This is a genomic window from Azonexus fungiphilus, assembly GCF_003634965.1.
Lineage (GTDB): Bacteria > Pseudomonadota > Gammaproteobacteria > Burkholderiales > Rhodocyclaceae > Azonexus > Azonexus fungiphilus.
The window spans coordinates 222,799-278,270 of record NZ_RBXP01000011.1 but is presented as its reverse complement, the minus strand read 5'-3'; the positions used below and the strand labels follow the sequence as shown (position 1 = coordinate 278,270).

Here is a 55,472-nt window from a genome sequence, read left to right as displayed (position 1 = left end):
GCATGGTCCTCGGTGCGCCGCTGGCGATCGCCGAGCATGGGGTGACCAATTTCACGTTGCCGGTCGGCCACGAACTGACCACTTCCAACCTGCATCAGATCGCGCTGCGCCACGGCGAGTTTGCCTGCGTGCTGCTCGATGACCCGCGTAGCGACGAGGAGCGGGCGGCGGCGATCGAGCGCCACCGGGCACGGCTCGACCGCATCTTCGCCCGCGCCGACCGTTCGCGACCGGCGGTTGCCGGCCTCTACGCGGCGGTTCTCGCCTACCGGAGCCTGTGATGCCGCTGGCCTTGAGCGAACGGGTGATCGTCGAACGGGCGCAGATGTTGCCGGCCTTTCCGACGGTGGTGAATGACCTGCTGATGACCCTCGACGACGACAACGCGACGATCGGCGCGCTGATCCAGCTGGTCGGCCGCGACCCGGTGATCACCGCGCGCGTGCTTTCGATCGCCAATGCCGCGGCGATGGCCGGGCGCATCCAGCGCGATGTCCGCGACATGCAGGTGGCGGTCTCGCTGATCGGCGTCGCGCGTCTGCGCGAGATCGTGCTCACGCTGAGCCTGGCCGAGTTCGCGCACGGCGCCCACGTCGGCCGGCAGTTCTGGGAGCACAGCGTCGCCGTCGGCGTCGCCGCCCAGGAACTGGCCCGGATCGGGCGTGCTTCGGTCGATTTCGCGCTGGTCTGCGGCTTGCTCCACGATATCGGCCAGTTGTGGATGGCGCGCTGCCATCCGCTCGAATTCCAGATGGTGCGGATGAGCCGCGAGCAGGAGCCGGGGCTGGACATCATCGAGGCCGAGCGCCGGCATTTCGGCGTCGACCATTGCGCCATCGGCAGCGTGCTGGCCGGTGCCTGGCAGCTGCCGCCGTCGGTGGTCGCCGCCATCCGCCACCATCACGAAGCGCATCCGCCAGCCGACAAGCTGGTCGCGGCGACGCACGTTGGCGAGGCCCTGGCCAACGCGCTCGACCTGGTCGGTCACGACCAGGCCAGCGTCGTCGAGGTTTCCGCCGGTGCCTGCGAATTGCTCGGCCTGCACTGGGACGACGACCTCAACTTCCTGTTCGGCCGCATCGAGGCGCGCAGCCGCTTCCTCAACCGGATCTTCAGCTGAGCGGCGGCAACGCCTGCCAGCGCAGCCAGTGGCCGCAGGCCGAGCGGGCGCGGCGCTCGCTGCCGTGCCAGCCGCCGCCCTGGCACAGGCCGCTCACCGTTTCCGACTCGATCGCCACCGTCTCCGGCAGCTCGCCCGGGCAGCGCGGGCCGGTCCAGCGCTGGCAGCTGGCGCAACGTTTACGGTCGACGGCCTGGAGAAGCATTTTTCCGGAAGCGGTGATGGCGTGAAAGGCGCATCCTAATCGGCTTTGGCCGACGCGTCATGGGATAATCGCGGCTTTTTCCGGGGCTGCTGATGGCGCTCAAATCGACGGTCTTCAAGGCCGAACTGCAGGTTTCCGATCTCGATCGCGGGCATTTCGCCGAGTACCCGCTGACCATTGCCCGCCATCCGTCCGAGAACGACATCCGGATGATGGTCCGCGTCCTCGCCTTCGCGCTCCATGCCGGGCCCGACCTGGCGTTCGGCAAGGGCCTGTCGAGCGACGACGAATGCGCGCTGCAGGAAGTCGATCCGGGCGGCGTGCTGCGTACCTGGGTCGAAGTCGGCCAGCCCGACGAGAGCCGCATCCGCAAGGGCTGCAACCGCGCCGACCGGGCCGTCGTGCTCGCCTACGGCGGGCGTTCGGTCGATGTCTGGTGGCAGCAGATCGCGCCGCAGCTCGAGCGCTTTGCCAATCTCACGGTGCTGCGCCTGAGCGCCGAGGAGAGCGAGGCGCTGGGGGCGCTGGCCGAGCGCAGCATGAAACTCGCCTGCACGATCCAGGAAGGCACGGTCTGGCTGGCCAGCGGCGAGCGTTCGCTGGAGCTGGCGCCGGTCGAGCTGAAGGCCGCCGGCGGCTGAGCCGGCTCAGCGGCGCAGTACCTGCCAGAGCAGGTCGACGCCGCTGACGATGAGGTCGCCGACGTCGAGCTGGTTGAACTGTTGGCGCTGCTCGCGCGCGAAGCGCGCTTTTTCCCGTTCGCGGATCACGATCGCATCGCCGAGCAGTTCGACGTCGCGCCGGCTGCGCTCGTTCTCCGCCTGGTCGAGGCGCGCCAGCGCGCGCTCGACGGCGGCCGGATCGAGGATCGCGATCGGCGCCCGGCAGTGAGGGCAGGCGTGGTCGCGGCGGATGTCCACCGGGGCGCCGCAACCGGTGCAGCGGACGCTGCCGACCCTGGCGGCGAGCTGGTCGATCTCGCTGACGGTCAACTGGCGAACGAAGCCTTTTTCGATCATCAGCTGGGCGAAGGTGGTGAAGCGCCCGTGCTTCTGCAGGCAGCGGTGGTAGTTGAACTGGCCGCCGTGCTTGGAGCGGTCCAGCCCGTGCAGCAGGCGGTCGTTGCAGCGCGGGCAGGCCAGCGCGTCGCGCAGCGGCAGGCGCGGCGCGTCGCGGTGTTCGTGGATCAGGCGGAACAGCTCGATGACACCGCCCGGGGTGATCTGGACGCTTTCGAATTCGTCGAACCAGACGCCATGGCAATGGAAGCAGAGGTCGAGCACGACCTCGCCGTGCAGGTTGCGCGGCAGCCGGCGCTTGGCCATGGTTTGCCCGCAGGACGGGCAGGGCACCGGTGTCATCCGCAGCCGCCGGCCGGCCGGATGCTGCCGAGGTTGAGGGTGACGCCCTTCTTCATCTTGCCGACGACGTGCATTTCGCAGGCCTTGCAGTCGAACTTGAGGATCAGTTTCTCGCTGCCGTTGATCAGCGTCATCGGGTCCGGCTTGAGGTGCTTCACTTCCTTCGGGCAGAGGTTGAAGCTGTAGCGCAGGCAGTGGCGGGTGATCATCAGCGAGACCATGCCCTTTTCGCTGCCTGCCTCGTAGGCATCCTCGATCAGGCGCACGCCGTGTTTTTCGTAGAAGGCGCGGGCCTTGCCGTTGAAGACGTTGCCGAGGTAGGTCAGTTCTTCCTGCGGATAGGGCGCCGGCTCGGCCGCCGGTACCGCGCGCGGCGGGCGCGGGTGGCTGGCCAGGCGGGCGGCTTCGAGGTGGGCGGCGGCATCGCGGCGCAGCGCGTTGATCGCGCCAACGGGGAAGAACCAGGGCGCGCTCAACTGCAGCTCGATGTCGCCGGCAACAAACATCGTGTTGCCGAACTTGCCCAGGTTTTCCTTGAGCCTGGCCAGTGCGGCCTCGGGATTCTGCGCACGGTCGACGCCGATTTTTTCGTCTTTTTGCAGGTCGACCGTGACACTGAGCTTGTCCTCGTCGCGTAGCGTCAGCGCGAAGCGGTCGGCGTGCTCGGCGAAAACCACCTCGACGGCGACGCGACGCTCGGCCGAATCCTTCTCCAGGGCGCGTTCGAAGGCCTGGTCGCGGTTGCGGAACAAGGTCGTGCCCTCGCTCAGCTCGGCCGGCATCTCGGCCGGGTAGAGGCGCTGGCCATCGACCCGGTTGATGCGCATCCCCTGGACCTCGCCGTGGGCATCGTGGAAGCAGACGCCGTCGCCGTTGTGGAAGGTTTCCGCGGTGTTCACCGTGAGCCAGCCGTCGCCGATGGCGGCGACCTCGCCGATCGGTTCGCCGACGAAGGCCGGCGAATCGAAGGCACCAATGTCGTCCTGGCGGCCGCCGGCGAAATAATCGGTGTAGCCGCGGTTGAAGGTCTTTTCCGGCTGCGGCGTGAAGGTGAAGCTCGAACGGCCGCTGGAAGCGCGGACGTAGCCCGGCTCGGCAGCGATGATCTCGTCGAGCAGCGTGCGGTAGTGGGCGGTGATGTTCTTGACGTAGGACAGGTCCTTCAGCCGCCCCTCGATCTTGAACGAGGAGACGCCGGCCGCGATCAGCGCACGCAGGTTGTCCGACTGGTTGTTGTCCTTCATCGACAGCAGATGCTGGTTCTCGGTGATCGTCTTGCCCTTGTCGTCGACCAGCGTGTAGGGCAGCCGGCAGGCCTGCGAACACTCGCCGCGGTTGGCGCTGCGGCCGGTGTGGGCGTGGCTGATGTAGCACTGTCCGGAATAAGCGACACAGAGTGCGCCATGCACGAAATACTCGAGCGACAGCGTCGTCGCAGCGGCGACCTGGCCGATTTCGGCAATGCTCATCTCGCGCGCCAGCACGATCTGCGAGAAGCCGGCGTCTTCAAGGAAGCGCGCCTTGGCCGGGTTGCGGATGTCGGTCTGGGTGCTCGCATGTAGTTGAATCGGCGGCAGATCCAGCTCGAGCAGGCCCATGTCCTGGATGATCAGCGCATCGGCGCCGGCCTCGTACAGCTGCCAGGCCAGTTGCCGGCTGTCTTCGAGTTCGCTGTCGTGGAGGATGGTGTTCAGGGCGACGAAGACCTTGGCCCGGAAGCGATGGGCGAAATCGCACAGGCGTTGGATTTCGCCGACAGAATTGCCGGCGCCGTAACGGGCGCCGAAAGCCGGGCCACCGATGTAGACGGCGTCGGCGCCGTGCTTGATGGCTTCGATGCCGAAGTCGGCGTTCTTGGCCGGGGCCAGGAGTTCGAGGGGGTGCTGGATTCGCGTCATGGCGCCTTAGTAGGTGAAACGGGGGGCAAGTTCCTCGATATTGAACTCGCGCAGGATGGCTTCGGCCCGTTCGCGGGCGTTCTTGCGCGGCTTGCCCCGCTGGCTGGCGATGATCAGTTCGTTCTTCATCGAGTGCTCCCAGCCGACCAGTTCGGTGACGGTGACGTCGTAGCCGTGGGATTCCAGCAACAGACAACGCAGGACATTGGTCAGATGACTGCCCAGTTCGCGGGTGTGGATCGGGTGTCGCCACAGCTCGGCGAGCGGTGTTTTTGACAGCGATTCGGCCTTGCGCGCGCGCATCGTCGCCGCCACTTCGGCCTGGCAGCAGGGCACCAGCACGATGTGTCTTGCCTGGCGCGTCAGCGCGAAGCGGATCGCGTCGTCGGTCGCGGTGTTGCAGGCGTGCAGTGCGGTGACGACATCGACGCGGGCCGGCAGCGCGTCCGAGGTCATCGAGTCCTCGACCGTGCAGGCCAGGAACTGCATCCGCGGAAAGTCCAGGTGCCGGGCAAGTTCCCTTGATTTATCAACGAGTTCCTGGCGTGTCTCGATGCCGATGACGGTGCCGCTGGCACGGCTCTTGATATACAGGTCGTAGAGGATGAAGCCGAGGTAGGACTTGCCGGCGCCATGATCGACCAGGGTTTCCATGCCATCGAGCAGGGGCTCGATGAACTGGGCGAGATGGTAGACCTGCTTGAGCTTGCGCCGGCTGTCCTGGTTCAGTTTGCCGTCGCGCGTCAGGATGTGCAGTTCCTTGAGCAGTTCGATCGACTGCCCGGGACGGATCTCCGGAAGGGCGGCAGCGGCGGTGGGCTGAGGTGGTTTTTTCGACATGGCACGATTATCGCATTCATCTCGGCAAGACCCGAGTGTCAATCGGATACCGAGCAAGTCGTAACTGGAAACATCGTTTAGGAGACAACAAATGGGAAGTCTGAGCAACGAATCCTTCGAGCAATTCCTGGATTCCCTGAAGAAGGCCGGTATTGCCATTTCCAACGAAGCCGAGCTGCGCGAGCGCCTGGCCGAAGCGCAACGCTGGCGCTATGCTTTCCAGACGCTGGCCGCCAACGGCAAGAGCATCGGCATCTGCTTCGAGGACCATTCGGCAGGCAGCAATGTCGCTGAAATCGAACGCGCCTTCAGCGAGTTCCAGTTCTCCGAGAAGAGCAAGGCGGTTTTCTCCGCCAGCCTGAAGCACTGAGTTTCGCTGTCCCGCGAAATGCGGGGCAGGAAAAAGAAAGACGGGCGCCGAAATGGCGCCCGTTCTGTTTTGCGGATCGCGCTCAGCGCGTGATCGGCTTGTAGCGGATGCGCTTCGGCTTGGCGCCTTCCTCGCCCAGGCGGCGGCGCTTGTCCTCTTCGTATTCCTGGTAGTTGCCCGGGAAGAAGGTCCATTGCGAATCGCCCTCGGCGGCCAGGATGTGCGTGCAGATGCGGTCGAGGAACCAGCGGTCGTGCGAGATCACCAGCGCGCAGCCGGGGAATTCGAGCAGGGCATCTTCGAGGGCGCGCAGGGTTTCCACGTCGAGGTCGTTCGACGGTTCGTCGAGCAGCAGGACGTTGCCGCCGGACATCAGCGTCTTGGCCAGGTGCAGGCGGCCGCGTTCGCCGCCGGAGAGCTTGCCGACCTGCTTGCCCTGGTCGCCGCCCTTGAAGTTGAAGCGACCGATGTAGGCGCGGCTGGGCATCTCGAACTTGCCGATCTGCAGGATGTCGCTGCCCTGGGCCAGCTCTTCGAAGACCGTCTTGCTGCCGTCGAGGCAGTCGCGCGACTGGTCGACGTAGGCCATCTTCACCGTCTGGCCGATCTTCACTTCGCCCGAATCCGGCTGTTGCTGGCCGGTGATCATCTTGAACAGCGTCGATTTGCCGGCGCCGTTCGGGCCGATGATGCCGACGATGGCGCCGGGCGGAATGGCGAAGGACAGGTTGTCCATCAGCAGCTTGTCGCCGAAGGACTTGCTGACGCCGTTGAATTCGATGACCTGGTCGCCGAGGCGCTCGCCGACCGGAATGAAGATTTCCTGGGTCTCGTTGCGCTTCTGGTATTCGTGGCTCGACATTTCCTCGAAGCGGGCCAGGCGGGCCTTGGACTTGGCCTGGCGCGCCTTCGGGTTGGAGCGCACCCACTCGAGTTCCTGCTTCATCGCCTTCATGCGCGCGGCTTCCTGCTTCTGCTCCTGCTCCAGGCGGGCTTCCTTCTGTTCCAGCCAGCTCGAGTAGTTGCCCTTCCAGGGGATGCCTTCGCCGCGGTCGAGTTCGAGAATCCACTCGGCGGCGTTGTCGAGGAAGTAGCGGTCGTGGGTGACGGCGACGACGGTGCCGGGGAAGCGGACGAGGAACTGTTCCAGCCATTCGACCGATTCGGCGTCGAGGTGGTTGGTCGGTTCGTCGAGCAGCAGCATGTCGGGTTTGGACAGCAGCAGCTTGGCCAGCGCCACGCGGCGCTTCTCGCCGCCGGAGAGGACGCCGATCCTGGCGTCCCAGGGCGGCAGGCGCAGTGCGTCGGCGGCGATTTCCATCTGATGCTCGGTATCCGAGCCGGCAGTGGCGATGATCGCTTCCAGGCGCGCCTGCTCTTCGGCCAGCTTGTCGAAGTCGGCATTTTCGTCGGCGTAGGCGGCGTAGATCTCGTCGAGCTTGGCCTGCGCCTGCATGACTTCGCCGAGTGCCGACTCGACTTCCTCGCGTACCGTCTTCTCGGCGTCGAGCTGCGGCTCCTGCGCCAGGTAGCCGATCGACAGGTTGGGTTGCCATTGCACCTCGCCGTCGTATTCCTTCTCGACGCCGGCCATGATCTTCAGCACCGTCGACTTGCCGGCGCCGTTCAGGCCGAGCAGGCCGATCTTGGCGCCCGGAAAGAAGGAGAGCGAGATGTCCTTGATGATCTGCCGCTTGGGCGGCACGATCTTGCTGACGCGCAGCATCGACATTACGTATTGAGCCATGGTGTTGCCTTGTGACGATGACGAAACGTCGAAGTGTACGAGGGCGCGCCGCAAATGACCAGCCCCGCCCGGCGGGTGTCGGCGATTTGACGGTCGACGCCGTTTTGTCGGCAAAAACCAACATGTTTTTTTCGCCGCGGCCCGCGGTGGCTGTTTGTGGCGGAGATAAAATGTCGTCTATTTCCAACATCTATCGCATGTTGTTGATTCTTATCGAAATGGATGGTGCCGAATGAGGCGGATTTCCTTTCTGCAGGGCATGCTGGTCGGCTTTGTCCTGATCGTCGCGCTGCTCGGTGGGGTGGCCGTGCATGGCTGGCTGCTGCTCGAGCGCCTGGTCGGGCAGAGTCGCGACAACAGCGCGCATGCGCTGGAGCTGACGGCGGCGGTACAGACGCTCGAGGAGCGCAGCGTCGACCTCGAGCGTGCCGCCCGGCAGTACCTGGTGCTCGGCGATCCGCTGTTGCGCGAACGCTTCCAGGAGCACCTCGAGGAGTCCTTTCTTCAGCTCGAGCGCATCGAGGAACTGGCCGGCCCCGGCCTGGTCGGCGTCCCTGATCAATGGCGCAGCGTCGCCGCCGGCGTCAATCGCAAGCTGCAGCGCCGCGGCGAGCGGACCGAGGATGACATCGCCTCCATGCTCGACGAACTCGGCAGCATGAACAACGCCATCGCCCAGGCGAGCAAGCGCTGGATCGATACCGAGAATGCCCGCCTGCTCGACGAGCTTGACCGCCACCGTCTGCAGCTCGGCAGCAAGCTGGTGCTGGCGCTGCTCGGGGCGGTCGGCGCAGCCTTGGTCATGGGCTGGTGGTTGTTGCGTCCGGTGCGCCAGCTTGACCGCGCGATCCGCCGCCTTGGCGCGCGCCGTTTCGACGATCCGGTCGTCGTTGGCGGGCCGGCCGACATGCGCCGCCTGGGGCGGCGGCTCGACTGGTTGCGTCTGCACCTGTCCGAGCTCGAATCGGACCGCCAGCAGACGCTGCGCCACGTCTCGCACGAACTGAAGACGCCGCTGACCGCCCTCAAGGAAGGCGTCGCGCTGCTTGACGAGGAAGTCCCCGGGCCGTTGTCGGCCGGCCAGCGCGAGATCGTCGGCATCCTGACCCACAATGTGCGCGGCCTGCAGGGGCGGATCGAAAGCCTGCTCGGTCTCAATGCTGCCGCCTTTGACGCCCGCCAGCTCAATGTCGCGCCGGTCGAGCCGGCGGCGCTGCTGGCCGAGGCCGCGCAGCGTCACGAACTGGCTGCATCGGCCCGGCAGCAGCAGATCGTCTGCCAGGCCGATGCCGGCGTCGCCCGGCTCGATGCCGACAAGATGGCGCTGATCCTCGACAACCTGCTCGCCAACGCCATCGATTTCAGCCCGCAGGGCGGGCGCATCGAGCTGTCCGCGCTGCGCCAGCGCCGGGCCTGGCGCTTCGAGTGCATCGACCAGGGCTGCGGCGTTGCCAGCGAGGACGCTGAACGTATTTTCGAACCTTTCGTCCAGGGGCGCCTGCGTGCGCCCGTCGAACGCCGCGGCAGCGGTGTCGGCCTGTCCATCGTCCGCGAGCTCGCCGGTGCGATGGGTGGCAGCGTCAGCCTGCTGAGCGGCAGCGGGCAGGGCGCTCATTTTCGTGTGGAGATTCCCGATGAGCATTAAGTTGACCAGTGTCGTCTGCCTGGCCGCCGCTGTTGCGGCTGGTTGTGCGACGGTTTCCGAGCCGACGCCGGCGCCGGCGGTACCGATGCCGGCGCCGGTGGCGCCAATCCTGCCGACGCCGTCGCCCGAGGATGGGCAGGCAGCGGCCTTGTTCCATCGTCAGTCGGTGCTGCGTCTGCCGCCAGCGGAGGTCACGCGCGAGCGCAACCGCCTGGCGGCAGTCGCCGTCGAGCCGGCAGCGCAATTGCGCCTGGCCATGCTCCTGGCCCAGCCGCGCAGTCCCAACGCTGATCTGGCGCGCGCCCTGGCCCTGACCGAGCTGGTCCTCAAGTCGGCCGACCCGGCCGCCGTCAGCTTGCATCCGCTGGCCTGGCTGCTTGCCGAGCAACTGGCCGAGCGTCTGCGCCTGGAAGGGCTGGGCGAGCGTCAGTCGGCGCAGTTGAAGGAGAGCCAGCGCCGCGTCGGCGAACTGCAGGAAAAGCTCGAGCGCCTGGCCAACATCGAGCGCAGTCTGCCCGGTCGTCCCCTGCCGCACGGGAGGACGCCATGAGCGGCGGCGCCCACATCCTGGTCATCGACGACGATGAGGACATCCTGCGTCTGCTGACGTTGCGCCTGCAGGCTCGTGGTTTTCGCGTTACCGCGGCGACCTCGGCCGAGGAGGGGCTGACCAAGATCGCCATCGATCCGCCGCGCGTCGTCGTCAGCGACATCCGCCTGCCCGGCCGCGACGGACTGTCGTTGTTCGAGGAACTGCGCGTCACCCGGCCGAGCCTGCCGGTGATCCTGCTGACTGCGCACGGCACCATTCCCGATGCGGTCGATGCGACGTCGCGTGGTGTGTTCGGTTACCTGACCAAGCCCTTCGACAGTCAGACCCTGCTCAGCAAGATCGATCAGGCGCTGACGCTGTCGGCCGCGGCGACCGGCCAGCCGGCGGCGGCCGGTGACGAGAAATGGGCCGAAGGCGTGGTCTACCGCAGCACACGGATGGCCGAATTGATGGCCGACGCGCGGATGATCGCGGCTTCCGACGCCAGCGTCCTGATCCGCGGCGAGAGTGGTACCGGCAAGGAAGTCCTGGCGCGCGCCATTCATCGCGCCAGCCCACGCGCCCAGAAGCCCTTCATCGCCATCAACTGCGGTGCGATTCCCGAGCCGCTGCTCGAGTCCGAGCTATTCGGCCATGTCCGCGGCGCCTTCACCGGTGCCGCCACGGCGCGCCGGGGGCTGGTCCAGGCAGCCGATGGCGGCACTTTGTTCCTTGACGAGATCGGTGACATGCCGCTGGCGCTCCAGGTCAAGCTGCTGCGTGTGCTCCAGGAGCGGGCGGTGCGGCCGGTCGGGGCGACCCAGTCGGAGGCCGTTGATGTCCGGCTGATCTCGGCGACCCACCGTGACCTCGAGGCCGCGATGGCGCAGGGGCAGTTCCGCGAGGACCTCTACTATCGCCTCGACGTCGTCTCGCTGACGCTGCCGCGTCTCGATGACCGGCGCGAGGACATTCCGCTGCTGGCGGCGCATTTCCTCCGGCAACTGGCGAAGAAGTACGGCAAGCCGATCAGCGGCTTCGCGCCCGACGCTCTTGAGGCGCTGGCGACCGCGAGCTGGCCGGGCAACGTCCGGCAGTTGTTCAACGTCGTCGAGCAAAGCTGCGCATTGACCTCGACGCCGCTGATTCCGGCGTCGCTGGTCCAGCGCGCGTTGCGGGCGCCGACGATGGAGGCGCTGAGCTACGCCGAGGCCAAGCAGCGCTTCGAGCGCGACTATCTGGTCAGTCTGCTCAAGCTGACCGATGGCAATGTCGCCGATGCAGCGCGGATTGCTGATCGCAACCGGACCGAGTTGTACCGCCTGCTGCAGAAGTACGACCTGACGCCAGCGATGTTCCGGAACGGGGAAGAGGGCGAATCCTGATATTTGTCCGCCGGAAAGCAAAAAAGCACCCGATGGGTGCTTTTTTTCTGCATCGACTGGCGCGCCCGGAGCGATTCGAACGCCCGACCCTCTGGTTCGTAGCCAGATACTCTATCCAACTGAGCTACGGGCGCGCTGTCTCTTGCAACATCGGAAGAATCCGAAAATTCCTCTTTATCTGAATGGCGCGCCCGGAGCGATTCGAACGCCCGACCCCTTGGTTCGTAGCCAAGTACTCTATCCAACTGAGCTACGGGCGCGCTGTCAGAGCCGCGCATTATACGTGCCTTGCCAGGGATTGCAAGGGGTTTCGGGAAAATAGGGGAAATAAAAAACCCCGCCGGAGCGGGGTTTCGAAATTTGGTGGGTGCTGACGGGGTCGAACCGCCGACATTCGCCTTGTAAGGGCGACGCTCTACCAACTGAGCTAAGCACCCGACTGCGCCGTGGCGCAGGAGGGACGCGAGTATATCAGTTAACGGCGTCCTTGAGGCCCTTGCCGGCGCGGAACTTCGGCGACTTGGCGGCCTTGATTTCGAGGGTCTTGCCGGTGCGCGGATTGCGGCCGGTACGGGCGGCACGCTCGCCGACGTAGAAGGTGCCGAAACCGATCAGGTTGACGCTGTCGCCAGCCTTCAGGGCGCCCTTGATGGCTTCGACGGCGGCGTCCAGTGCACGGCCGGCGGCAGCCTTGGAAATGTCGGCGGAGGCGGCCATCTGATCGATCAGTTCAGTCTTGTTCATTTAAATCCCCTAGTGGAAGGTTTGGAGTGGTGAAAATCCTGTGAGGGGCGATTTATATCCCCCCCGAAATCCTTGTGTCAAGCGGATTTTGACCGATTCCAGGGGCCCCGTGAGAGGGCTGCCGGAGGCCTTGCCCGAGGGCTTGGCTTCCGGTCCTTATAAATCAATGAGTAAGAACGGTCTTGCTGGCTGCGTCGTCGGCCTTGGCGGCGACTTCCGGTGCCGTTTCGCCGGCGTCGGGAAGCGCCTGCGGCAGGCTCTCGAGCGCGCGTTCGAGCACCTGGTCGATCCATTTCACCGGCACGATCTCGATGCGGTTCTTGAGGTTTTCCGGCATCTCGGTCAGATCCTTGACGTTCTCTTCCGGGATCAGTGCCGTCTTCAGGCCGCCACGGACTGCTGCCAGCAACTTCTCCTTGAGACCGCCAATGGCCAGTACCTCGCCACGCAGCGTGATCTCGCCGGTCATGCAGACATCGCAACGCACCGGGATGCCGGTGTAGGACGAAACCAGGGCGGTGGTCATGGCAATGCCTGCCGACGGGCCGTCCTTGGGCGTGGCGCCTTCCGGAACGTGGATGTGGATGTCGGTCTTCTCGAATACCTCGTCCTTGATGCCGAGGCGGCGGGCACGGGCGCGCACCACCGAGCGGGCGGCTTCGACCGATTCCTTCATGACGTCGCCGAGCGAGCCGGTGCGGATGATGTTGCCCTTGCCCGGCATGTTGGCGCACTCGATGGTCAGCAACTCGCCGCCGACTTCGGTCCAGGCCAGGCCGGTGACCTGGCCGACCTGGTTTTCCTTCTCGGCCATGCCGAAGGTGTAGCGATGCACGCCTAGGTATTTGTCGAGATTTCGGGCGTTGACCGTGATCTTGCTGTCGCGCGACTTGAGTACCAGCGTCTTGACGACCTTGCGGCAGATCTTCGAAATTTCGCGTTCGAGCGCCCGCACGCCGGCTTCCCGGGTGTAGTAGCGGACGATGTCGCGGATTGCGCTTTCGGCGACGACCAGTTCGGTCTTCTTGACGCCGTTGTTCTTCATCTGCTTGGGCAGCAGGTAGCGCATGGCGATATTGACCTTCTCGTCCTCGGTGTAGCCCGAGAGGCGGATCACTTCCATGCGGTCGAGCAGCGGCGCCGGGATGTTCAGCGTGTTGGCGGTGGCCACGAACATCACGTCGGAGAGGTCGAAATCGACTTCGACGTAATGGTCCTGGAAGGTGTTGTTCTGTTCCGGGTCGAGTACTTCGAGCAGCGCCGACGACGGGTCGCCGCGGAAGTCCTGGCCGAGCTTGTCGACTTCGTCGAGCAGGAACAGCGGGTTACGGACGCCGACCTTGGTCAGGCTGGTCAGGATCTTGCCCGGCATCGAGCCGATGTAGGTACGGCGGTGGCCGCGGATTTCCGCTTCGTCACGGACGCCGCCAAGGGCCATGCGCACGAACTTGCGGTTGGTCGCCTTGGCGATCGACTGGCCGAGCGAGGTCTTGCCGACACCCGGGGGGCCGACCAGACAGAGGATCGGCGCCTTGACCTTGTCCACGCGCTGTTGCACTGCAAGATATTCGACGATGCGTTCCTTGACTTTCTCGAGGCCGAAGTGGTCGGTATCGAGGATCTTCTCGGCGGCGCGCAGGTCCTTGCTGATCCGGGTCTTCTTGCGCCAGGGCAGGCCGATCAGCGTCTCGATGAAATTGCGCACGACGGTGGCCTCGGCCGACATCGGCGACATCAGGCGCAGCTTCTTGAGTTCGCCCTGGGCCTTGGCCAGCGCTTCCTTGCTCATGCCGGCGGCGGCGATCTTCTTGTCGAGCTCCTCGAGGTCGGCACCTTCCTCGCCTTCGCCAAGTTCCTTCTGGATCGCCTTGACCTGTTCGTTCAGGTAGTACTCGCGCTGGCTCTTTTCCATCTGCCGCTTGACGCGGCCGCGGATGCGCTTCTCCACCTGGAGGATGTCGATTTCGGCCTCGAGTTGGGAGAGCAGGCGGTCGATGCGTTCGCGGACATTGTCCATCTCGAGCACTTCCTGCTTCTGCTCGATTTTGAGCGGCAGATGTGCGGCGATGGTGTCGGCCAGGCGGCCGGCATCCTCGATGCCGGTGATCGACGACAGGACTTCCGGCGGAATCTTCTTGTTGAGCTTGACGAACTGGTCGAACTGGGCGACGACCGCGCGGCGCATCGCCTCGATTTCGTGATCTTCGGCGCCGGACTGGTCGAGCGGCAGGGCGGTCGCCATGAACACCGCCGATTGCGCGTCGATTGATTCGATCCGGGCACGCTGGGTGCCCTCGACCAGCACCTTGACGGTACCGTCGGGCAGCTTGAGCATCTGCAGGATGTTGGCCATGCAGCCGATGCGGTAGAGGTCTTCGGCTTCCGGTTCGTCCTTGGCGGCCGACTTCTGCGCCACCAGCATGATCTGCTTGCCGGCCTCCATGGCCATTTCAAGGGCCTTGATCGATTTCGGGCGACCGACGAAGAGCGGGATCACCATGTGCGGAAACACCACGACGTCGCGCAGCGGCAGCAGCGGCAGTTCGAGGGTTTCCGGGAGCGTGTTGGGGTTCGACATCAGTGTGCCTTTGAAATGGGTATGAGCCCCCTAGGTGGGGGCAGGAAACCTGATTTCAAGAACCCCCGGCTCAGTTCGAGCCGGAGACCTTGGGCTGGTCGGCGTAAATCAGCAGCGGCGGGGTGTCGCCGTTGATCATGTTCTCGTCGATGACGACCTTTTCGACATTGTCCATGCCGGGGAGTTCGTACATCACGTCGAGCAGCGCGTGTTCCATGATCGAGCGCAGGCCGCGGGCGCCGGTCTTGCGCTCGAGCGCCTTCTTGGCGATCGCGGAAAGGGCGGCCGGACGGATTTCCAGGTCGACCTCTTCCATGTTGAACAGCTTCTGGTACTGCTTGACCAGGGCGTTCTTCGGTTCGGTCAGGATCTGGACGAGGGCGGTTTCCTCGAGTTCCTGCAGCGTGGCAACTACGGGCAGGCGACCGATCAGTTCGGGAATCAGGCCGAACTTGATCAGGTCTTCGGGTTCGACGTCGAGCAGGATCTTGCCGACTTCCTTGCCGTCGTCCTTGCTCTTCACTTCGGCACCGAAGCCGATGCCGCCGCGCTCGGAGCGGTTGCGGATGACCTTTTCCAGGCCGGCGAAGGCGCCACCGCAGATGAACAGAATGTTGGTGGTGTCGACCTGGACGAAGTCCTGGTTCGGGTGCTTGCGCCCGCCCTGGGGCGGGATCGAGGCGGTGGTGCCTTCGATCAGCTTGAGCAGGGCCTGCTGCACGCCTTCACCGGAGACGTCACGGGTGATCGACGGGTTGTCGGATTTGCGCGAGATCTTGTCGATTTCGTCGATGTAGACGATGCCCTGCTGGGCCTTCTCGACATCGTAGTCGCATTTCTGCAGCAGCTTCTGGATGATGTTCTCGACGTCCTCGCCGACATAGCCGGCTTCGGTCAGCGTGGTGGCGTCGGCCATCACGAAGGGGACGTTGAGCATGCGCGCCAGCGTCTGGGCAAGCAGGGTCTTGCCGGAACCGGTCGGGCCGATCAGCAGGATGTTGCTCTTGGCCAGTTCAACGTCACCGGTGTTCTTGGACGTGTGGCGCAGGCGCTTGTAATGGTTGTACACAGCAACCGCCAGGATGCGCTTGGCAACCTCCTGGCCGATCACGTACTGGTCGAGGATGGCGCTGATCTCGCGCGGCGTCGGCAGGTCGGAGCGGCCGGCCTTGGCCGATTCCTCGGGCAGCTCGTCATGGACGATGTCATTGCACAGGGCGATGCACTCGTCGCAGATGAACACCGACGGGCCGGCGATCAGTTTCTTGACTTCGTGCTGGCTCTTGCCGCAAAACGAGCAATAAAGCAGTTTTTCCTGGCCGTCCTTCGACATCCGTTTCTCCTCGATCAAGCCGCGTCGCGGCGGGTCAGCACCTTGTCAATCAAACCATATTCCATCGCCTCGGTCGAGGACATGAAATTGTCGCGGTCGGTATCCTTCTCGAGGCGCTCGAGCGGCTGACCGGTATGTTCGGCCATGATCCGGTTGAGCTTGTCCTTGATCGACAGGATTTCCCGGGCGTGGATGGCGATGTCCGAGGCCTGGCCCTGGAAGCCACCGAGCGGCTGGTGGATCATCACGCGCGAGTTGGGCAGGGCGAAGCGCTTGCCCTTGGTGCCGGCGCAGAGCAGGAAGGCGCCCATCGAGGCGGCCTGGCCGATGCACAGCGTCGACACGTTCGGCTTGATGAACTGCATGGTGTCGTAGATCGACATCCCGGCGGTCACCGAACCGCCGGGGGAGTTGATGTAGAAATAGATGTCCTTGTCCGGGTTCTCGGCTTCCAGGAAGAGCAACTGGGCAACCACCAGATTGGCGCTGGCATCGTTGACCGGGCCAACAAGAAAGATCACCCGCTCCTTCAACAGGCGCGAATAGATGTCGTACGCGCGTTCGCCGCGTCCGCTCTGTTCCACCACCATCGGGACCAGGCCCAAGGCCTGCGGATCCCAGTTGCTTGCGTTGTCGATATTCATGTTGGCCCTTTGTTGTTGCATTTAAGACGCTTGTCGTTTTCCTGACGAGGAACCGGCTTACTGGCCCTGGTTCATCAGCTCGTCGAAAGCCACGGCCTTTTCGCTGACCTTGGCCTTGCCGAGCACCCATTCGACGACGTTGTTCTCGATGGCAACGCCCTCGACATCGCTCAGGCGCTGCGGTTGGGCGTAGTACCAGCGGATCACTTCTTCCGGCTGCTCGTAGCTGGCGGCCATGTCCTCAACCATGGCGCGGACCTGCTCCGGCTTGGCCTGGAGGCTTTCCGTCTTGACCACTTCAGCAAGGATCAGGCCAAGGGTCACGCGGCGCTTCGCCTGGTCGGCGAACCATTCCGGCTGCAGCGGCATGTCCTTGACCTTCATGCCACGCTGCTCCATGTCCTGGCGGGCGGCCTGCATCAGGCGCTGGATTTCCATGTCGACCAGCGAGGACGGGATGGCGATCGGGTTGGCCTTGAGCAGGGCTTCCATGACCTGGTCCTTGAGCTTGGCCTCGATGCGGCGCTTGACCTCGCGCTTCAGATTGGCTTCGATCTCGGCGCGCATCTTGGCAACGTCGCCATCGGCAACGCCCATCATCTTCGCGAAATCGGCGTCAACTTCCGGCAGGCGCGGGGCCTGGACCTGCTTGACGGTGATTTCGAACTGGACGGTCTGGCCGGCCAGATCCTTGGCATGGTAGTCCTCCGGGAAGGTCAGGTCGAAAGTCTTGCTTTCGCCAGCCTTGGCGCCTTCGACGGCGTTCTCGAAGTCGGGCAGCATCATGCCCTGGCCGAGGACGAAGGGGTAGTCGGTGGCCGAGCCGCCCTGGAAGGCGACGCCGTCCTTCTTGCCGGTGAAGTCGATGACGACACGGTCTTCCTTGGCCGCGCCGCGCTCGGCGTTGTCGTAGCGGACACGCTGCTTGCGCAGGATGTCGAGGGTCTTCTCGATTTCAGCGGCGCCGACTTCCAGCGTCGGGCGCTCGATTTCGGCGGTCGACAGGTCGCCAGGCACGAATTCCGGATAAACCTCGAAGATCGCCGTGAATTCCATGTGCGTCGTGCTTTCGCCAGCCTTCGGCTCGAGACGCGGGTAACCGGCGACGTGCAGTTTCTGGGCGGTGACGGCCTCGCCGAAAGCACGGTCGAGCTGCTCGGAGAGGACTTCGTGACGCGCCTGGTCGCCGTACTGCTGCTTGACCATGGCGAAAGGCACCTTGCCCGGACGGAAGCCCGGCATCTTCATGTTGCGGCCCATGCGCTTCAGGCGCGGCTCCATTTCCTTCTCGACATCGGCGATGGCGATGGAGAGGTCGATGCGACGTTCGAGTTCGTTGGCTTGTGCGGTAGTTGCTTCCATGAAAATTCCTTGTGCTTAAGGCGCCGAAAAATAAAGCTGGCAATCATATCACGGTGCCGGCGGCAGCGACGATGCGCGGCGTTGTCGACGGCTCCGAAAAGAAAAACGCCCGCAGACTTTTGGTCTGCGGGCGTCGAATTCTGGGGCGACTGATGGGGCTCGAACCCACGACAACCGGAATCACAATCCGGGACTCTACCAACTGAGCTACAGCCGCCGCTGTAGGAAGGCGCGCATTGTAAGTCCTTCTGTGGAGCCTGTCTACAGGCTTTTCGACTTTTTTGCGCAATTGTCGCTCAGACCTTCAGGCGCTCCATCAGGTCGGTCTCGAGGCGGATCCGCTGGTTGGTGTCGCGCAGATCGCCGCCGCTGATCAGGAAGACGTCTTCGGCGCGCTCGCCGAGTGTCGCGATCTTCGCCGTGTGCAGTTCGGCGCCGTGTTCGGCGAGCGTGCGGGCGACCGTGTAGAGCAGGCCGGGGCGGTCGGCGGCGATCAGCGAGAGGACGAAATGGGTGCCTTTCTCGTCGCCGCGGATGCTGACCTCGGGTTTGATCGGGAAATGCCTGACCTGGCGCGACAGGCGGCCAGCCGACGGAGCTTCTGGCGGTGCCTGGCGATTCAACCGGTCTTCCAGTTCGTGTTCGATGTAGGCGAGCATCTCGCGGCTGTGTTCGCGCTTCTCGACGTCGAGCAGGATGAAGCTGTCGAGGGCGTAGCCGTGCGCCGTCGTGTGGATCTTGGCATCGACGATGCTGTAGCCGGCGCGGGCGAAGAAGCCGACCAGCCGGGCGAAGAGGTCGTGCTGGTCCCGGGTGTACACCATCACCTGCAGGCCGACGCCTTCCTGCCACAGGCGCGCGCGGACGACCGGCTGGTTGTTGTAGATGCGGTAGTGCAGCGAGCGCGTGTGCCAGGCGATTTCCTCGGCCGAGTGGCGCAGGAAGTAGACCGTGTCGAGTTGCTTCCACAGGCGCTCATGGACGGTGTCGGAGAGTGCGAAAAAGCGCAGCAGGCGCATTGCTTCGGCCTGGCGTTCGGCGATGATGCCGTGAGCGACCGGCGATTCGTCGCGCGTCAGGTGGTACAGGGTCTGCTGGTAGAGGTCGGCGAGCAGCTTGCCTTTCCACTGGTTCCAGACCTTCGGGCTGGTGCCGCGGATGTCGGCGTGGGTCAGCAGGTAGAGCGCCTGCAGGTGGCGGACGTCGCCGACCAGTGCGGCGAACCTGGCGATCACGGCCGGGTCGCTGAGATCTTCCTTCTGGGCGATCTGGGCCATGACCAGGTGCTGGCGGACCAGCCAGACGACCAGTTCGGTATCGTCCACGGTCAACCCGTGATTCTGGCAAAAATCGCGGGCGTCGACGGTGCCCTTTTCCGAGTGGTCGCCGCCGCGGCCCTTGGCGATGTCGTGGAAGAGGGCGGCGACGTAGAGCAGCCAGGGCGAATCGAACTCGTTGATGATGCGCGAGCAGAGCGGGTATTCGTGGGCGAACTCGCTCATCGTGAACCGGCGCAGGTTGCGCACGACCTGCAGGATGTGCTGGTCGACGGTGTACACATGAAAGAGGTCGTGCTGCATCTGGCCGACGATGCGCCCGAAATTGGGCAGGTAGGCGCCGAGGATGTCGAGCTGGTTCATGCGCCGGAATTCGTGCACGATGCCGCGCTCGCTTTGCAGCAGGCGCAGGAAGGCGGCACGGTTGGCCGGGTCGGCGCGGAAGCTGTCGTCGATGCGTTCGCCGGCCAGCCACAGTGCGCGCAGCGTGGTGGCCGTCATGCCCTGCAGCTCGCTGTTTTCCTGCATGATCAGGAAGGCATCGAAGATCATCGCCGGCTGGCGCTCGAACAGGGTTTCGTCGCGCACGTCGAGCAGGTTGCCGACGATCTGGAAGTTGCCGTCGTAGTCCTGCGGGCATTGCAGGCTCTCCGGCGCCAGGGCGGCGCCGAGGTTCTGCAGCACGATCGTGTTGAGCAGCGTCAGTCCCTTGGCGTTGCGGTAATAAGCCTGCATCAGTTGCTCGGAGGCACGCTTCGATTCATTGTCGGCATAGCCGTAGCGCGTCGCCAGGTTGCTCTGGTAGTCGAACAGCAGGCGGTCTTCACGGCGGCCGGCAAGGAAGTGCAGGCGGATGCGCAGATGACGCAGGTAGTCCTCGAACTGCTTGCCGAAGGCGACGCCTTCCTGCGACATGATCCCGGCGCTGCCGAGTTCTTCCCAGGTGGCGCCGTAGCCGGCCGCCTTGGCGATCCAGAAGACGACCTGGAGGTCGCGCAGGCCGCCCGGCGATTCCTTGATGTTCGGTTCGAGGCTGTAGGGGGTCTCGTTGTAGCGCAGGTAGCGGTCTTGTTGTTCGAGCCGCTTGGCTTCGAAAAAGCCGAGCGGGTCGAGGTTGCCGAACAGGCGCTTGCGGAAGGTTGCGAACAGCTTGTCGCTGCCGGTCAGCAGGCGGGCCTCGAGCAGCGCGGTCTGGACGGTGATGTCGCCGGCCGCCTCGTTCAGGCATTCCTGGATGGTGCGCACGCTGTGGCCGATTTCCAGGCCGATGTCCCAGAAGCAGCTGACCAGGCGCTCGAGCTTGGCGGTGGTGGTGGCGCTGGCTTCCTGCGGCAGCAGGATCAGCAGGTCGATGTCGGAGGCTGGGTAGAGTTCGCCGCGCCCGTAGCCGCCGACGGCGGCGAGCGTCATCGAGGCGGGGAAGTCGAAGGCGTTCCAGAGCTGGCGCAGCGTTTCGTCGACGTCGTCGCTGCGCTGGCGCAGCAGGGCCTCGGCGTCGTTGTTGTCGAGATAGCGGGCCTGCAGGGCCGCCTGCCGGGCCTTGACGCCGGCGCGCAACGCCGCGACATCGATCTCCATCAGGCGATCCAGTCGGGCTTCGGCCGGGTGCCCGCCGACAGCGTCATGATCTCGTAGCCGGTTTCGGTAACCAGCACGGTGTGCTCCCATTGCGCCGACAGGCTGCGGTCCTTGGTGACGATGGTCCAGCCGTCGGGCATCTCGCGGATCGCCGCCTTGCCGGCGTTGATCATCGGTTCGATCGTGAAGATCATGCCGGGTTCGAGTTTGACGCCGGTGCCGGCCTTGCCGTAATGGACCACCTGCGGGTCCTCGTGGAATTTCTTGCCGATGCCGTGGCCGCAGAATTCGCGGACCACCGAATAGCCGTTCTTCTCGGCGTATTTCTGGATGATCGCGCCGATGTCGCCGAGGTGGGCGCCGGGGCGGACCACCGAGATGCCCAGCCACATGCACTCGAAGGTGATTTCGCAGAGGCGTCTGGCCTGGATCGACCCTTCGCCGACGATGAACATCCGGCTGGTGTCGCCGTGGTAGCCATCCTTGATCGTGGTGATGTCGAGATTGACGATGTCGCCGCTCTTCAGGGCGCGGTCGCTGGGGACGCCGTGGCAGACCTGCTGGTTGATCGAGGTGCAGATCGACTTGGGGTAGGGGTCGTAGCCGGAGGGCGCGTAGTTCAGCGGTGCCGGAATGCAGCCCTGGACGTCGACCATGTAGTCGTGGCAGAGCTTGTCGAGTTCCTCGGTGGTGACGCCCGGTTTGACGAAGGGTTCGATGTAGTCGAGGACTTCTGCGGCGAGGCGGCCGGCGACGCGCATTTTCTCGATTTCATCGGGCGTCTTGATCGTGATGCTCATGGCGGTTCTTGAAGCGTTGGCAAAGGGCAAGGATAAAGGATGGCCTCTCATTCGCAAAGCCGCAGCTGCGGGTGATGGCATACTGCACGGGTTTTCGGGAGTGCCGTGATGAAGATTCTGTTGCTGGGCAAGGACGGGCAGGTGGGCTGGCAGTTGCAGCGCGCGCTGGCGCCTCTGGGGGGAGTGCATGCCTGCGGGCGGGCCGATTGCGACATGACCGACGCGGCGGCGATTCACGCCCTGGTCGGTGCGCTGAGGCCGGCGGTGATCGTCAATGCCACCGCGTATACGGCGGTGGACAAGGCCGAGAGCGAGCCGGCGCTGGCCGAGGCGATCAATGCCCGGGCGCCGGGTGAGTTGGCGGCTGCGGCGGCGGCTTGCGGCGCCTTGCTGGTGCACTATTCGACCGACTATGTTTTCGACGGCGGCAAGGCGACGCCCTATGTCGAGACCGATCCGGTGGCGCCGCAGGGCGTTTATGGGCGCAGCAAGCTGGCCGGCGAGGCGGCGATCCAGGCGGTCGCCGGTCGTTCGCTGATCTTTCGCACCAGTTGGGTGTTCGGCGAGCATGGTGGCAACTTTGTTCGGACTATCCTGCGCCTGGCGGCGCAGCGCGACGACCTCGGCGTCGTTGCCGACCAGGTTGGCTCGCCGACGCCGGCGGCGCTGATCGCCGATGTCACCGCTGCCGCATTGTTGCGCCTCGCTCACGGTCGACGCCTTGAAATCGGCGAAAACCGGCTGTACCACCTGGCTGCGGCGAACCCGCTCAGCTGGTGCGACTTTGCCCGCGAGATCGTCGCCGTCGCCATTGCTCAGGGGTGGGGGCTGCGTCTTGCGCCGGCTGCCATCCGGGCTATCACCACGGCCGACTATCCGACACCGGCTCGGCGCCCGGCCAATTCGCGTCTGGATTGCTCGCGTCTCGGGCAGGATTTTGGTCTGAGCATGCCGTGCTGGCGTCCCTATCTGGCCAGGATGCTGGAACGGCTTCCGGCGTGATGTCGCTTCCCCTTGCGGGTAGGGGTTTTGGTGCGGCGATTTGGTTGCTATAATTGTCGGGTTTTTCCTGATCGAATGGTCCGGAAAGAACGTCGGCCTGCGTGGTGCAGGTCGTCAATCCCACACATCCGCCGATTAAGGGTGTTCGTCAAAACCAAATAATGACGGACGTTTGCGGCGGATGGCGGTACAACCCTTAAAGGAGTTTTGCAATGTCCGTTACCATGCGCGAAATGCTGGAAGCCGGTGTCCACTTCGGCCACCAGACCCGTTTCTGGTCCCCCAAGATGGCCCCGTACATCTTCGGTGCCCGCAACAAGATTCACATCGTCAACCTCGAAAAGACCCTGGCCAAGTACAACGAAGCCATGGCTTTCGTGAAGAAGCTGGCTGCCAATCGCGGCACCATCCTGTTCGTCGGTACCAAGCGTCAGGCCCGCGAGATCATCGCCGAAGAAGCGGCACGCGCCGGCGCTCCGTGCGTTGACCAGCGCTGGCTGGGCGGCATGCTGACCAACTTCAAGACGGTCAAGACCTCGATCAAGCGCCTAAAGGACATGGAACTGGCCGTCGAAGCCGGTGACCTGGAAAAGATGTCCAAGAAGGAAGCGCTGACCTTCCGTCGCGAACTGGAAAAGCTGCAGAAGTCGATCGGCGGCATCAAGGACATGGGCGGCCTGCCGGACGCCATCTTCGTCATCGACGTCGGCTACCACAAGATCGCCATCACCGAAGCCGAAAAGCTCGGCATCCCGGTCATCGGCGTGGTCGATACCAACCACTCCCCGGAAGGCGTCTCCTACGTCATCCCGGGTAACGACGACTCTTCGCGCGCGATCCAGCTGTACGCCCGCGGCGTTGCCGACGCGATCCTCGAGGGCCGCAGCCTGGCCGTCCAGGAAATCGTCGCAGCCGGCGACGACGAGTTCGTCGAAGTCGAAGAAGCGGCCGAATAAATAACGGTGTAACGGCGGAGCCCCAGGCTCCGCCTGTCTCATAAGCTCAGGAGAAACAAGTATGGCGGCAATTACCGCAGGTATGGTGGCAGAGCTGCGCGGCAAGACCGACGCGCCGATGATGGAATGCAAGAAGGCGCTGACCGAAGCCGACGGCGACATGGCCAAGGCCGAAGAGATCCTTCGCGTCAAGCTGGGCAACAAGGCCTCCAAGGCTGCTGCCCGGATCGCCGCGGAAGGCATCGTCGCGGTCAGCATCTCCGCCGACGGTAAGGTTGGCGCGATCATCGAAGTCAATTCGGAAACCGACTTCGTGGCCAAGAACGACGACTTCATCGCCCTGGCCAACGGCTCGGCGGCGCTGGTCGCTGCAAACAACCCGGCCGATGTTGCCGCGCTGTCGGCCCTGCCGATGGGCGAAGGCACCGTCGAGTCGACCCGCACCGCACTGGTCGGCAAGATCGGCGAGAACATGAGCATCCGCCGCTTCGTTCGTTGCGAAGCCAAGGGCAAGCTGGTCTCGTACATCCACGGCGGCGCCAAGGTCGGCGTCCTGGTTGACCTGGTCGGCGGCGACGAGCAGCTTGGCAAGGATCTGGCGATGCACATCGCCGCTTCCAAGCCGAAGGCACTCGATGCCTCGGGCGTTTCGGCCGAACTGCTGGAAACCGAGCGTCGCGTCGCCATCGAGAAGGCCCGTGCCGACAACAAGCCGGAAGCCATGCTCGAGAAGATCGCCGAAGGTACCGTCCAGAAGTATCTGAAGGACGTCACCCTGCTGGCCCAGGTCTTCGTCAAGGCCGAGGACGGCAAGCAGACCATCGAGCAACTGCTGAAGCAGAAGGGCGCTTCGGTGGCCAGCTTCACGCTGTTCATGGTTGGCGAAGGCATCGAGAAGAAGGTTGACGACTTCGCTGCCGAAGTTGCTGCCCAGGCCGCTGCCGCGGCTGCCAAGAAGTAATCTTCCGCAAAGGAAAGCCGATGACCACACCCAAGTACAAGCGCATTCTCCTCAAACTCTCCGGTGAGGCCCTGATGGGCACCGACGCCTACGGTATCAATCCGAAGGTGATCGGCGAAATCTGCGGCGAGATCAAGGCGGTCGCTGACCTGGGCGTGGAAATCGGTGTCGTGATCGGCGGTGGCAACATCTTCCGCGGCATGGCCGGTACGGCCACCGGGATGGATCGCGCCACTGCGGATTACATGGGCATGCTGGCCACGGTGATGAACGCCATGGCGCTGTCCGACGCAATGCGTCAATGCGGCCTGAATGCCCGTGTGCAATCGGCCCTGAATATCGAGCAGGTGGTCGAGCCCTATATCCGCGGCAAGGCCATCCGCTACCTCGAAGAAGGCAAGGTGGTGATTTTCGGTGCCGGTACCGGCAACCCCTTCTTCACGACCGATACCGCCGCCGCCCTGCGTGGTTCGGAAATCGGTGCCGAGATCGTCCTCAAGGCGACCAAGGTCGATGGCATCTATACCGCCGACCCGAAAAAGGATCCGGCGGCAACCCGCTACGACAAGATCAGCTTCAACGATGCGATCTCGCAAAATCTTGCGGTGATGGATGCGACCGCGTTCGCTCTGTGCCGTGACCAGAAACTGCCGATCAACGTGTTCTCGATCTTCAAGGCCGGCGCGCTCAAGCGCGTGGTCTGCGGCGAAGATGAAGGCACGCTGGTTTATTGCTGAGAGAGACAGATGATCGCCGAACTCAAGAAAACCGCCGAAGCGAAGATGCAGAAGTCGCTTGAGGCACTCAAGAACGACCTGCTCAAGATCCGTACCGGCCGTGCCCACACCGGCTTGCTCGACCATGTGATGGTCGATTACTACGGCTCGCCGGTGCCGGTTAACCAGGTCGCCAACATCACCCTGGTCGATGCCCGTACCCTCGGCGTCCAGCCCTGGGAAAAGAACATGGTGCAGAAGGTCGAGAAGGCGATTCGCGACTCCGACCTCGGCCTCAACCCGGCCTCGCAGGGCGACCTGATCCGCGTGCCGATGCCGGCGCTGACCGAAGAGCGGCGCAAGGAAATGATCAAGGTCGTCAAGAACGAGGGCGAGGGCGCCAAGGTCGCGATCCGCAACCTGCGTCGCGACGCCAATACCCACCTCAAGGATGCGCTGAAGAAGGGCGACATTCCCGAGGACGACGAACGTCGCGCCCAGGACGACGTGCAGAAGCTCACCGATAAATACATCGCCGAAGTCGACAAGATGCTCGCCGCCAAAGAGGCCGAGCTGATGCAGATCTGACGTAACGGCTGCATGGCCCTGTTCTCCAGTTCGACGCGGGATCTCCCGCCGGTGGCAAGCGTTCCGCAGCATGTTGCGGTGATCATGGACGGCAACGGGCGCTGGGCGAAAAAACGCTTTTTGCCCCGCGTCGCCGGGCACGTCAAGGGTGTCGAACTGGTCCGCGAGATGGTGCGCTCCTGCCTCGAGCGCGGCATCCGCTACCTGACGCTGTTCGCATTTTCGTCGGAAAACTGGCGTCGACCGCAAGACGAGGTGACGCTGCTGATGCAGTTGTTCGTCAAGGCACTCGAGCAGGAAGTCGAGAAGCTCGATCGCAACGGCGTTCGTTTGCGCGTGGTCGGCGACCTGTCGCGCTTCGAGCCGCGACTGCAGGCGCTGATCCGCGAGGCCGAGGCACGCACCGCCGGCAACAGCGCGCTCGAACTGAGCATCGCCGCCAACTACGGCGGGCGCTGGGACATCATGCAGGCGGTCAACCGCCTGGCCACGAGTGCGCCGGAGAAGCTCGGCGCCTGGACCGAGGCCGATCTCGAGCCCCATCTGGCGATGCATTTCGCGCCCGAGCCCGACCTGTTCATCCGCACCGGCGGCGAGGAGCGGATCAGCAATTTCCTGCTCTGGCAGCTGGCCTACACGGAATTCTTCTTCACCCCGACCCTGTGGCCGGATTTCAACGCCGCCGAGTTCGACAAGGCGATCGCCTCGTACCAGCAGCGTGAACGCCGCTTCGGACGCACCAGCGAGCAGTTAACGGAGCCGCCCGATGCTTAGGACGCGCGTGATCACCGCGCTGGTGCTGGTGGCGATCCTGCTGCCCAGCCTGTTCTGGCTGCCGCAGTCGGTGTGGGCGCTGCTGATCGCCGGCTTCATTGGCGTCGGTGCCTGGGAGTGGGGCGCGCTGCTCGGCTGGCGCGGTCCGGCCCGGATCGCGCTCGGCGTGGCGACGGCGCTGCTCTGCGCGGCGCTGGCCTTGCTCGATCCGGCGGCGATCGGCGCTGACGGTTTCGCGCCGGCGCAAGCCTGGGTTTTTGCCTGCTACGGGCTGTCGACCGTGTTCTGGTTGCTGCTCGTGCCGTTCTGGCTGCGCGGCAAATGGGCCGTGCGTGGCCTGCCGGGGCTGCTCGTCGGCGCCGTCGTGCTGCTGCCGACCTGGCTGGCGATGGTCCAGTTGCGGGCGTTTGGAGCGCCGCTGCTGCTCGCCGTTTTCGCCCTGGTCTGGATGGCCGACATCGCCGCCTATTTCGCCGGTCGCCGTTTCGGGCGCCACAAGCTGGCGCCGACGATCAGCCCGGGCAAGACCTGGGAAGGCGCGGCTGGTGCCACGCTCGGTGTCCTCGTCTATGGGCTGGTCCTCGGCCATCTTCATCTTGCCGGAAAGGTTGCCTTGCCGCTCTGGGTGCTGGCGTTGCTGCTGGCGACCGCGGTCAGCATCATCGGCGACCTGTTCGAGTCGCTGCTCAAGCGCAAGGCCGGCATCAAGGACAGCAGCAACGTCCTGCCCGGGCACGGTGGTGTGCTCGATCGCATCGACAGCCTGACCTCGACCCTGCCGCTGGTCGCCCTGGCCTGGCTGCTCCTGGTCGGTAACGCATGACCCCGCAGAACATCACCGTCCTCGGTGCCACCGGTTCGATCGGCGTCAGCACGCTCGACGTCATCCGCCGTCATCCTGATCGTTACAAGGCTTTTGCGCTGTGCGCGCACAGCCAGGTCGACAAGCTGTTCGCGCAGTGCCTGGAATTCCAGCCGCGTTTCGCGGTGTTGCGCGATGCCGCGCTCGCCGACGACCTGGCGGCCCGCTGCCGGCAAGCCGGGCTGACCACCGAGGTGCGCCATGGCATGGCGGCGCTGGTCGAACTGGCTTCGCTGCCCGAAGTCGATACCGTGATGGCGGCGATCGTCGGTGCCGCCGGCCTGGAGCCGACGCTGGCCGCGGCACGCGCCGGCAAGCGGGTGCTGCTGGCGAACAAGGAAGTCCTGGTCATGGCCGGCGAGCTGTTCATGCACGCAGTGCGCGCCCATGGCGCGACGCTGTTGCCGGTCGACAGCGAGCACAACGCGATTTTCCAGGCGCTGCCGGCGGATTTTTCGCGCGGCCTGAGCGCCTGCGGCGTCGAGCGGATCCTGCTCACCGCCTCCGGCGGCCCGTTCCGCGACACGCCGCTGACCGACCTGCAACAAGTCACGCCGGAGCAGGCTTGCGCGCATCCGAACTGGGTGATGGGGCGCAAGATCTCGGTCGATTCGGCGACGATGATGAACAAGGGGCTCGAGGTCATCGAGGCCCGCTGGCTGTTCGATGCCGCGCCGGCGATGATCCAGGTCGTCGTGCATCCGCAGAGCGTGATCCATTCGGCGGTCCAGTATGCCGACGGTTCGGTGCTGGCGCAGCTCGGCAATCCCGACATGCGCACCCCGATCGCCTACGCGATGGCCTGGCCCGAGCGGATCGCCGCCGGCGTCGAGGCGCTCGACCTGTTCCGCATTGGCCGTCTCGATTTCTTCGCCCCCGACTGCGAGCGCTTCCGTTGCCTGCAACTGGCCTACGATGCGCTGGCCGCGGGCGGTACCGCGCCGGCCATTCTCAACGCGGCCAACGAGGTCGCGGTCGCGGCCTTCCTTGAGGGGCGCTTGCCGTTTCTTGGTATTGCCCGGCTCAACGAGGCCGTGCTCGCGGCCTTGCCGGCCGGTCCGGAAGGCAGTCTGGCCGATGTTCTCGGCGCCGACGCCGAGGCGCGCCGGATGGCCGCGGCAATGGTTGCCGGGGCGCGTTTCGCGTGAGCGAACTGCCGTTCTATCTGGCCGCCTTCGCGCTGGTCATCGGGGTTCTGGTCGTCTTTCATGAGCTCGGCCACTATCTGGCGGCGCGCTGGTGTGGCGTCAAGGTCCTCCGGTTCTCGGTCGGCTTCGGTCGCGTCCTGTGGCAGCGGCGTTTCGGCGCCGACGGCACCGAATGGGCAGTCAGCGTCATCCCGCTCGGCGGCTACGTCAAGATGCTCGACGAACGCGAGGGTGACGTCGCCCCGGCCGAGGCGCAGCGTGCCTTCAACCGGCAGACGGTCGGGCGGCGCAGCCTGATCGTCGCCGCCGGACCGCTCGCCAATTTCCTGCTGGCGATCCTGCTCTACTGGGGTATTTTCATGTACGGCAGCGATGAACTGCTGCCCTTGCTCGGCCAGCCACCGGCCGGAACGCCGGCTGCCGTGGCCAGCATCCAGGCCGGCGAGCAGGTGCGCAGCATCGACGGTGAGCCGGTGCAGACCTGGAACGACCTGCGCTGGCAGGTGCTGCAGAAAGCCACCGTCGAGGACGAGGCGGTCCTGGAAGTGATCAATGCCCGCGGCGAGATCGCCATCCGCCGCCTGGCACTGGCGGCGGCCGCCGAGGATGGTTGGGAGGGCGATGCCCTCGAGCGTCTCGGCCTGCGTTTCTATCGGCCCGACCTGCCGCCGGTGATCGGCCGGGTCATGGATGGTCCGGCGCAGCATGCCGGCATCCAGCCCGGCGATCGGGTCGTCGCCATTGACGGCCGGGCGATCGCCAGCTGGCATGAACTGGTCATGGCCATCCGCGATGCCGGCGGTCGTCAGTTGCGTCTTGAACTGGTGCGCCAGACGGAGAATTTCACGGTCGACCTCGTTCCAGAGGTGTTTTCCGAGGCCGGCAAGCGCATCGGCAAGATCGGCATCGGCGTCGCCGAGACCGGCGAAAGCCGCCGTCCGCTGCGTACCTTCGTCAGCTACGGCCCCGTCGAGTCGGCCGTCAAGGCGGTGCGCGAGACCTGGGACAAGTCGGTGTTCAGCCTGCTGATGCTGGGCAAGATGCTGACCGGCGAGGTGTCGCTGAAGAATCTCTCGGGGCCGGTGACGATCGCCGATTATGCGGGGCAGTCGGCAAGGCTCGGTTTCGATTACTACGTCAAGTTCATGGCGCTTGTCAGCATCAGCCTCGGCGTCCTGAACCTGCTGCCCATCCCGGTGCTGGACGGTGGGCATTTGATGTATCATATGATCGAAGTCGTCAGGCGGAAGCCCCTCTCCGAGCGGGCAATGGCCATCGGGCAGCAGTTGGGTCTGGCCATTTTGTTCACCCTGATGGCTTTCGCATTTTTTAACGACTTGAATCGCCTGTTTGGCGGCTAACGATGAAAAAATCCCTGTTGCCAGCCCTGATTGCCGGTCTCTTTTCCTTGCCTGCAATGGCCTTCCAGCCATTCACGGTCAAGGACATTCGCGTCGAGGGCATTCAGCGCACCGAAGCGGGAACCGTCTTCAGCTATCTGCCGGTCAAGGTCGGCGATACGCTCAACGACGACAAGGCGGCTCAGGCGATCAAGGCGCTCTTCGCCACCGGCTTCTTCAAGGATGTCCGCATCGACGTCGAAGGCAACGTCATGGTCGTCGTCCTCCAGGAGCGGCCGGCGATTTCCTCGCTGAATTTCGTCGGCATGAAGGAGTTCGAGCAGGAAGCCATCGTCAAGGCGCTCAAGGAAGTCGGCATCGCCACCGGGCGCATCTTCGACCGCTCGCTGCTCGACAAGGCCGAGCAGGAACTCAAGCGCCAGTACCTGTCCCGCGGCAAGTACGCAGCCCAGATCACGACGACGGTGACGCCGCTGGAACGCAATCGCGTCGGCATCAACTTCAACATCGTCGAGGGCGAGGCGGCCAAGATCCGCCAGATCAACATCGTCGGCGCCAAAGCCTTCAAGGAGAAGGAACTGCTGTCGCTGATGGAGCTGACGACGCCCGGCTGGCTGACCTGGTACAGCAAGAACGACCAGTACTCGCGGCAGAAACTGACGGCCGACCTGGAAAAGCTGAAGTCCTTCTACCTCGACCGCGGCTTCCTCGAGTTCAACGTCGAGTCCAGCCAGGTTTCGATCTCGCCTGACAAGCAGGATGTGTACATCACCCTGAACGTGGTCGAAGGCGAACGCTACAAGGTTTCCTCGGTCAAGCTGGCCGGCGATTTCTCGATTCCCGAGGAAGATGTCCGCAAGCTGGTGACGATCCGCCCGGGCGACGTCTTTTCCCGCGAACGGCTGAACAATTCGACCAAGGCGATCAGCGATCGTCTCGGTACCGAAGGCTATGCCTTCGCCAACGTCAATGCATCGCCCGAGATCAATCGCGAGAAGCGACTGGTCGATTTCACCATCTTCGTCGATCCGGGCAAGCGCGTTTACGTGCGCCGGGTGAACGTCACCGGCAATACCAAGACGCGCGACGAAGTCGTCCGTCGCGAAATCCGCCAGATGGAAAGCGCCTGGTACAACGCCGACAAGGTCAAGAACTCGAAGGAGCGTGTCGACCGGCTCGGCTTCTTCACCGAGGTTGCCGTCGAGACGCCGCCGGTGCCGGGGACGTCGGACCAGCTCGACGTCAACATGAGCGTTACCGAGAAAGCCACCGGCAACCTGATGCTCGGTGTCGGTACCTCGAGCACCGACAAGATCATCCTGTCCGGCTCGATCTCGCAGAACAACTTCCTCGGCAGCGGCAACAACGTCTCGATCCAGGTCAATTCGTCGAAGTCGAACCGCACCTACGCGCTTTCGTACACCAACCCCTATTTCACGCCGGACGGCGTCAGCCAGGGCTTCGACATCTACCACCGCACCGTCGATACCAGTTCGACCGACATCGCCTACTACAAGTCGAAGTCGACCGGCGGCGGCATTCGCTTCGGTTTCCCGATCAGCGAAACCCAGTCGTTCTCGGTCGGCATTGCCGCCGACTCGACGACGATCAACGTTTTCGACGACAGCCCGACCTACTACAAGCGCTACGTCGCCAAGTTCGGCGAGACCAACACCTCGTTCCCGCTGACCCTGGCCTGGGTCAACGACAGCAAGAACAGCTTCTTCTTCCCGACCTCGGGTACCTACCAGCGCGCCGGCCTGGAAGTCGGCATTCCCGGCGGCGACCTGACCTACTATCGCGCCAATTACCAGTTGCAGCATTTCATTCCGCTGTCCAAGCGGTTCACGCTGATGCTCAACGGTGATGTCGGTTACGCCAAGGGGCTGGGCGGCAAGGAATTGCCGTTCTTCAAGAACTACTACGCCGGTGGTGTCAATTCGGTGCGCGGCTACAAGGCCAGCACGCTGGGGACCGCCGGTACGATCGAAGGCGAGGATCGCCTGGGCGGCAATCGCAAGGTGGTTGGCAATGCCGAATTGCTGTGGAGCCTCCCGGGCTTCGAGAATTCCGCGCGTGTCGGCCTGTTCTTCGATGCCGGCCAGGTCTATGCGTCCGGAGACAAGTTCGATCTGGGCGAACTGCGTTATTCGACCGGTGTCACGGCAGCCTGGCTGTCGCCCGTCGGTCCGCTGAAATTCAGCATCGGTGCTCCGCTGAACAAGAAGAGCACCGATGAGGCTGAAACCTTCCAGTTCCAGTTGGGTACCACTTTTTGATTCAGGAGTCTCATGTTGAAAGCTAAAACTCTCGTCCTCGCTTCCCTGATGTCCGTCCTGGGCGCGACCGGTGCCGTTGCCGCCGAGCTGAAGGTCGGCTATGTCGACACCCAGCGCATCTTCCGTGACGCTCCGGCGGCGCAGAAGGCGGCCAAGAAGCTGGAAAGCGAGTTCTCCCGCCGCGACCAGGAACTGCAGCGGATGGCCAAGCAGCTGCAAGGCCTGCAGGAGTCGCTGGAAAAGAATTCGGTGACGATGGTCGAATCCGAGCGTCGGGCCAAGGAAAAGGAATTCGGCGACCTGTCGCGCGAGTTCCAGCGCCGTCAGCGCGAATTCCGCGAAGACCTGAACCTGCGCCAGAACGAAGAAAACGCCGCGGTCATTGAAAAGGCCAACCGTGCGATCAAGCAGATCGCCGAGTCGGAAAAGTTTGACCTGATCCTGCAGGATGTCGTCTGGGTCAGCCCGCGCCTGGATGTCACCGAACGCGTCATCAAGGCGCTGTCCGACGGCAAGTGATGCCGGTCGGCGCGCTTTCGTTCTCGCTTGCCGAAATCGCCGCCCGACTGGGCGGCGATGTGCTTGGGGACGGCAATATTCGCATTTTCCGGGTGTCGACCCTGGCCACGGCGGGTGAGGGCGAGATCGCCTTTCTCGCCAACCGGAAATACCGTAGCCAGTTGCAGACGACCCGGGCCGCGGCGGTCATCGTCGGGCCCGATGCAGCCGACGGTTTTGCCGGTCCGCGCATCGTCACCGGCAATCCCTACGCCTACTACGCACGTGTCGCCGCGCTGCTCAATCCGCCGCGTGCCGGTTTTGCCGGCGTCCATCGTTCGGCCGTCGTCGACTCGACGCTGCCCGACAGCGTCAGCGTCGGACCGCAAGCTTGCATCGGTCGCGATGTCGTGCTCGGCGAGAACGTCGTCGTGCATGCCGGCTGCGTCATCGGCGATGGCGTGCACATCGGTGCCGGCAGCGTGCTCTATCCGAACGTGACCGTCTATCACGACTGTCGCATCGGCGAACGCGCGATCATCCACTCCGGCGCGGTCATCGGTGCCGATGGTTTCGGTTTCGCACCGGAAGGCAAGACCTGGGTCAAGATTCCGCAGATCGGTCGGGTCGTGATCGGCGACGACGTCGAAATTGGTGCCAATACGACGGTCGACCGTGGTGCACTTGAAGATACGGTGATCGGCAACGGTTGCAAGATCGACAACCTGGTCCAGATCGCCCACAACTGCCGAATCGGTGACTACAGCGTGCTGGCCGGTTGTGCCGGCGTTGCCGGCAGCGTCACCATGGGCGAGCACTGCATTGTCGGCGGGGCGGGCATGGTCAGCGGGCACATCACACTGGCGGCGGGCACGACGATCTCCGCCGGAACGCTGGCGATGAAGAGCGTCAACGAAAGTGGCGCCCGCCTGAGCGGCGTCTTCCCGGCCGAGCAGCACGAGGACTGGGTGCGCAATGCGGCGCATATCCGACGCCTGGCAAAGCTCGCGGAGCGCGTGGCCGAGCTTGAGAAAAAACTTAAAGAAAACGATACAAGGGGTTGATAAAAATGGATATTCACCAGATTCTCGAACACTTGCCGCACCGTTATCCCTTCCTGCTGGTCGACCGTGTGGTCGACCTGGTGCCGGGCAAGGCTATCCATGCCTACAAGAACGTGACCATCAACGAACCTTTCTTCGTCGGCCATTTTCCGCATCACCCGGTGATGCCCGGCGTGCTGATCATGGAAGCGCTGGCCCAGGCTGCCGGCATCCTGTCGTTCAAGACGATGGAAGAGAAGCCGTCGCCGGACACGGTGTTCTATTTCGCCGGCATCGACGAGGCCCGTTTCAAGCGCCCGGTGATGCCGGGCGACCGTCTCGACCTGCACGTCGAGATCGAACGCCAGATGCGCGGCATCTGGAAGTACAGCGCCGAGGCCAGGGTGGATGGCCAGCTCGCCGCCTCGGCCAAGCTGATGTGCGCCAAGCGGGACCTCTGACATGATCCATCCGACTGCCATCGTCGATCCCGGCGCGAAAATCGGCGCCAACGTCGAAATCGGCGCCTACTCGATCATCGGGCCGCATGTCGAGATCGGCGACAACACCGTGATCGGGCCGCATGTGGTGATTTCCGGGCATACCCGGATCGGCCGCGACAACCGCATCTTCCAGTTCTGCTCCCTCGGCGAGGTACCGCAGGACAAGAAGTACGCCGGCGAACCGACGCGCCTCGAAATCGGCGACCGCAACACCATCCGCGAGTTCTGCACCTTCAACCTGGGCACCGTCCAGGATTGCGGCGTGACGCGCATCGGCGACGACAACTGGATCATGGCCTACGTGCATATCGCCCATGATTGCCAGGTCGGCAACAAGTGCACCTTCGCCAACAACGCTCAGCTCGCCGGCCACGTCGTCGTCGAGGACTGGGCGATCCTCGGCGGCTTCACCGGCGTCCACCAGTTCTGCCGCATCGGCGCGCACGTGATGACCGCGGTCAGCACGGTCATCCTGCAAGATGTTCCGCCCTACCTGATGGCCGCCGGCAATACCGCGCAGCCTTACGGGATCAATGTCGAGGGCCTTAAGCGGCGCGGTTTCAACGCCGAGTCGATCACCTCGCTCAAGCGGGCCTACCGGACCATCTACAAGTCCGGCCTGCTGCTCGAGGAAGCCAAGCTCAAGCTGGTCGAGGAGGCGAAGACCCAGCCGGACGTCCAGCGCTTCGTCGATTTCCTGGCCGTTTCCAAGCGCGGCATCATTCGCTGACATGGTCGTGCGTATTGCCATGGTGGCGGGAGAGGCCTCCGGCGACCTGCTGGGCGGCCACCTGATCGCGGCGCTCAAGCAGCAGCTGCCGGATGCCGTGTTCTACGGCATCGGCGGACCGCGGATGCAGTCGCAGGGCATGGAGTGCTGGTGGCCGATGGGCAAGCTGTCGGTGATGGGCTACTGGGATGCGCTCAAGCATTACCGGGAGATCGCCGGCATCCGCCGGCAGCTGAAGAAGCGGCTGCTCGACCTGCGGCCGGACATCTTCATCGGCATCGATGCGCCGGATTTCAACCTCGGCCTCGAAACCGCCCTGAAATCGGCCGGCGTGCCGACCATCCACTACGTCAGCCCGTCGATCTGGGCCTGGCGCGGCGGCCGGATCCACAAGATCGGGCGAGCCGTCCGGCGCGTCCTCGCGCTCTTCCCGATGGAGCCGCCGCTGTACGAGAAGGCCGGCATTCCGGTGACCTACGTCGGCCACCCGATGGCCGATTCGATCCCGCTCGAGACCAGCCGCCAGGCGGTGCGCGAGAAGCTTGCGCTGCCCCGCGACTACCCGATCATCGCGCTGCTGCCGGGCAGCCGGCGCGGCGAACTGGAGACGATGGGCGAACTCTTCGTGCAGACCGCCAAGCTGATCCGCGAACGCTTCCTGCCCGAGGCCGTGTTCGTCGTGCCGCTGGCGACGCGCGAAACGCGCTTGCAGTTCGAGGCGGCGATCTACCGCCAGCAGGCGGCCGACATTCCCTTCCGGCTGCTCTTCGGGCATGCCCAGGATGCCGTCGGTGCCGCCGACGTGGCGCTGATCGCCAGCGGTACGGCGACGCTGGAGGCGGCGCTGATCAAGCGGCCGATGGTGATCACCTACAAGATCGCCAAGTTCTCGTACTGGCTGATGAAGCGCATGGCCTACCTGCCGTACGTCGGCCTGCCCAACGTGCTCTGCGGGCGTTTCGTCGTGCCCGAGCTCCTCCAGCACGAGGCGACCCCGGAGAAGCTCGCGGAAGCGCTGGTCAAGCTCTACGAGGACAAGGAGGGCGCCAAGGCGATCGAGGCGGCGTTCACCGACCTGCATCTGCAGTTGCGCCAGAATACCGCCGAGAAGGCGGCGCGGGCGGTCGTCGAATGCCTGCGCTGATCGTTCCCGACGGCCTCGTCTGCGGTATCGACGAAGCCGGCCGCGGGCCGCTCGCCGGACCGGTCGTGGCAGCGGCGGTGATTCTCGATCCGGCGCGGCCGATCGCCGGCCTCGACGATTCGAAGAAGCTTTCGGAAAAGAAGCGCCATCTGCTGGCCGGCGAGATCCGCGAAAAGGCGCTGGCCTGGGCGGTGGCCGAGGCCAGCGTCGAGGAAATCGACCGCCTGAACATCCTGCACGCGACGATGCTCGCCATGCAGCGGGCGGTTGCGGCGCTGGCGGTGACGCCCGAGCGGGCGCTGGTTGACGGCAACCGCTGCCCGCCGCTGGCGATGCCGGCCGAGGCGGTGGTCCAGGGCGACGGCAAGATCGGCTCGATCGCGGCGGCGTCTATCCTGGCCAAGACGGTCCGCGACGCCGGCATGCTGGCCTTGCACGAACAATACCCGGAGTACGGTTTCGACCGTCACATGGGCTACCCGACCGCCGCCCACTGCGCAGCCCTGGCCGCGCACGGCGCCTCGCCGGTGCATCGACGCAGTTTCGGGCCGGTGGCCCGTCAGTTGGCACTGCTGTGAAGCTGATCCAGTCGCGCGACAACGCCTTCTACAAGCAGTTGCGGCGGCTCGCCGAATCCGGTCGCGAGCGGCGCAAGCGCGGGCTTTCGCTGCTTGACGGCGTGCATCTGGTCGAGTCCTGGGAGCGTTGCCATGGTCCGGTCGAGCAGTTGATCGTCGGCGAATCGGCGCTCGCCGGCGGCGAAATCGCCGCCTATGTGGGCGGGCGCGAGGTGACCGTTCTTGCCGATCCGCTGCTGCGCGAACTGGGCATTGTCGATACGCCGAGCGGTCTGCTCGCCGTGGTCGAGACGCCGGCGGCGAAGTTCACGGTCGACCTTGCCGGCGACGCAATTTTGCTGGACGGTGTCCAGGATCCGGGCAACCTCGGCAGCCTGCTGCGCAGTGCCGCCGCCGCCGGCATCCGCCAGGCGCTGCTGTCACCGGGCTGTGCCGCAGCCTGGTCGCCGAAGGCGCTGCGCGCCGGGCAGGGCGCCCATTTCCTGCTCGACATCCACGAAGAGGCCGATCTCGCCGCTTTCATCGCCGACTACCGCGGCACCGTGGCGGTCACCTGTCTCGAGGGGGCTAGCGACCTGTTCGCCAGCGAATGGCAGGGACCGCTGGCCTGGGTCTTCGGCGCCGAGGGGCAGGGCGTGCGTCCGGCCTTGATCGCCGCCGCCGGTCTGCGCCTGCGCATCCCGATGCCGGGCGCGGTCGAGTCGCTCAATGTCGGTGCGGCGGCGGCCGTCTGCCTGTTCGAGATGGTCCGCCGACGCGCCTGATCAGCGCAGGTTGAGTTCCTGCAGGATGGTTGCCGAGATTTCCTCGATCGACTTGGTCGACGAATCGAGCCAGCGGATGCCTTCGCGGCGCATCATCTTCTCGGCCTCGGCAATCTCGTAGCGGCAGTTGGGCAGCGAGGCGTACTTGCTGCCGGCGCGGCGCTCCTCACGAATCTGGTGCAGGCGCTCGGGCTGGATGGTCAGGCCGAACAGCTTGGCGCGGTGCTTTTCCAGCGTTCCCGGCAGTCGACCGCGATCGAAGTCTTCCGGGATCAGCGGGAAATTGGCGGCCTTGAGGCCAAACTGCATGGCCAGGTAGAGCGAGGTCGGCGTCTTGCCGCAGCGCGAGACGGCGACCAGGATGACGTCGGCCTCGGCGAGGTCGCGGTCGGTGATGCCGTCGTCGTGGGCCAGCGTGTAGTTGATTGCCTCGATCCGCTTCTTGTATTCCGAGCTTTCGGCGGTGCCGTGCGAACGGCCGACGGTGTGGCTCGACTTGCGGCCGAGCTCGGCTTCGAGCGGCGCTAGGAAAGTGTCGAAATAGGACAGGCAGAAGGCGTCGGCCTGGTGCACCAGTTCGCCGAGTTCCTGGTTGACCAGCGTCGTGAACACGATCGGCCGCATGCCGTCTTCCTCGCCCTGGGCGTTGATCCGGGCGATTGCCTCCTGGGCTTTTTCGAGGCTGTCGAGGAAGGGGATGCGAACCTGCTTGAACTCGACTTCCTCGAACTGGGTGAGCAGGCTGTGGCCGAGGGCTTCGGCGGTCAGGCCGGTGCCGTCGGAGATGAAGAAGACGGTGCGTTTGATCGGATTGGGCATGGTTTGGGGATTTTAACCGCTGTTGCGCAGGCCGGCAGCGATGCCGTTGATGGTGATGTGGATGCCGCGGGCGACGCGCTCGTCGGTGTCGCCGGCGCGGTGGCGCTTGAGCAGCTCGACCTGGAGGTGGTTGAGCGGGTCCATGTAGGGCGCGCGCAGTTGCAGCGAGCGCTTGAGCATCGGGTTGTCGGCGAGGAAGTCGTCGCGTTCGAGGATGGCCAGCAGGTGGCGGCGGGTCAGCTGCCATTCGCCGACGATGCGGCTGAAGATGCGTTCGCGCAGTTCGCTGTCGGCAACCAGTTCGGCGTAGCGCGAGGCGATCGCCAGGTCGGTCTTGGCCAGCACCATGTCCATGTTCGACAACAGGCTCTGGAAGAACGGCCAGGACTTGAGCATGCGGCGCAGCGTGGCCAGGCCGTCGGGATTTTCCGCCAGCCAGCCGTCGACCGCCGAACCGAAACCGTACCAGCCGGGCAGCATCAGCCGGCATTGCGCCCACGAGAAGACCCAGGGAATCGCCCGCAGGTCCTCGATGCGCTCCGATGCCTTGCGCGACGCCGGACGGCTGCCGATGTTCAGCGAGGCGATTTCGGAAACCACCGTCGACTGGCGGAAATAGGTGGTGAAACCAGGGGTTTCGTAGACCAGGCCGCGATAGGCGTTGAAGGCGCGCAGCGACAGCTGGTCCATGACACCATGGAACTGGCCGGCCGGCTCGACGCGGTTTTCGTGATCAGTCAGGCTGGCTTCCAGTGTGGCCGCGAGCAGCACCTCGAGGTTGCGGCGACCGGTGTCGGGCGTGCCGTACTTGGTCGAGATGACTTCGCCCTGTTCGGTCAGGCGGATCTGGCCGGAGACCGCGCCGGCCGGCTGGGCCAGGATGGCGTGGTAGGAGGGGCCGCCGCCGCGCCCGACCGAGCCGCCGCGCCCGTGAAACAGGCGCAGGCGCACGCCGTGGCGGGCGAAGGTGTCGGCGAGCAGGATTTCCGCCTTGTACAGTTCCCAGCCCGAGGTCAGGAAACCGCCGTCCTTGTTGCTGTCCGAGTAGCCAAGCATGACCTCGTGCTCGTCGCCGCGGCCGGCGACCAGCTGGCGGTAGCCGGGGATGGCGAAGAGCTGGTCCATGATCGCCGCGCTCTTCTGCAAGTCCTCGATGGTCTCGAACAGCGGGATGATGTTGACGTCGAGGCGCGGCTCGGCGCCCGGGCGCAGCAGCCCGGCTTCCTTGAGCAGCAGCGCCAGTTCGAGCAGGTCGGAAACGCCGTCGGTCTTCGAGATGATGCAGTTGGGCAGGGCCGCCTCACCGTACTTGGCGCGCAGTTCGCGGGCGGCGAAGAAGATCGCCAGTTCGCCGCGGGTTTCCTCGTCGTAGTCCAGCCATGGCGAGTAGAGCGGGCGCGGCGAGGCGATTTCGGCGGTCAACAGCGCAATCCGCTCGTTTTCCGGCAAGGCTTCGTAGTCGCCGCAGCGGCCGGCGGCGGCGAGCAGCGCGGCGACGCTGCGGGCGTGCACTTCGGAGTTCTGGCGCAGGTCGATCGGCGCCAGGTGGAAGCCGAACACCTGCACTGCGCGCAGCAGCCGGCGCAGACGGCCGCCGGCCAGGCGGGCGCTGCCGTTGAGCTTGAGCGAACTGGCCAGGACCTTAAGTTCGCCGCGCAGCTCGGCCGGCGTGGCGTAGGGTTCGGCGTGGCCGATCTCGTGGCGCACCGGATCGACATGGTCGAGCGCCCGGGCGGTCGCCGCCAGGCGGGCGTAGATGCCCGACAGCGCGCGCCGGTAGGGTTCGTCGATGCGTTGCGGCGACTGGTCGGGCGAGACGTCAGCGAGCTGCCGGAGTTCAGGCGTCACCTTGACCAGCAGGTCGGACAGCGGCAGTTCGGCGCCGAGTTCGTGGACTTCATCGAGGTAGTGATTGAGCGTTGCCGCCGATTGCAGGCGCAGCGCCTCGTTGAGGATCTCGGCGGTGACGAAGGGGTTGCCGTCGCGGTCGCCGCCGATCCACGAGCCGACGCGAAAGAACGGCGGCAGCGCCCAGCGCTGTTGCGGGTAGCGCTTCTGCAGCTGCTCGGTGGCCTGGATGTAGAGGCGCGGCAGTTCGCTGAAGAAGGTTTCCTGGAAATAGCTGATGCCGTTCTTGACCTCGTCGATGACCTTGAGGCGGACCGGGCGCAGCATCCGCGACTGCCACAGGGTGAGGATCGCGTTGGCCAGCGCCAGCTCGTTGTCGGCGGCCTCTTCGGGCGTTAGCTGCTGGCGTTCGCGGCGGTCGAGCAGGCGGGCGATCTCGCGGTGGTTGCGGATCAGGCTCTGGCGCTGGACCTCGGTCGGGTGGGCCGTAAGCACCGGGGCGACCAGTGCGTGGGCGAAGAAGTCGGCCAGGGCTTCCGGCGAGACTTTGGCGGTCGACAGCGCATCCAGGGCAAAAACCAGGCTGCCTTCGCGCGGCGGAGATCCGGCCAGGTCGTGGGCGCGGCGCCGGCGGATGTGGTGCTCGTCCTCGGCGATGTTGGCCAGCTGCAGGAAGTAGCTGAAGGCGCGAACGACGGCCTGGGTGGTGTCGCGCGGCAGCGGGTCGAGCAGGGCGGCGAGCTGGTCGCGGCTGGCCGGGTCGCCGTCGCGGGCGAAGCGGACGGCGGTCTGGCGGACTTCCTCGACGATCGCATAGACGGCATCGCCTTCCTGGTCGCGCACGGTGTCGCCGAGCAGGCGGCCGAGCAGGCGGATGTCGTGGCGCAGGGGTTCGTCCTTGTGGCTGTCGGGCATCGAATCGGTCATCGCGGTGGGTCTCGTCGGGGTGGTGCCGCCGGCGGCGGCTGTTCGTGTCAAGGGCCTCGGGCGGCTGGCGCCGGCGAGGCCCCCGGATTGTGCAGGATTCCCGCGGCGGCGGGAATCCGTCGTTGGCTTCAGTGCTGGCGGACGAGCAGCACCGAGGCGCTGGCGATGCGCGCCAGCTGCTCGGCGACCGAGCCGAGGATCAGCGTCGCCAGGCCGCGGCGGCCGTGGCGGCCGATGATGATCAGGTCGACGCCGAGTTCGCCGGCCTTGTCGGCGATGGTTTCCGAGACGCGGCGGTTGCGTGCCTCGAGCAGCACGCTTTCGGCATCGATGTCGGTGGCCTCGGCGAGGGCGTCGTCGAGCAGCTTGCGGCCGGCATTGGCGATTGCCTGGAGGGCGTTGTCGATGTTCAGCGAGGTGGTGAAGGTGCGGCCGTGCATGGCCATCAGCGTTTCGTCGGCAACGTGGCAGATATAGAGCTTGGCCTTGCTGCTGCGGGCGATGTGCAGTGCTTCGTTGAGGGCGCAGCGCGAGGTGTCGCTATCGTCGATGGCGACGAGGATGTTCTTGTACATTGAAAAATCTCCGGAAAGTCTTGAGTGGCGCGTAAGTTAGCAATTCGCCGAGGTTTCGGCAGTTAGGGAAATCCTCAACAGGTGTTTTGCGGTCGACTGCATTTTTCGAGCAAATATGCGATCGATCGGTAGTCGATGCCGGATTCGGCGGAGAGGCCGATTTCGCAGGTCCGGTTGGTCGACACGCCACAACCGCAGGCGGCCGGCAGGGCCGGCTTGAGGTGGCGCAGCGCGTGCCGGTTGAGTTCGGGAACGGCGAAGCCGCGGTCGCCGGCGAAGCCGCAGCAGGTCACGGCGGCCGGCTCGATCACGGTTTCGGCGCAGGCCTTGAGCAGGGCGCGCAGCTTGGCATCGCTGCCGCTCTTGCGCACGCTGCAGTTGATGTGCAGGGCGACCGGTTCGTGCTGGCGGACGATCATCAGCCGTGGCAGCAGCGCGTCGTGGGCAAATTCGTGGAAATCGAAGAGTTGCAGGCGGCCGGCCAGGTGCTTCTGCATGCGGGCGGTACAGGTGCTGGCGTCCATGATCACCGGGTAGCGGCCGTTGTCCGAGGCTTTCAGCAGCGCCGCCTCGAGCTGCGCCGACATGGCGTCGGCCTCGATCGCCAGGCCCTTGCTCGCCAGCATCTGGCCGCAGCACAGCTTGTCGAAACCTTCGGGCAGGATCGGCGCGTAACCGGCACGGCGCAGCAGTTCGCTGACGACATCGCCGAGCTGGGCGTCGCCGGCGCCGGTCGGGCCGAAGATGCGGCCGCCGCAGGTCGGGAAATAGACGACCGGGTCGCCGCTCGCCCGGATCGCCGCCGGGGCGCGGCCGGGGCGCGGCATCGGCAACTTCCAGGCGCCGCCGGAAAGCTTCGCCAGGGTTTTCTGGCCGACCACCGCGGCGGCGGCGTGGCCGAGCGCCAGGCCGGCGCGGGCAGCACCGGCGAGGACGCCGAAATTGCGCCCGCTCCAGGCGTTGACCGCGCGCGCGCCGTCGTTCAGACGACGTCCGCGCAGGCGCCGGGTGAGGTCGCCGGTGTCGATGCCGACCGGGCAGGCGGTCGAGCACAGGCCGCAGCCGGCGCAGGTGTCGAGGCCCATGTAGGCGTAGTCCTCGGCGATCTTGCCGGCGGCTTCGCCGGCCGCCTCGCGGCGGGCCAGTTCGCGGACGCTGGTGATGCGCTGGCGCGGGCTCAGCGTCAGCCGGTGCGAGGGGCACAGCGGTTCACAGAAGCCGCATTCGATGCAGCGGTCGATGATGTCTTCGGCCGCCGGCATCGGCTTGAGGTGGGCGAGGTGGGCCTGCGGGTCGGCGTTGAGGATGACGCCCGGGTTGAGCAGGCCGGCCGGGTCGAACAGCGCCTTGATCCGGTGCATCAGTTCGGTCGCCTCGCGCCCCCATTCAAGTTCGACGAAGGGCGCCATGTTGCGGCCGGTGCCGTGCTCGGCCTTGAGCGAGCCGTCGTAGCGGCTGACCACCATCTCGCACAGTTCGTCCATGAAGCGCGCGTAGCGGTCGATCTCGCTCGGCGTCGCGAAATCCTGGGTGATCACGAAGTGCAGGTTGCCTTCGAGGGCGTGGCCGAAAATGATCGCCTCGTCGTAGGCATGCTTCCTGAGCAGCGCCTGCAGGTCGAGGGTGGCGTCGGCGAGCGCGGCGATCGGGAAGGCGACGTCCTCGATCAGCACCGTCGTGCCCGTCTTGCGCATTGCGCCGACCGCCGGGAACGTGCCCTTGCGCACCTTCCAGTACATTTCGCAGGTCGCCGGGTCGGTCGAGAACTGGATTGGCTCGACCGTGGCGACGCCGGCCAGTGCGCCGTGCACGGCGGCGATCCTGTCGGCGACCGCGGCCGCGTCACCGGCCCGTACCTCGATCAGCAGTGCCGCCGCGTCGTCGCCCAGGCTGCGCATCACCGCCGGCAGGCCGGGTTTGTCCTGGACCGAGCGCAACGCCGGCCGGTCGAGCAGTTCGACCGCCGCGACCGGCTGCGTCTTGAGCCGGATGACCGCTTCGCAGGCGCTGCGGATGTCGGGGAAGAAGACCAGCGCCGAGGCCTTGCACGGGTCCTCGACGACGGTCTGGTAGGTGATCCGCGAAATGAAGCCGAGCGTGCCTTCGGAGCCGATCATCAGGTGCGCGAGGATGTCGAAGGGGTCTTCGAAGTCGACCAGCGCGTTGAGGCTGTAGCCGGTGGTGTTCTTGATCTTGAACTTCTGGCGGATGCGTTCGGCCAGCCGTGGGTTGGCCCGCGTCGACTGGCCCAGGCGCTCGAGTTCGCCGAGCAGGACGGCATGCGACTTGGCGAAGGCGTCGCGGCTGAGCGGGTCTTCGGTGTCGAGCAGGGTGCCGTCGGCAAGCATCACGCGCAGGCCGGCCAACGTCCGGTAGCTGTTCTGGGCCGTGCCGCAGCACATCCCGGAAGCGTTGTTGGCGGCGATGCCGCCGATCTTGGCGGCACCGATCGAGGCCGGGTCGGGACCGATCTTGCGCCCGAGCGGCGCCAGCCGGCGATTGACCTCGCCGCCGACGATGCCCGGGCCGAGACGGACGCTGCCGCCGTCCGCCGCGATTTCGCAGGTGGCGAAACCTTCGCCGATCAGCGCCAGGATGCCGTCCGAAATCGCCTGCCCGGAAAGGCTGGTGCCGGCGGCACGGAAGGTCAGTGGAACCTGCAGGCGATGGGCGGTGGCCATGACGTGGCGGGCCTGGGCTTCGTTTTCGATGATCGCGATGACCTGCGGAATCAGGCGGTAGAAGCTGGCGTCGGTGCCGTAGGCGAGACGGCGCAATTCATCGGTGATGACCTGCGAGGTCGGCAGTTGTTCACGCAGGGTGGCGGTCAGTAGCTGGCTCATGCTTTGTTCCGTTCCTTTAAACGATCACGCAGGCGTTGCGGCGCCGGCCGCAGCGGTTCGCGGACGCTCGTCCACGCGCCCTGATGCGCCGGCAGCAGCCAGCCGAAACGGCTGCCCAGCCAGGAGGCCGCGCGGTACAGCGCGGGCGAACGGTAAACCAGCGCCCAGCCGCGCCAGATCGCCGAGATCAGCGGCGAGTGGCCGGCGCCCTGGCCGCGCATCGCCGGCTTGGCCTGCGGCGCCGAGAAGGCCTCGTTGCGCAGGCGGATGAGCAGTTCGGGAATCGGTATCTTGACCGGGCAGACCTCGCCGCAGGCACCGCACAGGGACGATGCCGTGGTCAGGCCGGCGGTGGCGTCGAGGCCGAGCATGTGCGGCGAGATGATCTTGCCGATCGGCCCGGGGTAGGTGGTGCCGTAGGCGTGGCCACCGATGCGCGTATACACCGGGCAGTGGTTCATGCAGGCGCCGCAGCGGATGCACTGCAGCGTCTTGCGCAGCTGCTCGTCGGCGTAGGCCTGGCTGCGGCCGTTGTCGAGCAGCACCAGGTGCACTTCCTCGGGACCGTCCTTTTCGCCGGGTTTGCGCGGCGAGGAGATCATGTTGAAGTAGGTCGAGATGTTCTGGCCGGTCGCCGAACGGGTCAGCAAGGAGAGCAGCGGCGGTACGTGTTCGAGTTTCTCGACGATCTTCTCGATGCCGGTGATGGCGATGTGGATGGCCGGTGCCGTGGTGCACATGCGGCCGTTGCCCTCGTTCTCGACCAGGCACAGCGTGCCGGTCTCGGCGACGGCGAAATTGACGCCGGAAAGGCCGATCTCGGCTTCGAGGAACTTGCGGCGCAGCACGTTGCGGCCGATCTGGATCAGCGCATCGACGTTGTCGGTGTAATCGACGCCGGGCACCTTCTCATGGAACAGGCGGGCGATTTCCTCCTTGGTCTTGTGGATCGCCGGCATGATGATGTGCGACGGCTTTTCATTGGCCAGCTGGACGATGTACTCGCCCATGTCGGATTCCAGCGCCTCGATGCCGGCCGCTTCGGCGGCGTGGTTGAGCTCGATTTCCTCGCTGACCATCGACTTGCCCTTGACCATCCGGGTCGCGCCGTGGCCCTCGACGATGCCGAGGATGATCGCGTTGGCCTCGTCCGGCGTCTCGGCCCAGTGCACCTTGATGCCGTTGACGGTCAACCGGCTTTCCAGCTGCAAAAGCAGGTCGGGCAGCTTGGCCAGGTTGTACTGGCGGATCGCTTCGCCCAGGCTGCGCAGGCTTTCCAGTTCCTCGGGGTCGGGGAACTGGGCGGCGCGCTTGCTCATCAGGAAATCCATCGCGCCGCGGAAGCTCTGACGCAGGAAGGGGCTGTCGACGACGGCCTTGGAACGGGCGCGGAAACCCTCGGCCGGCTTGAAGTGCAAGGTATGTTCGCTCATGCCTCGCCCTCCAGCAGCAGGACGATCAGTTCCTTCGGGCCGTGCGCGCCGTAGGCCAGCGTCTGCTGGATGTCGGCGGTCTTCGACGGACCGGAGATCAGCAGCGCATTGGTCGGCAGGCCGTCGGCCCAGCCTTCGCTGGTCATCGCCTCGTGGAAGGTGTTGTGGATTTTCGTCGCGTCGAGCAGCACGATGTGCACCGGCGGCACCAGCGACATCAGCCGCGGTTCCTTTTCGTCCGGCCACAGGATCAGCGTGCCGGTCTCGGCGATGGCGCCGCGGGCGGCGGTCAGGCTGGCCGGCGTGGCGTTGAACAGTTCGCTCTTCCAGGCCTCGATGGCCATGTCGTAGAGGCTGCATTCGACGCCGCGCGGCGGCAGTTCGTCGAGCGCCAGCTCGCCGTGCGGCGTGCCTTCGGCGACCAGCAGGCGGTCGATGCCGCGGGCCTTGAGCACCTGGTGCAGGGTTGCCGTCCAGTCGCCGCGGCTGACCGAATAGACTTCGGCGTGGGCGAGTTCGATGTAGTGGCGGAAGCGGGCGACCCGCGCGTCGGCGGTCTCGCTCGGGCGATGGCTGGCGTACCAGGCGGCGACGTCGGGCAGCGATCTGACGGTCGACGGCGCGTTCTGGCGCAATTTGCCGAGGATGCGGTCACGCGCGCTCATTGTTCACCTCCGCTGCGGCGCAGCAGGAAACTGGCGATGTGCTCGCCGGGCAGGCTCGGCGCCCGGCCTTCCTGCTTGTCGCGCCAGGCGGCGTGGCCGAGGATGTTCATCAGGCAGCCGCAGTCGGCGCTGACCACGCGCTCGGCGCCGGTCGCCTTGAGCGCCTTGACCTTGTCCTCGACCATGGCGCCGGAAATCTCCGGCTGCTTGATCGAGAAGGTGCCGCCGAAGCCGCAGCATTCGGCTTCGTGCTCCTGGCGGGCGACGGTGACCTGAGCGAGTTCGCCGAGCAGCTTGTGCCCGGTCAGGTGCACGCCCATCTCGCGGCGCGCCGAGCACGAGGTGTGGAGGACGACGGTGCATGGGCTGCCGCAGTCCTGCGGCTTGAAATCGAGTACTTCGACGAGGAACTGGGTCAGCTCGTACACGCGTGCCGAGAGCTTCTCCGCCAGCGCCTTGCGCGCCGGGTCGGCGGCGAACAGCGTCGGGTAGTGGTGCTTCATCATGCCGGCGCAGGAGCCGGACGGGACGACCACCGGCCAGTCGTTGGGAAACAGCGTCAGCTGCTGCGCGGCGACGCGCCTGGCCTCTTCCTCGAAACCGCTGCTGTAGGCCGGTTGACCGCAACAGGTCTGGTCTTCGGGAAAGTGCACGCGGATGCCCTGGCGTTCGAGCAGGGTGATCGCGTCCATGCCGGCATCGGGGAAGAACTGGTCAACGACGCAGGTGGCAAAAAAATACACGTCGGCGGGCCGGCGTGCCTGGGGGGTCGGGTTTGTCATCCTCGCTCCATCATTCGTTTGTCTGGATAAATGGTAAGACCAGTTATTTGTGTATTGGAAATTTAAGGTAAAACCGTGACTTGGTCAATCGACAAAGGGAAATCCCTAGGCTTGCGATTTGGCCAGCGGCTGGTTAGAATGGCGCGGTCTTACCAATCTTGGTGGTCTTACCAATGCCGAACAAGGTGCAGGTTCCGCGAATTTCCGATGCCGTCGCCTCGACGCTCGAACGCCGCATCCTCGAGGGCTCGCTGAAGCCCGGCGACCGCTTGCCGGCCGAGCGCGAGCTGGCGATCGAGCTGGGCGTGTCGCGGCCGAGCCTGCGCGAGGCGATCCAGAAGCTGGCCTCGAAAGGCATGCTGCAAAGCCGCCAGGGCGGCGGCACCTTTGTCACGGCGGCGCTGGAGAAGAGTTTCTTCGACCCCTGGCAGGACATGATGGGTTCCTACCCGAATCTGCGCGAGGACATGCTCGAATTCCGCCGCATGCTCGAAGGCCAGGCCGCCGAATGGGCCGCCGAGCGCGCCACCGACGCCGACCTGCAGCGCCTCGAGCAGGCCTACACCGCACTCCAGGCCTCGTTCGGCAACGACGACACCGAAAAGCGCTCGGCCGCCGACATCGCCTTCCACCAGGCCATCGGCGACGCCTCGCACAATGTCCTGATCGGCCACCTGTCGGCGGCGCTACTGCGCCTGATGCACGACAACATCCGCCTCAACCTCGGCGAACTGAAGAGCGTGCCGGCCGCCGGCAAGCTGCTGATGAGCCAGCATGCGGCGATCCACGCGGCGATCGCCGAACGCAAGCCGCAGGCGGCGCGGGCTGCCGCCGAAACGCACATCGACTTCGTGCGCGAGACGCTGGCGCAGACGCTGCGCTCGGTCGCCCGCCGCGAAACCGCCGAACGCCGGCTGAATACCGATTTCTCGACCCCCTGATTTTTCCGCTTTTCAATTTCGACCCCACCGAAAGGACCCCCTGATGGAAGCCCTTGTCATCCCCTTCGAAAAACTGCGCATGACCGACGTCGACCAGGTCGGCGGCAAGAACTCGTCGCTCGGCGAAATGATCTCGCAGCTCGCCGACACCGGCGTCCGCGTGCCGGGTGGCTTCGCCACGACGGCGCATGCCTACCGCGAGTTCCTGGCCCAGTCCGGCCTCGACAAGAAGATCAACGACACGCTCGATGCGCTCGATGTCGATGACGTCAATGCCCTGGTCAAGACCGGCGCCGAAATCCGCCAGTGGATCCTCGACACGCCGTTCCCGATGGACCTGACCATCGCCATCACCGAGCAGTACCAGCGCCTGGTTGCCGAATCCAACGCCGACATGTCCTTCGCCGTGCGCTCCTCGGCCACCGCCGAAGACCTGCCGGATGCTTCCTTCGCCGGTCAGCAGGAAACCTTCCTGAACATCGTCGGCCTGGAAAACATCATGCACGCGATCAAGGAAGTCTTCGCGTCGCTGTACAACGACCGCGCCATCTCCTACCGCGTGCACAAGGGCTTCGTGCACGCCGACGTCGCGCTGTCGGCCGGCATCCAGCGCATGGTCCGTTCGGACAAGGGCGCTGCTGGTGTGATGTTCACGCTCGACACCGAATCCGGTTTCCGCGACGCCGTCTTCGTGACCTCTTCCTACGGGCTGGGCGAAACGGTGGTGCAGGGCGCCGTCAATCCGGACGAGTTCTACGTGCACAAGCCGATGCTGGAAAAGGACAAGAAGGCCGTGATCCGCCGCAACCTCGGCTCGAAGATGATCAAGATGACCTTCGCCGCCGAGAAGGTCGCCGGCAAGTCGACGATCACCGAAGAAGTGGAAGAATCGCTGCGCCACCAGTTCTCGATCAACGACGAAGAAGTCATGGAGCTGGCCCGCTACGCCCAGATCATCGAAAAGCACTACGGTCGTCCGATGGACATCGAGTGGGGCAAGGACGGCGTCGACGGCAAGCTCTACATCCTCCAGGCCCGCCCGGAGACCGTGCAATCGCAGGCCGCCGCCGGCAAGCAGGAAAAATTCAAGCTGAAGTCCTTCTCCAAGGTGCTCGCTTCCGGTCGCGCCATCGGCCAGAAGATCGGTGTCGGCCCGGTTCGCATCGTCAAGGACCCGAAGGAGATGGACCAGGTCAAGCCGGGTGACGTGCTCGTCGCCGACATGACCGATCCGAACTGGGAACCGGTGATGAAGCGCGCTTCCGCGATCGTCACCAACCGTGGCGGCCGTACCTGCCACGCCGCGATCATCGCCCGCGAACTGGGCATCCCGGCCATCGTCGGCTGTGGCGACGCGACCGAGACGCTCAACGAAGGCGACACCGTGACGGTTTCCTGCACGGAAGGCGATACCGGCCACGTCTATCGCGGCAAGCTCGACTTCGAAGTCACCACCCGCGACATCTCGGCCATGCCGGACGTCCCGGTCAAGGTCATGATGAACGTCGGCAACCCGGAACTGGCCTTCGAATTCGCCCAGCTGCCGAACGCCGGCGTCGGTCTGGCCCGCGTCGAGTTCATCATCAACAACGTCATCGGCATCCACCCGAAGGCGATCCTCGACGTCGAGCGCCTGCCGGCTTCGAAGCGCGACGAGATCAAGCGCCGCGCCCGTGGCTATGCCTCGCCGAAGGACTTCTTCGTCGAGAAGCTGGTCGAGGGCGTGTCCACCATCGCCGCCGCTTTCTACCCGAACCCGGTCATCGTCCGCCTCTCCGACTTCAAGTCCAACGAATACCGCAAGCTCCTGGGCGGCGAGCTCTACGAGCCGGAAGAAGAAAACCCGATGCTCGGCTTCCGCGGCGCTTCGCGCTACATCGCGCAAAGCTTCCGTGACTGCTTCGAGATGGAATGCCGCGCCATGAAGCGCGTGCGTGAAGAGATGGGCCTGACCAACGTCCAGCTGATGGTGCCGTTCGTGCGTACCGTCGGCGAAGGCCAGGCGGTCGTCGACCTGCTCGCCGAACACGGCCTGAAGCAGGGCGAGAATGAACTGAAGCTGATCATGATGTGTGAAATCCCGTCGAACGCGCTGCTTGCCGACGATTTCCTGAAGATCTTCGACGGCTTCTCGATCGGCTCCAACGACCTGACCCAGCTCAGCCTCGGCCTCGACCGCGACTCCGGCCTGGTTGCCAACCTGTTCGACGAACGCGATCCGGCCGTCAAGATGCTGCTGGCCATGGCCATCTCCGCCGCCAACAAGGCCGGCAAGTACATCGGCATCTGCGGCCAGGGCCCGTCGGATCACCCGGACCTCGCCGAGTGGCTGATGGATCAGGGCATCAGCTCGATCTCGCTGAACCCGGACACCGTCGTCGATACCTGGACGCGCCTGGCGACGCACAAGAAGGGCTGAACGAAAATTGCCCGGATTTGACGGTCAACCGTCAGATTCCGGGAAAAACGAAAAAGGCCGGGAGCGATCCCGGCTTTTTTTATTGCATGGTTTGGATTCAGTTTTGCCTGGGCGTACCGCACCAGTGGAGAGCGAGCGACGGATCGATCTCAAGGAGCTTTGCGTAAAGCTGCTGCAAACCCGATTCCGAAAAGTCCGGAATGCTGACGCATAGCTGATTGGCCACAGGCTTGCCTTCGTTTTCCGGTGAGCACAGTGGTGCCAGGAGCCTTGTTTCCCAAACGATATCGCCGTAACCATCCGGGCCAATAGCGGCGATGGATGAGTGCAGACGGAGGTCGGAAGCGGTGATTTCCGGGATTCGTTTCATGGTCTTTCTCCTACGGAAATTCAACGGATAGTTGAATTTAAGCTATTGAAAAATAAAGAATATTGCAGGATTTATGCTAGCTGCCTCCGGAGAGGCGCGCAAGCGGTTTTGGGGGCTCCCGGCATCCCGCCTGGTTTCACGAAGACCCTTGTGTCCGGCCGTCGTTCGATCGACTTTCAGCAAAAACTCGGGAATTTTGCGGTCGACCGTAAAAATCCGGCAAAAATGCCCGGAAGTCTTCCCGGGCATTAGCATCCAGGCGCCGCTGCATGGCATGCAGCCGCCGCTGGCGCGCGGTGAGTTGGTCGAAATCCTGCCCGACTACCGGCCGCCGGCGCTGCCGGTGACGCTGCTCTACGGCAACCGGCGCCACCTGGCCAAGCGCGTGCGGCTGTTCATGAACTGGCTGGCCGAGGTGTTGCAGCCCCGTCTGTACGCGACGCCGCGCTAGCGCCAGCTCGGTTCAGTGTGCGGCCTGCCTGACGCTGGCGAGCAGGGCGGCGGCAGCGGCGAAAAGGCCGCCGAAGACGCGGTTGAGCAGGCGCTGCTGGCCGGGTTCGCGGAGCAGGCGCAGGACGCGGGCGGCAAGCCCGGTGTAGCCGGCCATGACGACCAGGTCGACGGCAACCATCGTCGCCGCCATGGTCAGGTATTGCGGCAGCAGCGGCTGGCTTGAATCGAGGAATTGCGGCAGCACCGCGAGGATGAAGACGATCGCCTTCGGGTTGCTGGCATTGACCACGAAGCCGCGCAGCACCAGCGCCAGCGGCCGGCCGCGGCGGGCGTCGACGGCCTCGGCCGAGAGTTCGCCGGCCGGGGCGATCCATTGCTTCCAGCCGAGATAGAGCAGGTAGCCGACGCCGAACCACTTGATCAGCGCGAAGGCAAGTTCCGAGGTGGCCAGCACCGCGCCGACGCCGGCGGCGACGATGGCGATCTGCAGCAGCAGCGCCAGTTGCAGGCCGATCGCGTTCCAGAAACCGCGGCGGAAGCCGAAGCTGAGGCCGGACGACATCGAGGCGATGGCACCGGCGCCGGGCGACAGGCTGATCACCCAGCAGGCGATGAAGAAGGCGAACCAGGTTTGCAGTGACATGGGGATGGGATTTGTCGGAAAAGGCAGAGAATAGCTTTTCCTGGTGCTCTGGGCGAGACTCGAACTCGCACGTCTTGCGACACTACCCCCTCAAGATAGCGTGTCTACCAATTTCACCACCAGAGCTTCGTCCGGGTTGCGGACAGGGCGCATGGCGCCCGATCTTTCGTTGGTGCCCAGGAAGGGACTCGAACCCCCACGGTGTTACCCGCTAGTACCTGAAACTAGTGCGTCTACCAATTCCGCCACCTGGGCAGGCGTCGAAAGGGGGCGAATATTAAGGCAAGAATCGAAGCCTGGCAAGGCCAATTTCAGGCTTTCGCAAAATCGCCGAAAAGCCCGCGCCGGGCGGCTGCCGCGGCGCAGGCCGGAACTTAGCCGGCAGTGTGGGCGGCGAGGGCGGTAATCGAGGTGATCACCAGGTCGTGGCGGGCGGCGTAGTCGCGTACGGCCTGGCCGCGCATCATCGTGCCATCCGGGTTCATCAGTTCGCAGAGGATGGCTGCCGGGCGCAGACCGGCCAGTTCGGCGAGCAGCACCGCGCCTTCGGTATGGCCGCGGCGGCCGTGCACGCGGCGGTCGTGGGCGCGCAGCGGAAAGATGTGGCCGGGGCGGACCAGGTCCTCGGCACGCGCGTTCTCGGCGGCGGCCATGAGCACGGTGACGCAGCGGTCGGCGGCGGAAACGCCGGTGGTGACGCCGTGACGGGCCTCGATCGAGACGGTGAACGGGGTGCCGTGGCGGCTGCCGTTGGCAGCGACCATCGGCGGCAGTTCGAGCCGGTCGGCAGTGGCGTTGTCGAGGCAGAGGCAGACGATGCCGCTGCAGTCGTGGATGAAGCGGGTCATCCAGGCGGCGGTGACGTGTTGCGCGGCCATGATCAGGTCGGCTTCGTCCTCGCGGTCGTCGTCGTCGAGGACGATCACCGGCCGGCCGGCACGGATCGCGGCGATGGCCGCGGCCAGCTGTTCGCCGGCGTGGGGGGAGAGGGGTTGCGTGGTTTGCATGAAACGCTCCTGTAAGGTTGAAGAGAGGCGTTCCAGGGATGCAGAAAGCCCGCGGCGATCCTGGCGGATGGTCGCGGGACATGGCTGCCTTCTTTCATCCGGACTGTGACCGTCGGCTTCGGCATCGCACCGAATCTGCTGACCCGCGGCTGTCGCGGCGCTCGCGGGCTCGTCCGCGTTCGCACGCGCACTTACCGCCGGTGGGGAGTTCCACCCCGCCCTGAAGACAGGCGGAGGATAGGCGCATTCAGTCGGCCAGGCAACGCGGGCCGGCTGCGGTTGCAGTAATGAAAAAGACGGTTTGCTATGCTAAGTTAACAAAAATGGCAAAAGGGGGTGAATATGTTTTCTTCAATCAAGGGCAGGATGACGGCCTTCGTGCTTGGCGTCATCGTCATCATTTCGGTGATTTTCTGTACGCTGGCTTACTGGAAGATGAAGGAAGCAATGGCCGAGGCGATCATCAACCAGGTCGACCAGGCCGCTGGCGCAAAAGTCAGTTTCATCGCCGAATGGGTGGCTTCGCGGCAGCAGGTCGTCGCCTCCGTGCTGGGCCGTTTCCAGGCCGGCGAACTGAAGCCGGTGCTCGATCAGGCGAAGGAAGCCGGGAGCTTCGACGACATGTACGTCGGCGAGGCCAGCGGGCGGATGACCCAGTTCTCGGGGGCAACGCTGGTGCCGGCCGGTTACGATCCGCGCGTCCGCCCGTGGTATGTCGCTGCATCGGCGAGTAAGGAAGCGATCGCCTCGCCGCCCTATATCGATGCGTCGACCAAGCTGCCGATCATCACCTTTGCCAAGGCGCTCTACGCTGCCGACGGCAAGGTGCTGGCGGTGGCCGGCGGCGATGTCCAGCTCAAGCGGGTGGTGGACGAGGTCCTGGCGGCGCGCTTGCCGGGCGACGGCTATGCTTTCCTGATCACCCGTGACGGCGTCGTGATCGCCCATCCGGCGAAGGATTCGGGGCTGAAGAAGATCGACACCGTGATCGCCGGCTTGAAACTGGCCGACCTGAGCCAGGATGGCAAACTGCGCTCGCTCTCCTTCGATGGGGAGCAGGTTCTCGCCACCCTGTTCCCGATCGGGCGCACCGACTGGCTGATGGGCGTGGTCGTCCCCGAGAGCAAGGCAATGGCGCCGATCAATCGCTTGCTCTACGGCATGCTGGCAGTGATGGCGGTGGCGCTGGTCGTCGTCTTCTTCGTCACCTCGTTCGGCATCGCTCGGCTGATGAGCGGGATTTCGCTCCTGCGCGATGCGATGGCCGACATTTCGCGTGGCGGCGGCGACCTCACGGTATCGCTGGCGGTGGACAGCCGCGACGAGGTCGGTGAAACCAAGCAGGCCTTCAACCGCTTCCTGGCATCGCTGCGCAACATGGTCAGCGACATCAAGGCCGATTCGTCGAGGCTGCTCGACGGCATCGAAACCGTCAGCCAGGCGACCGAGCGCATCAGCGAGTCGTCGGCGGCGCAGACCAATGCCGCCGATGCGACCTCGGCCGCGGTCGAGGCCATGACCTCGAGCATCGGTGACATCGCCGAGTCGGCGCGCAACGCCGAGGGCATGACCCACGAGTCGGAGCGTGCCTCGCGTCAGCTGGCCCGGGAGGTGCGCGAGGCGGCCAACGAAATCGCCCTGATCGAGACGACCGTGCGCCAGCTGGAAACCGTCCTCAAGGCGCTCGATGGTCGTTCGATGGAAATCAGCAACATCGTCGGGGTGATCAAGGATATTGCCGACCAGACCAACCTGCTGGCACTCAATGCGGCCATCGAGGCGGCGCGGGCCGGCGAGCAGGGGCGCGGTTTCGCGGTGGTGGCCGACGAGGTGCGCAAGCTGGCCGAACGGACCGGCGTGTCCACCGTCGAGATCAGCAAGATGATCCAGCTGATCCAGGAAGAGACCAAGAGCGCCGTCGGCAGCATGCAGATGGCGGTCGAGCAGGTCAATAGCGGGGTCGAGAAGTCGCAGGCGGTGACGCATTCGATCGACCTGATCGAGCGCAACGCCGCTGCCGTCGAGCAGGCGCTGGTATTGATCGCGAGCAGCACCGCCCAGCAGTCCGGCAGCAGCCGCGAGATCGCCAGCAACGTCGAGCGGATTCACGACATGGCCCGCAATGCCGATATTTCGGTGCGCGAGACGCAAAGCCAGACGCAGCAGCTGCGTCAGCTTGCCCAGGACATGAAGGTGCTGATGGATCGCTTCCGCGTCTGAGGCGGCGGCCGCTTTCAGCGTAGCGGCAGGTCGCGCGTCTCGCCCTGGCGCGGCAGCCAGAAACGTTCTGCGGCGACACCGTGGCCGGCGAGGGCTGCGGCGAGGTCGCGCGGCGGCTGGTCGAGGCTTTCCTGCGACAGCGCGAAGCTGCCCCAGTGCACGCCGATGGCCTGGGCGGCGCCTGTGTCTTCCATGATCCGC

General features: G+C 65.1%; 52 protein-coding genes, 6 tRNA genes and 1 riboswitch (2 of these 59 only partly in view). Of the genes, 29 read left to right on the top strand and 29 right to left on the bottom strand.

Annotation, left to right across the window (positions count from 1 at the left end):
- A protein-coding gene (locus tag DFR40_RS04165; protein ID WP_121457209.1) for a YciI family protein crosses the window boundary here: on the top strand, positions 1 to 281 show its 3' portion. Its footprint begins 46 nt before the window's first position; 281 of the gene's 327 nt are visible here — the last part of the coding sequence; the start codon falls outside the window, past its left edge; the stop codon is at positions 279 to 281.
- The gene (locus tag DFR40_RS04160; RefSeq protein WP_121457208.1) at positions 281 to 1,120 is read left to right on the top strand and encodes an HDOD domain-containing protein; all 840 of its coding nucleotides are present in this window, start codon (positions 281 to 283) and stop codon (positions 1,118 to 1,120) included. The genes DFR40_RS04165 and DFR40_RS04160 overlap by 1 nt, the downstream gene beginning before the upstream one ends.
- On the opposite strand, the gene DFR40_RS04155 is transcribed toward DFR40_RS04160, so the two are convergent.
- Entirely contained in the window at positions 1,113 to 1,325 is a 213-nt protein-coding gene (locus DFR40_RS04155; RefSeq protein WP_121457207.1) for a hypothetical protein, read from the bottom strand. The genes DFR40_RS04160 and DFR40_RS04155 overlap by 8 nt on opposite strands.
- A gap of 92 nt (positions 1,326 to 1,417) precedes the next feature.
- Here DFR40_RS04155 and DFR40_RS04150 point away from each other — a divergent pair, with 92 nt between their 5' ends.
- Positions 1,418 to 1,966: a YaeQ family protein gene (locus DFR40_RS04150; RefSeq protein ID WP_121457206.1), complete on the top strand. Its 549-nt coding sequence runs from the start codon at positions 1,418 to 1,420 to the stop codon at positions 1,964 to 1,966.
- Between the two features lie 6 nt (positions 1,967 to 1,972).
- Here the strand turns inward: DFR40_RS04150 and DFR40_RS04145 are convergent, their stop codons facing one another.
- Genes DFR40_RS04145 through DFR40_RS04135 form a run of 3 tightly spaced genes read right to left on the bottom strand, consistent with a single transcriptional unit; the run spans position 1,973 to position 5,424 of the window.
- Positions 1,973 to 2,686, bottom strand: coding sequence for a zf-TFIIB domain-containing protein (locus DFR40_RS04145; protein WP_121457205.1), 714 nt, complete (start codon positions 2,684 to 2,686; stop codon positions 1,973 to 1,975).
- Positions 2,683 to 4,584 (bottom strand): peptidase U32 family protein, encoded by a 1,902-nt coding sequence (locus DFR40_RS04140; RefSeq protein WP_121457204.1) that lies wholly within the window; start codon positions 4,582 to 4,584, stop codon positions 2,683 to 2,685. Before DFR40_RS04140 ends, DFR40_RS04145 begins: the two co-directional genes overlap by 4 nt.
- Before the next feature lie 6 nt (positions 4,585 to 4,590).
- Complete coding sequence (locus DFR40_RS04135) at positions 4,591 to 5,424, bottom strand: class I SAM-dependent methyltransferase (RefSeq protein ID WP_121457203.1); 834 nt, start codon at positions 5,422 to 5,424, stop codon at positions 4,591 to 4,593.
- 91 nt (positions 5,425 to 5,515) lie between these two features.
- Between DFR40_RS04135 and DFR40_RS04130 the strand changes: the two genes are divergently transcribed.
- Positions 5,516 to 5,794, top strand: a complete 279-nt coding sequence (locus tag DFR40_RS04130; protein WP_121457202.1) for a hypothetical protein — start codon at positions 5,516 to 5,518, stop codon at positions 5,792 to 5,794.
- 82 nt (positions 5,795 to 5,876) lie between these two features.
- Here DFR40_RS04130 and ettA read toward each other — a convergent pair whose 3' ends face one another.
- A complete protein-coding gene (ettA, locus tag DFR40_RS04125) occupies positions 5,877 to 7,541 on the bottom strand; it encodes an energy-dependent translational throttle protein EttA (protein WP_121457201.1) in 1,665 nt (554 codons plus the stop codon).
- Positions 7,542 to 7,552: 11 nt separating this feature from the next.
- On the opposite strand from ettA, the gene DFR40_RS16905 reads away from it, so the two are divergent.
- From DFR40_RS16905 to DFR40_RS04110, 4 genes are read left to right on the top strand one after another with little or no spacing between them, the layout of a single operon-like run.
- Complete coding sequence (locus DFR40_RS16905; RefSeq protein ID WP_147431282.1) at positions 7,553 to 7,777, top strand: hypothetical protein; 225 nt, start codon at positions 7,553 to 7,555, stop codon at positions 7,775 to 7,777.
- Positions 7,774 to 9,186, top strand: a complete 1,413-nt coding sequence (locus DFR40_RS04120; RefSeq protein ID WP_121457200.1) for a sensor histidine kinase — start codon at positions 7,774 to 7,776, stop codon at positions 9,184 to 9,186. Before DFR40_RS16905 ends, DFR40_RS04120 begins: the two co-directional genes overlap by 4 nt.
- Complete coding sequence (locus tag DFR40_RS04115) at positions 9,176 to 9,736, top strand: permease (protein WP_147431281.1); 561 nt, start codon at positions 9,176 to 9,178, stop codon at positions 9,734 to 9,736. The genes DFR40_RS04120 and DFR40_RS04115 overlap by 11 nt, the downstream gene beginning before the upstream one ends.
- Entirely contained in the window at positions 9,733 to 11,103 is a 1,371-nt protein-coding gene (locus DFR40_RS04110; RefSeq protein ID WP_121457198.1) for a sigma 54-interacting transcriptional regulator, read from the top strand. The genes DFR40_RS04115 and DFR40_RS04110 overlap by 4 nt, the downstream gene beginning before the upstream one ends.
- A 57-nt stretch (positions 11,104 to 11,160) precedes the next feature.
- Here DFR40_RS04110 and DFR40_RS04105 read toward each other — a convergent pair.
- From DFR40_RS04105 to map, 11 genes are all read right to left on the bottom strand, one after another.
- Positions 11,161 to 11,237, bottom strand: a tRNA-Arg gene (locus DFR40_RS04105).
- Positions 11,238 to 11,286: 49 nt separating this feature from the next.
- A tRNA-Arg gene (locus DFR40_RS04100) sits at positions 11,287 to 11,363 on the bottom strand.
- 101 nt (positions 11,364 to 11,464) lie between these two features.
- Positions 11,465 to 11,540 (bottom strand) — tRNA-Val (locus DFR40_RS04095).
- A gap of 34 nt (positions 11,541 to 11,574) precedes the next feature.
- The gene (locus tag DFR40_RS04090; protein ID WP_121457197.1) at positions 11,575 to 11,847 is read right to left on the bottom strand and encodes an HU family DNA-binding protein; all 273 of its coding nucleotides are present in this window, start codon (positions 11,845 to 11,847) and stop codon (positions 11,575 to 11,577) included.
- A 163-nt stretch (positions 11,848 to 12,010) separates the two neighbouring features.
- On the bottom strand, positions 12,011 to 14,425 hold the full coding sequence (gene lon, locus DFR40_RS04085; protein ID WP_121457196.1) for an endopeptidase La: 2,415 nt from the start codon (positions 14,423 to 14,425) through the stop codon (positions 12,011 to 12,013).
- Positions 14,426 to 14,495: 70 nt separating this feature from the next.
- Entirely contained in the window at positions 14,496 to 15,758 is a 1,263-nt protein-coding gene (gene clpX / locus DFR40_RS04080) for an ATP-dependent Clp protease ATP-binding subunit ClpX (protein WP_121457469.1), read from the bottom strand.
- Positions 15,759 to 15,772: 14 nt separating this feature from the next.
- Positions 15,773 to 16,402 carry an ATP-dependent Clp endopeptidase proteolytic subunit ClpP gene (gene clpP, locus DFR40_RS04075; protein WP_121457195.1) on the bottom strand — a complete coding sequence of 210 codons (630 nt, stop codon included), beginning with the start codon at positions 16,400 to 16,402 and terminating at the stop codon, positions 15,773 to 15,775.
- 57 nt (positions 16,403 to 16,459) lie between these two features.
- Entirely contained in the window at positions 16,460 to 17,764 is a 1,305-nt protein-coding gene (gene tig / locus DFR40_RS04070; protein ID WP_121457194.1) for a trigger factor, read from the bottom strand.
- Positions 17,765 to 17,905: 141 nt separating this feature from the next.
- Positions 17,906 to 17,981 (bottom strand) — tRNA-His (locus tag DFR40_RS04065).
- 79 nt (positions 17,982 to 18,060) lie between these two features.
- Positions 18,061 to 20,619: a [protein-PII] uridylyltransferase gene (locus tag DFR40_RS04060; protein ID WP_121457193.1), complete on the bottom strand. Its 2,559-nt coding sequence runs from the start codon at positions 20,617 to 20,619 to the stop codon at positions 18,061 to 18,063.
- A complete protein-coding gene (map, locus tag DFR40_RS04055; RefSeq protein WP_121457192.1) occupies positions 20,619 to 21,419 on the bottom strand; it encodes a type I methionyl aminopeptidase in 801 nt (266 codons plus the stop codon). The genes DFR40_RS04060 and map overlap by 1 nt, the downstream gene beginning before the upstream one ends.
- Before the next feature lie 108 nt (positions 21,420 to 21,527).
- Here map and rfbD point away from each other — a divergent pair, with 108 nt between their 5' ends.
- The 17 genes from rfbD to DFR40_RS03970 all read left to right on the top strand — a co-directional run bounded on the left by rfbD (position 21,528) and on the right by DFR40_RS03970 (position 37,326).
- Positions 21,528 to 22,421 carry a dTDP-4-dehydrorhamnose reductase gene (rfbD, locus tag DFR40_RS04050; RefSeq protein ID WP_121457191.1) on the top strand — a complete coding sequence of 298 codons (894 nt, stop codon included), beginning with the start codon at positions 21,528 to 21,530 and terminating at the stop codon, positions 22,419 to 22,421.
- 212 nt (positions 22,422 to 22,633) lie between these two features.
- Positions 22,634 to 23,377, top strand: coding sequence for a 30S ribosomal protein S2 (rpsB, locus tag DFR40_RS04045; RefSeq protein ID WP_121457190.1), 744 nt, complete (start codon positions 22,634 to 22,636; stop codon positions 23,375 to 23,377).
- Positions 23,378 to 23,438: 61 nt separating this feature from the next.
- Positions 23,439 to 24,338: a translation elongation factor Ts gene (gene tsf / locus DFR40_RS04040; protein WP_121457189.1), complete on the top strand. Its 900-nt coding sequence runs from the start codon at positions 23,439 to 23,441 to the stop codon at positions 24,336 to 24,338.
- A gap of 20 nt (positions 24,339 to 24,358) precedes the next feature.
- Entirely contained in the window at positions 24,359 to 25,075 is a 717-nt protein-coding gene (pyrH, locus tag DFR40_RS04035; RefSeq protein WP_121457188.1) for a UMP kinase, read from the top strand.
- Between the two features lie 9 nt (positions 25,076 to 25,084).
- Positions 25,085 to 25,642 carry a ribosome recycling factor gene (frr, locus tag DFR40_RS04030; RefSeq protein ID WP_121457187.1) on the top strand — a complete coding sequence of 186 codons (558 nt, stop codon included), beginning with the start codon at positions 25,085 to 25,087 and terminating at the stop codon, positions 25,640 to 25,642.
- 12 nt (positions 25,643 to 25,654) lie between these two features.
- Positions 25,655 to 26,416, top strand: a complete 762-nt coding sequence (uppS, locus tag DFR40_RS04025; protein WP_121457186.1) for a polyprenyl diphosphate synthase — start codon at positions 25,655 to 25,657, stop codon at positions 26,414 to 26,416.
- A complete protein-coding gene (locus tag DFR40_RS04020; protein ID WP_121457185.1) occupies positions 26,409 to 27,239 on the top strand; it encodes a phosphatidate cytidylyltransferase in 831 nt (276 codons plus the stop codon). The genes uppS and DFR40_RS04020 overlap by 8 nt, the downstream gene beginning before the upstream one ends.
- The gene (ispC, locus tag DFR40_RS04015; protein WP_121457184.1) at positions 27,236 to 28,426 is read left to right on the top strand and encodes a 1-deoxy-D-xylulose-5-phosphate reductoisomerase; all 1,191 of its coding nucleotides are present in this window, start codon (positions 27,236 to 27,238) and stop codon (positions 28,424 to 28,426) included. Before DFR40_RS04020 ends, ispC begins: the two co-directional genes overlap by 4 nt.
- A complete protein-coding gene (rseP, locus tag DFR40_RS04010) occupies positions 28,423 to 29,787 on the top strand; it encodes an RIP metalloprotease RseP (RefSeq protein ID WP_121457183.1) in 1,365 nt (454 codons plus the stop codon). The genes ispC and rseP overlap by 4 nt, the downstream gene beginning before the upstream one ends.
- Before the next feature lie 2 nt (positions 29,788 to 29,789).
- Positions 29,790 to 32,066: an outer membrane protein assembly factor BamA gene (gene bamA / locus DFR40_RS04005; RefSeq protein WP_121457182.1), complete on the top strand. Its 2,277-nt coding sequence runs from the start codon at positions 29,790 to 29,792 to the stop codon at positions 32,064 to 32,066.
- A 48-nt stretch (positions 32,067 to 32,114) separates the two neighbouring features.
- Positions 32,115 to 32,585: an OmpH/Skp family outer membrane protein gene (locus tag DFR40_RS04000; RefSeq protein WP_121457181.1), complete on the top strand. Its 471-nt coding sequence runs from the start codon at positions 32,115 to 32,117 to the stop codon at positions 32,583 to 32,585.
- Positions 32,585 to 33,628: a UDP-3-O-(3-hydroxymyristoyl)glucosamine N-acyltransferase gene (lpxD, locus tag DFR40_RS03995; protein ID WP_121457180.1), complete on the top strand. Its 1,044-nt coding sequence runs from the start codon at positions 32,585 to 32,587 to the stop codon at positions 33,626 to 33,628. Before DFR40_RS04000 ends, lpxD begins: the two co-directional genes overlap by 1 nt.
- Before the next feature lie 5 nt (positions 33,629 to 33,633).
- On the top strand, positions 33,634 to 34,068 hold the full coding sequence (gene fabZ / locus DFR40_RS03990; RefSeq protein WP_121457179.1) for a 3-hydroxyacyl-ACP dehydratase FabZ: 435 nt from the start codon (positions 33,634 to 33,636) through the stop codon (positions 34,066 to 34,068).
- Between the two features lies 1 nt (position 34,069).
- Positions 34,070 to 34,840, top strand: a complete 771-nt coding sequence (lpxA, locus tag DFR40_RS03985; protein WP_121457178.1) for an acyl-ACP--UDP-N-acetylglucosamine O-acyltransferase — start codon at positions 34,070 to 34,072, stop codon at positions 34,838 to 34,840.
- A gap of 1 nt (position 34,841) precedes the next feature.
- The gene (gene lpxB, locus DFR40_RS03980) at positions 34,842 to 35,984 is read left to right on the top strand and encodes a lipid-A-disaccharide synthase (protein ID WP_121457177.1); all 1,143 of its coding nucleotides are present in this window, start codon (positions 34,842 to 34,844) and stop codon (positions 35,982 to 35,984) included.
- Positions 35,972 to 36,562, top strand: coding sequence for a ribonuclease HII (rnhB, locus tag DFR40_RS03975; RefSeq protein WP_121457176.1), 591 nt, complete (start codon positions 35,972 to 35,974; stop codon positions 36,560 to 36,562). The genes lpxB and rnhB overlap by 13 nt, the downstream gene beginning before the upstream one ends.
- Positions 36,559 to 37,326, top strand: coding sequence for a TrmH family RNA methyltransferase (locus DFR40_RS03970; RefSeq protein ID WP_121457175.1), 768 nt, complete (start codon positions 36,559 to 36,561; stop codon positions 37,324 to 37,326). Before rnhB ends, DFR40_RS03970 begins: the two co-directional genes overlap by 4 nt.
- On the opposite strand, the gene ppsR is transcribed toward DFR40_RS03970, so the two are convergent.
- From ppsR to DFR40_RS03935, 7 genes are all read right to left on the bottom strand, one after another.
- Positions 37,327 to 38,145 carry a posphoenolpyruvate synthetase regulatory kinase/phosphorylase PpsR gene (gene ppsR / locus DFR40_RS03965; protein WP_121457174.1) on the bottom strand — a complete coding sequence of 273 codons (819 nt, stop codon included), beginning with the start codon at positions 38,143 to 38,145 and terminating at the stop codon, positions 37,327 to 37,329.
- Between the two features lie 12 nt (positions 38,146 to 38,157).
- The gene (gene ppc, locus DFR40_RS03960) at positions 38,158 to 40,920 is read right to left on the bottom strand and encodes a phosphoenolpyruvate carboxylase (protein WP_245985594.1); all 2,763 of its coding nucleotides are present in this window, start codon (positions 40,918 to 40,920) and stop codon (positions 38,158 to 38,160) included.
- A gap of 128 nt (positions 40,921 to 41,048) precedes the next feature.
- The gene (locus tag DFR40_RS03955) at positions 41,049 to 41,495 is read right to left on the bottom strand and encodes a universal stress protein (RefSeq protein WP_121457172.1); all 447 of its coding nucleotides are present in this window, start codon (positions 41,493 to 41,495) and stop codon (positions 41,049 to 41,051) included.
- A 74-nt stretch (positions 41,496 to 41,569) separates the two neighbouring features.
- Positions 41,570 to 44,338, bottom strand: a complete 2,769-nt coding sequence (locus DFR40_RS03950; RefSeq protein WP_121457171.1) for an FAD-binding and (Fe-S)-binding domain-containing protein — start codon at positions 44,336 to 44,338, stop codon at positions 41,570 to 41,572.
- Complete coding sequence (locus DFR40_RS03945; RefSeq protein WP_121457170.1) at positions 44,335 to 45,771, bottom strand: LutB/LldF family L-lactate oxidation iron-sulfur protein; 1,437 nt, start codon at positions 45,769 to 45,771, stop codon at positions 44,335 to 44,337. Before DFR40_RS03945 ends, DFR40_RS03950 begins: the two co-directional genes overlap by 4 nt.
- The gene (locus DFR40_RS03940; protein WP_121457169.1) at positions 45,768 to 46,436 is read right to left on the bottom strand and encodes a LutC/YkgG family protein; all 669 of its coding nucleotides are present in this window, start codon (positions 46,434 to 46,436) and stop codon (positions 45,768 to 45,770) included. Before DFR40_RS03940 ends, DFR40_RS03945 begins: the two co-directional genes overlap by 4 nt.
- Positions 46,433 to 47,218, bottom strand: a complete 786-nt coding sequence (locus DFR40_RS03935) for a (Fe-S)-binding protein (RefSeq protein WP_121457168.1) — start codon at positions 47,216 to 47,218, stop codon at positions 46,433 to 46,435. Before DFR40_RS03935 ends, DFR40_RS03940 begins: the two co-directional genes overlap by 4 nt.
- A gap of 173 nt (positions 47,219 to 47,391) precedes the next feature.
- Between DFR40_RS03935 and DFR40_RS03930 the strand changes: the two genes are divergently transcribed.
- A complete protein-coding gene (locus tag DFR40_RS03930) occupies positions 47,392 to 48,159 on the top strand; it encodes an FCD domain-containing protein (RefSeq protein WP_121457167.1) in 768 nt (255 codons plus the stop codon).
- A 43-nt stretch (positions 48,160 to 48,202) separates the two neighbouring features.
- The gene (gene ppsA / locus DFR40_RS03925) at positions 48,203 to 50,578 is read left to right on the top strand and encodes a phosphoenolpyruvate synthase (RefSeq protein ID WP_121457166.1); all 2,376 of its coding nucleotides are present in this window, start codon (positions 48,203 to 48,205) and stop codon (positions 50,576 to 50,578) included.
- 97 nt (positions 50,579 to 50,675) lie between these two features.
- Here the strand turns inward: ppsA and DFR40_RS03920 are convergent, their stop codons facing one another.
- Positions 50,676 to 50,948 (bottom strand): hypothetical protein, encoded by a 273-nt coding sequence (locus DFR40_RS03920; protein ID WP_121457165.1) that lies wholly within the window; start codon positions 50,946 to 50,948, stop codon positions 50,676 to 50,678.
- Between the two features lie 274 nt (positions 50,949 to 51,222).
- On the opposite strand from DFR40_RS03920, the gene DFR40_RS17120 reads away from it, so the two are divergent.
- Entirely contained in the window at positions 51,223 to 51,399 is a 177-nt protein-coding gene (locus tag DFR40_RS17120; RefSeq protein ID WP_170160151.1) for a type 2 periplasmic-binding domain-containing protein, read from the top strand.
- 12 nt (positions 51,400 to 51,411) lie between these two features.
- Here the strand turns inward: DFR40_RS17120 and DFR40_RS03915 are convergent, their stop codons facing one another.
- The 4 genes from DFR40_RS03915 to ribB form a co-directional block, all read right to left on the bottom strand.
- The gene (locus DFR40_RS03915; RefSeq protein WP_121457164.1) at positions 51,412 to 52,044 is read right to left on the bottom strand and encodes a LysE family transporter; all 633 of its coding nucleotides are present in this window, start codon (positions 52,042 to 52,044) and stop codon (positions 51,412 to 51,414) included.
- Between the two features lie 41 nt (positions 52,045 to 52,085).
- Positions 52,086 to 52,170 (bottom strand) — tRNA-Leu (locus DFR40_RS03910).
- 44 nt (positions 52,171 to 52,214) lie between these two features.
- A tRNA-Leu gene (locus DFR40_RS03905) sits at positions 52,215 to 52,299 on the bottom strand.
- 119 nt (positions 52,300 to 52,418) lie between these two features.
- Positions 52,419 to 53,051 (bottom strand): 3,4-dihydroxy-2-butanone-4-phosphate synthase, encoded by a 633-nt coding sequence (ribB, locus tag DFR40_RS03900; protein WP_121457163.1) that lies wholly within the window; start codon positions 53,049 to 53,051, stop codon positions 52,419 to 52,421.
- 82 nt (positions 53,052 to 53,133) lie between these two features.
- Positions 53,134 to 53,283, bottom strand: a riboswitch (FMN riboswitch).
- 110 nt (positions 53,284 to 53,393) lie between these two features.
- Between ribB and DFR40_RS03895 the strand changes: the two genes are divergently transcribed.
- On the top strand, positions 53,394 to 55,271 hold the full coding sequence (locus DFR40_RS03895; RefSeq protein ID WP_121457162.1) for a methyl-accepting chemotaxis protein: 1,878 nt from the start codon (positions 53,394 to 53,396) through the stop codon (positions 55,269 to 55,271).
- A gap of 14 nt (positions 55,272 to 55,285) precedes the next feature.
- Here DFR40_RS03895 and DFR40_RS03890 read toward each other — a convergent pair whose 3' ends face one another.
- Positions 55,286 to 55,472, bottom strand: partial view of an MBL fold metallo-hydrolase gene (locus tag DFR40_RS03890; protein WP_211329718.1) — the 3' portion only. Its footprint extends 893 nt past the window's final position; 187 of the gene's 1,080 nt are visible here — the last part of the coding sequence; its start codon lies beyond the right edge, outside the window; the stop codon is at positions 55,286 to 55,288.

Coding starts and splice junctions, on each gene's coding strand:
- lon (WP_121457196.1), bottom strand. CDS start 14,425: ATGTCGAACCCCAACACGCTCCCGGAAACCCTCGAACTGCCGCTGCTG.
- DFR40_RS03940 (WP_121457169.1), bottom strand. CDS start 46,436: ATGAGCGCGCGTGACCGCATCCTCGGCAAATTGCGCCAGAACGCGCCG.
- DFR40_RS04110 (WP_121457198.1), top strand. CDS start 9,733: ATGAGCGGCGGCGCCCACATCCTGGTCATCGACGACGATGAGGACATC.
- DFR40_RS03895 (WP_121457162.1), top strand. CDS start 53,394: ATGTTTTCTTCAATCAAGGGCAGGATGACGGCCTTCGTGCTTGGCGTC.
- lpxD (WP_121457180.1), top strand. CDS start 32,585: ATGCCGGTCGGCGCGCTTTCGTTCTCGCTTGCCGAAATCGCCGCCCGA.
- rnhB (WP_121457176.1), top strand. CDS start 35,972: ATGCCTGCGCTGATCGTTCCCGACGGCCTCGTCTGCGGTATCGACGAA.
- DFR40_RS04135 (WP_121457203.1), bottom strand. CDS start 5,424: ATGTCGAAAAAACCACCTCAGCCCACCGCCGCTGCCGCCCTTCCGGAG.
- DFR40_RS04115 (WP_147431281.1), top strand. CDS start 9,176: ATGAGCATTAAGTTGACCAGTGTCGTCTGCCTGGCCGCCGCTGTTGCG.
- DFR40_RS03950 (WP_121457171.1), bottom strand. CDS start 44,338: ATGAGCCAGCTACTGACCGCCACCCTGCGTGAACAACTGCCGACCTCG.
- DFR40_RS04020 (WP_121457185.1), top strand. CDS start 26,409: ATGCTTAGGACGCGCGTGATCACCGCGCTGGTGCTGGTGGCGATCCTG.
- lpxB (WP_121457177.1), top strand. CDS start 34,842: ATGGTCGTGCGTATTGCCATGGTGGCGGGAGAGGCCTCCGGCGACCTG.
- rpsB (WP_121457190.1), top strand. CDS start 22,634: ATGTCCGTTACCATGCGCGAAATGCTGGAAGCCGGTGTCCACTTCGGC.
- DFR40_RS04120 (WP_121457200.1), top strand. CDS start 7,774: ATGAGGCGGATTTCCTTTCTGCAGGGCATGCTGGTCGGCTTTGTCCTG.
- DFR40_RS03935 (WP_121457168.1), bottom strand. CDS start 47,218: ATGACAAACCCGACCCCCCAGGCACGCCGGCCCGCCGACGTGTATTTT.
- DFR40_RS04145 (WP_121457205.1), bottom strand. CDS start 2,686: ATGACACCGGTGCCCTGCCCGTCCTGCGGGCAAACCATGGCCAAGCGC.
- ppc (WP_245985594.1), bottom strand. CDS start 40,920: ATGACCGATTCGATGCCCGACAGCCACAAGGACGAACCCCTGCGCCAC.
- fabZ (WP_121457179.1), top strand. CDS start 33,634: ATGGATATTCACCAGATTCTCGAACACTTGCCGCACCGTTATCCCTTC.
- map (WP_121457192.1), bottom strand. CDS start 21,419: ATGAGCATCACGATCAAGACGCCCGATGAAATCGAGAAAATGCGCGTC.
- lpxA (WP_121457178.1), top strand. CDS start 34,070: ATGATCCATCCGACTGCCATCGTCGATCCCGGCGCGAAAATCGGCGCC.
- ribB (WP_121457163.1), bottom strand. CDS start 53,051: ATGCAAACCACGCAACCCCTCTCCCCCCACGCCGGCGAACAGCTGGCC.
- uppS (WP_121457186.1), top strand. CDS start 25,655: ATGGCCCTGTTCTCCAGTTCGACGCGGGATCTCCCGCCGGTGGCAAGC.
- pyrH (WP_121457188.1), top strand. CDS start 24,359: ATGACCACACCCAAGTACAAGCGCATTCTCCTCAAACTCTCCGGTGAG.
- DFR40_RS04155 (WP_121457207.1), bottom strand. CDS start 1,325: ATGCTTCTCCAGGCCGTCGACCGTAAACGTTGCGCCAGCTGCCAGCGC.
- DFR40_RS03930 (WP_121457167.1), top strand. CDS start 47,392: ATGCCGAACAAGGTGCAGGTTCCGCGAATTTCCGATGCCGTCGCCTCG.
- DFR40_RS04160 (WP_121457208.1), top strand. CDS start 281: ATGCCGCTGGCCTTGAGCGAACGGGTGATCGTCGAACGGGCGCAGATG.
- clpX (WP_121457469.1), bottom strand. CDS start 15,758: ATGTCGAAGGACGGCCAGGAAAAACTGCTTTATTGCTCGTTTTGCGGC.
- ppsR (WP_121457174.1), bottom strand. CDS start 38,145: ATGCCCAATCCGATCAAACGCACCGTCTTCTTCATCTCCGACGGCACC.
- tig (WP_121457194.1), bottom strand. CDS start 17,764: ATGGAAGCAACTACCGCACAAGCCAACGAACTCGAACGTCGCATCGAC.
- DFR40_RS04140 (WP_121457204.1), bottom strand. CDS start 4,584: ATGACGCGAATCCAGCACCCCCTCGAACTCCTGGCCCCGGCCAAGAAC.
- DFR40_RS17120 (WP_170160151.1), top strand. CDS start 51,223: ATGCAGCCGCCGCTGGCGCGCGGTGAGTTGGTCGAAATCCTGCCCGAC.
- ppsA (WP_121457166.1), top strand. CDS start 48,203: ATGGAAGCCCTTGTCATCCCCTTCGAAAAACTGCGCATGACCGACGTC.
- DFR40_RS04090 (WP_121457197.1), bottom strand. CDS start 11,847: ATGAACAAGACTGAACTGATCGATCAGATGGCCGCCTCCGCCGACATT.
- bamA (WP_121457182.1), top strand. CDS start 29,790: ATGAAAAAATCCCTGTTGCCAGCCCTGATTGCCGGTCTCTTTTCCTTG.
- DFR40_RS04130 (WP_121457202.1), top strand. CDS start 5,516: ATGGGAAGTCTGAGCAACGAATCCTTCGAGCAATTCCTGGATTCCCTG.
- ispC (WP_121457184.1), top strand. CDS start 27,236: ATGACCCCGCAGAACATCACCGTCCTCGGTGCCACCGGTTCGATCGGC.
- DFR40_RS03920 (WP_121457165.1), bottom strand. CDS start 50,948: ATGAAACGAATCCCGGAAATCACCGCTTCCGACCTCCGTCTGCACTCA.
- DFR40_RS04000 (WP_121457181.1), top strand. CDS start 32,115: ATGTCCGTCCTGGGCGCGACCGGTGCCGTTGCCGCCGAGCTGAAGGTC.
- DFR40_RS04060 (WP_121457193.1), bottom strand. CDS start 20,619: ATGGAGATCGATGTCGCGGCGTTGCGCGCCGGCGTCAAGGCCCGGCAG.
- DFR40_RS03955 (WP_121457172.1), bottom strand. CDS start 41,495: ATGTACAAGAACATCCTCGTCGCCATCGACGATAGCGACACCTCGCGC.
- clpP (WP_121457195.1), bottom strand. CDS start 16,402: ATGAATATCGACAACGCAAGCAACTGGGATCCGCAGGCCTTGGGCCTG.
- ettA (WP_121457201.1), bottom strand. CDS start 7,541: ATGGCTCAATACGTAATGTCGATGCTGCGCGTCAGCAAGATCGTGCCG.
- frr (WP_121457187.1), top strand. CDS start 25,085: ATGATCGCCGAACTCAAGAAAACCGCCGAAGCGAAGATGCAGAAGTCG.
- DFR40_RS03945 (WP_121457170.1), bottom strand. CDS start 45,771: ATGAGCGAACATACCTTGCACTTCAAGCCGGCCGAGGGTTTCCGCGCC.
- DFR40_RS04150 (WP_121457206.1), top strand. CDS start 1,418: ATGGCGCTCAAATCGACGGTCTTCAAGGCCGAACTGCAGGTTTCCGAT.
- DFR40_RS03915 (WP_121457164.1), bottom strand. CDS start 52,044: ATGTCACTGCAAACCTGGTTCGCCTTCTTCATCGCCTGCTGGGTGATC.
- rfbD (WP_121457191.1), top strand. CDS start 21,528: ATGAAGATTCTGTTGCTGGGCAAGGACGGGCAGGTGGGCTGGCAGTTG.
- tsf (WP_121457189.1), top strand. CDS start 23,439: ATGGCGGCAATTACCGCAGGTATGGTGGCAGAGCTGCGCGGCAAGACC.